We start from the raw sequence: 57224 nt of genomic DNA, 5'->3' as shown, positions 1-57224 counted from the left end.
TGGTGTGCGACAACGCCAGCCCTGCCAGCGCCGCCGAGAATGCGTCCTTGAGGTTGACCCCTACCGCGCGGCGGTACAGGAACACGATCTTGCCCACCTTGAACACGAACAGCGCCAGCGGCGGGATCGCGAAGATCAGCAGCGGCGGGTCGACCCGCTGCGGCACGATGATCATGGCCGCCGACCACAGCAGCGCACCCACGGTGAAGAAGATGTTCATGCCGTCGGCGATCCACGGCAGCCAGCCGGCCAGGAAGTGGTAGCGCTGGCCGCGGGTCAGTTGGGTGTCCTTGCCGCGCAGCAGGCTGGAGGTGTGGCGCTTGATGATCTGGATCGCGCCGTAGGCCCAGCGAAAGCGCTGCTTCTTGAAGTCGATGAAGGTGTCGGGCATCAGGCCCTTGCCGTAGCTCTCGTGGGAATACGCCGCCGAGTAACCCTTCTCGAACACGCGCAGGCCCAGTTCGGCATCTTCGCAGATGCACCAGTCGGCCCAGCCGAGCTCTTCGAGCACCGAGCGCCGGGTCATGGTCATGGTGCCGTGCTGGATGATTGCGTCACGGTCGTTGCGGGTGACCATGCCGATATGGAAGAAGCCCTTGTACTCGGCGTAGCAGAGCTTCTTGAAGGTGCTTTCGTTCTGGTCGCGGTAGTCCTGCGGCGATTGCACCACGGCGATCTTGGGGTCGGCAAAGTGCGGCACCATGTGCTTGAGCCAGTTGCGGTCGACACAATAGTCCGAGTCGATCACCGCGATCACTTCGGCGTCCTTGGCGGTGTGCGGGATCAGGTAGTTCAGCGCACCACCTTTGAAACCTGCCAGCGGTGCCACATGGAAGAACTTGAAGCGCTCGCCCAGCAGCTCGCAATGGGCCTTGAGCGGTTCCCACACGGCCGGGTCCTTGGTGTTGTTGTCGATGATCAGCACTTCGAAGTCCGGGTAGTCCAGCGCCGCGAGGGCATCGAGGGTCTGCTTGACCATCTCCGGGGGCTCGTTGTAGCACGGCACATGCACCGACACCTTGGGCCGATAGGCGCTGTCGGCCTCCACCGGCAGGAACAGCCGGCGGCGCTTGTGCGTCCATACCGCCTCGGCCAGTTCATGGGCCTCGGTCAGCAGCACGATGAACACCCCCAGCGCGCCGAGCGCCAGCAGGAAACCCACGGTGAGGCTGAACCAGGTGCTGTACTGCTGGCTGTAGTCATAGCCGATCCATACCAGCACCGAGCCGCACAGGAACGCGATGAAGGTCAGGAAGGTGCGCCCGCGCTGGCGCAGCGCCGAGCCGTCGATCAGCAACAGGGTCAGCGACAGCATCGCCAGCACCACCGAGCCCACGGCCAGCACGCGCCACTGCGGAATGGCCACCACCGGGCCCTCGAAGTTGAATTTCTGCTGGCGCGCGGCATTGAACACGCCCCAGTAGGCGCCCACCGAACCTTCGTCACTGGCTTTCCAGGGCTGGTCGTAGGCTTCGATCACGAAGTAGTTGTAGCCCTGGCGGTTGAGCAGGTTGACCAGGCTGCGCAGGTAGATGGCCTGATCCGCCTGGGTGGCGTCGGCACCGCCGCGCATGCGGCCATTGCTGGGCCAGCCGACCTCGGACAGCAGCAGCGGCTTGCGCGGGAACAGTTGCTTGAGCTCGCGGGCGCGGTCGAGCACGAACTGCTCGGCCTGGCTCACCGGGATGAATTCCCAGTAGGGCAGGATGTGCGCGGCGATCAGGTCGGCGTGCCCGGCAAGCTCGGGGTTTTCCTTCCAGATGTGCCACTGTTCGCTGGTGGTGACCGGCACCTTCACTGCGGCGCGCACGCGGTCCATGTAGTCCATCAGGGCCTGGGGGGTGACCTCTTCGCGAAACAGCGCCTCGTTGCCGACCATCACCCGCACCACGCTGCGCGAGGTGTTGGCCAACTGGATGGCGGTCTCGATTTCGCGCTCGTTGCGTTCCAGGTCGGGGCTGATCCACACACCCAGGGTCACGCGCAGGCCGAACTCTTCGGCCAGACGCGGGATCAGCGCCTGGGTGCCTTCCACCGTATAGATGCGGATGCTGTCGGTCAGCTTGCTCAGTTGCTCGAGGTCTTCGCGCAGCTCGGCTTCGGTCGGGTACTGGCCCTTTTGCGGGCTTTCGCCCAGGCGAAAAGGCGAATACGAGAAGCCGGAGATCTGCTCCGGCCAGTCGGGGGCGGACACCGGGCGGTTGATCAGTGCCCAGAACCCGGTGAATAGCGCGGCAATCGCCATGACGACCACCAGGTTGATACCAAATTTACGCGATGACATAGATATTTCGGGTTCCGAAAAGTGGAACGGGCAAGCGCCGGCGGGCACGGATCCTACGCACCAGGCAGGTAGCGTGGTATAGGAAACGGGTGCATGTAGCGCTTGGATTTTCCTCAGATGCTGAAGTTCTGAAGCCCGTACAATTGCCGTCCAAAGCAGGGTTTGCACCGGTCATTAAAGCAGGGTTGGCGCCAGGTTTACCAATTCATGGCAATTAGTGCGTCGGTTGCGGGCTGTCATCCTGCGTTGTGGGGCCTATAATGCGCGCCGGTTTTTTCAGGGTTGGGCCATGAGTACAGAAGATCCACGCTTTGCCGGTGTTGCCCGGTTGTATGGCCAGCAGGGCTTGCAACGCCTGCGCGAGGCGCATGTGGCGATCGTCGGCATCGGCGGTGTCGGCTCGTGGGCGGCCGAGGCCATGGCCCGCAGCGGCGTTGGCGAAATTTCGCTGTTCGACCTGGATGACGTGTGCGTGAGCAACACCAATCGCCAGTTGCATGCGCTGCAGGGCAACGTGGGCAAGCCCAAGGTCGAGGTGATGGCCGAGCGCCTGCGCGCAATCAACCCGGACTGCAAGGTGCACGCGGTGGTGGACTTCGTCACCCGCGACAACCTGGCCCAGACCATCACCGACCATATCGACTGCGTGATCGACTGCATCGACAGCGTGATGGCCAAGGCTGCGCTGATTGCCTGGTGCAAGCGGCGCAAGATCCAGGTGATCTGCACCGGCGGTGCGGGCGGGCAGCTCGACCCCACGCAGATCCAGGTGGCCGACCTCAACCGCACGGTCAACGACCCGCTGGCCTCCAAGGTGCGTTCGACGCTGCGCCGCGACCACGGGTTTTCGCGCAACGTGAGCCGCAACTACGGGGTGCCGTGCGTGTTCTCCACCGAGCAGTTGCGCTATCCGCTGCCCGATGGCGGTATCTGCCTGCAGAAGAGCTTCGTCGGGGACGGGGTCAAGCTCGACTGCTCGGGCGGTTTCGGCGCGGTGATGATGGTGACGGCGACCTTCGGCATGGTCGCTGCCAGCAAGGCCGTGGAGAAACTGGTGGGTGGCAAGCGCCGCCCGGCCGATCGCGTAGCGGCTCAGGCGCCGTCGGTGAGCTGAGCCATGCGCCGCAGCACGGCGTTCAGGCCGTTGCTGCGGGACGGCGAGAGCTGTCGTCCAAGGCCCAGGGCGGTGAACCAGGCGGGCAGGTCCAGCTGCTGCAGCTGGCTGCCGGTCAAGCCGTCGGCCCGCACCAGCAGCAGCGCCAGCAGGCCGCGCAGCAGCCGCGCATCGCTGGCGGCCTTGAAGTGCCAGCGACCGTCGGTTTGTTCGGCCACCAGCCACACCTGACTTTCGCAACCGTGCACGCGGTTGGCCTCGCACTGCTGCGTCGCGTCCAGGGGGGGCAGGCGCTCGCCCCATTGCATCAGCAGGCGGGCGCGCTGCTCCCAGCCGGCAGCCTGTTCGAATACATCCAGCGCCTCGCGGGCGGCGTCGGGCAGGCTCATCGCAGCAGCTCCAGGGCCTGGTCCAGGGCGCTGAAGAAGCGCTCCAGGTCGTGGGAATCGTTGTACAGCGCCAGCGACACGCGGATCGCGCCATCCAGGCCCAGGCTGTTGACCAGCGGCATGGCGCAGTGATGACCGGCCCGCACGGCGATGCCCTGTTCGGTCAGCAGGTGCGCAAGGTCGGCATTGTGCACGCCCTCGACCACGAAGCTGGCCAGGGCCAGTTGCGGCACGCCCAGTATCCGCACCCCTTCACGATCGTTGAGGCCGCGCAGCAGATGGCGGTGCAGGGCGGCTTCATGTTCGACCACGCTGGTGGCGTCGAGGCTGGCCAGGTAATCCAGGCTGGCACCCAGCCCGATCACGCTGGCGATCGGCGGCGTGCCGGCCTCGAAACCCAGCGGGGCGGCGCGAAAGCTCGACTGCTGGTAGCCGGCCAGTTGCACCATCTCGCCGCCGAACTGCCAGTGACGCAGCAGGCCCAACGCCTCGCGGCGCCCATAGAGCACGCCAAGGCCGTCCGGGCCATACAGCTTGTGACTGGAAAACACATAGAAGTCGCAGCCCAGTTGCTGTACATCGTGACGCCCGTGCACCACGCCCTGGGCGCCATCGACCACGCTGAGGGCGCCCTGGGCGCGGGCGTGGTCGAGCAACGGTTGCAGCGGCTGCCAGGTGCCGAGCACATTCGACAACTGGCTCACCGCCAGCACGCGGGTACGCGGGCCGATCAGTTGCAGGGCCGCCTCCAGGTCGATATGCCCGTTGGCGTCGAGGGGCAGGATCACCAGCCTGAGGCCGCGGCGCTGGGCCAACTGCTGCCAGGGCAGCAGGTTGGCGTGGTGCTCCAGGGCGCTGACGGCGATCTCGTCGCCCGCCTCCAGGCGCCATTCCAGGCCATAGGCCAGCAGGTTGAGCGCCGAGGTGGCGCCATGGGTGAACACGATCTGCTGCGCATCGGCGGCATTGAGCCAGGCGGCGACTTTTTCGCGGCTGGCCTCGAAGGCCTGGGTGGCGAGTGCGCCGGGCAGGTGCTGGGCCCTGTGCACGTTGGCCGCACCCTGGGTGTAGTAGTGGCTCAGGGCGTCGAGCAGGTGCTGGGGTTTCTGCGTGGTGGCAGCGCTGTCCAGGTAGGTCTGGTGCTGGCGTTGCAGGGCGGCGATGGCAGGGAAGTCTGCGCGCCAGGGAGAGGGCTGGAACATGATGTGTAGGGCCTGATATCGGGTCTGGCAGAGGGCCAGACCCGATCGTACCACTTAGTTGTGGGCGTGCAGCGCTTCGTTCAGCTCGATGGCCGACTTGTGGGTCTTGCACTCGACCGCGCCGTTTAGCGAATTGCGGCGGAACAGCAGGTCGGTCTGGCCAGCCAGGTCGCGGGCCTTGATCACCTTGACCAGCTCGTTGTTTTCGTCGAGCAGGTTCACCTTGGTGCCGGCGGTGATGTACAGGCCGGCTTCGACGGTGTTGCGGTCGCCCAGCGGGATGCCGATACCGGCGTTGGCGCCGATCAGGCAGCCTTCGCCGACCTTGATGACGATGTTGCCGCCGCCCGACAGGGTGCCCATGGTGGAGCAGCCGCCGCCCAGGTCCGAACCCTTGCCGACGAACACGCCCGCCGAAACGCGGCCTTCGATCATGCCCGGGCCTTCGGTGCCGGCGTTAAAGTTGACGAAGCCTTCGTGCATGATGGTGGTGCCTTCGCCGATATAGGCACCCAGGCGTACGCGGGCGCTGTCGGCGATACGCACGCCGCTCGGCACCACGTAGTCGGTCATTTTCGGGAATTTGTCGACCGAGAACACTTCCAGCAGCTCGCCCTTGAGGCGGGCTTCGAGTTGCTGCTCGGCCAGTTCGGCCAGGTCGATGGCGCCCTGGCTGGTCCAGGCCACGTTCGGCAGCAGCGGGAAGATGCCGGCCAGGCTCAGGCCGTGGGGCTTGACCAGGCGGTGCGACAGCAGGTGCAGCTTGAGGTAGGCCTCAGGGGTGGAGCTCAGGGTGGCGTCTTCGGCCAGCAGCGTGGCCACCAGCGGCTTGTTGCTTTCGGCCAGGCGGGTCAGCAGTGCAGCCTGGGCGGCGTCGACGCCCTTGACGGCCTCGGCCAGTTGCGCGGCCTGGGCGTTGCTGAACGCGATGGCCTGGTTGCCGCCTTCATAGCCCAGGATCGGGGCGACGGCTGCGACCAGCTCGGCGCTCGGGGCGAGCAGTGGCTGTGCGTAGAAGACTTCCAGCCAGGCGCCTTGACGGTTTTGAGTGCCGACGCCGAAGGCCAGGCTGAACAGTGAAGTGGACATGCGGTTACCTCTTGCGAAATTGAGTGAAGGCGTCGCGGTTCAGCGCAGGGCTGCCGCGTACAGGTCCGGTTTGAAACCGACCAGGGTCTTGCCGCCCAGGTCGAGCACCGGGCGCTTGATCATCGAGGGTTGTGCCAGCATCAGCTCGACGGCCTTGGCCTGGTCGAGGTCGGCCTTCTGCGCGTCATCGAGCTTGCGGAAGGTGGTGCCTGCGCGGTTGAGTACCACCTGCCAGCCGTGCTCGTCGCACCAGCGGTTCAGGTGGTCCCGGTCTATACCCTGGGTCTTGTAGTCGTGAAAGTCGTACTGGATGTGGTGTTCTTCAAGCCAGGTACGGGCTTTCTTCATCGTGTCACAGGCTTTGATGCCGAAGAGAATATAAGCCATTGAACGTTAAGGGCGCGCGGGTGTTCCCGCAGCCGCCCCGAAACTCCTCGAAGAATGGGTGGGCTGGATTATGCGACAACATCGGGCAGGGCGCCACGGCTGGCGCCGCCCAGTTGCCGCGCCTGAATGAACTGCACCCCGGCAGCCTGCATCTGTGCCATCGCCGCCGCGCAGGAGCCTGCGGTATCGATGGCGCGGCAGGCGTCCAGCACCACATAGGTGGCGAACCCTTCGCGGCGTGCGTGCAGTGCCGTCCAGGCCACGCAGAAGTCCAGGGCCAGGCCGCACAGGAACAGCGTGTCGATGCCGCGCTCGCGCAGGTTGCCGGCCAGGCCGGTGGGGGTGGTCTGGTCGGCTTCGGTGAACGCCGAGTAGCTGTCGACCTGGCGGTTGCCGCCCTTGCGCACGATCAGCTGTGCGTGGGCAATGTTCAGGTCCGGGTGAAACTGTGCGCCGGGGCTCCCTTGAATGCAGTGGTCGGGCCAGAGTGTCTGCGGCCCGTATGACAGTTCGATGACCTCGAACGGATTCTTGCCCGGGTGGCTCGAGGCGAACGAGGCGTGCCCGGCCGGGTGCCAGTCCTGGGCCAGCACCACGCGCTCGAACTGGCGGCCGAGCTGGTTGACCAGCGGCACGATCTCGTCGCCACCGGGCACCGCCAGGGCGCCGCCGGGGATGAAATCGTTTTGCACATCGATGACCAGCAGCGCACGGTTGGGGCTATCGTGGGTCAATAGGGTCGACGCGGGGGTGATCATGCGAGGCTCCTCATTTGTAGCATTGTGTTACAGATTGCCGGCGGGTCTGCGACTTAGGTGGAGCGGTTGTGTTCATGCAGATCCCGGTAACATGTTGTTTCAATGGCATAACCCTGGCCGTTGAGCGTATTTGAAACTGAACAGGAAAAACACGCCGTATGCAGTCAGCCTATACCGTTCTCATCCTGCTGATGCTGGTCAGTGTCTCGAAACTGGTGGGGCGATTGATCCCGCTGCCACTGCCGCTGGTGCAGATTGGTGCCGGTGCGCTGTTGGCCTGGCCGACCCTGGGCCTGCACGTGGCCCTGGACCCTGAGCTGTTTCTGTTCCTGTTCTTGCCCCCGTTGCTGTTCTCCGATGGCTGGCGCATGCCCAAGCGCGAGTTCTGGCGCCTGCGCGGGCCGATCCTGACCCTGGCGGTGGGGCTGGTGCTGTTCACGGTGGTGGGGGCCGGCTATTTCATCCACTGGATCCTGCCGAGCATACCGCTGCCGGTGGCCTTTGCCCTGGCCGCTGTGCTGTCGCCCACCGACGCGGTGGCGGTGTCGGCAATCAGCCAGGATCGCCTGCCCACCCCGTTGATGCACATGCTGCAGGGTGAGGCGCTGATGAACGATGCCTCGGGCCTGGTGACGTTCAAGTTTGCGCTGGTGGCGGCGATCACCGGGGTGTTTTCGCTGGCCGAGGCCAGTGTGACCTTCGTGCTGGTGGCCGTGGGTGGCCTGGCCATCGGCGTGGCGCTGAGCTGGTTGGTGGGGCGCCTGCGGGTGTGGATGATCGCGCGCGGCTGGGACGACCCGGCCACCCACGTGGTGTTCATGCTGTTGCTGCCGTTCGCCGCCTATGTGCTGGCCGAGCGCCTGGGCGCCTCGGGCATTCTCTCGGCGGTGGCGGCGGGCATGATGCAGAGCTGGCTTGACCTGCTGCCGCGCCAGACCAGCACGCGCCTGCTCAACCGCAGTGTGTGGTCGCTGCTGGAGTTCGCCTTCAACGGCCTGATCTTCCTGCTGCTGGGCCTGCAACTGCCCGATATCGCCAAGGCGGTGACCAGCCATGAGGCATCGCTGTGGCCAACCCTGCTGTACCGCTGCCTGGATGTGGTGGCGATCTTCCTGGTGTTGCTGGCGCTGCGGTTCATCTGGGTGCAGAGCATCTGGCGCCTGATCGGGGTGATCCGGCGCTGGCGCGGCAAGGAAGACCTGGTGCTGGTGCCCAACGCGCGTTCGTGCTGGCTGCTGACCGTGGGCGGCGTGCGGGGGGCGGTGACCCTGGCGGGCGTGATGTCGGTGCCGCTGCTGATCGGCGCGGGCAAGGCGTTCCCCGAACGCGACCTGCTGATCTTCATTGCCGCAGGGGTGATTCTGCTGTCGCTGGTATCGGCCTGCATTGCCTTGCCGTTGCTGCTGCGCGGGGTGGAGAAGAGCCCCGACGATACCCTGCGCCAGGAGGCGCGCGAGGCCTGGCGGCGCACCGCCGAGGCGGCGATCCATGCGTTGGAGGCCGAGGAGCTGGTGGAGCCCGGCGCGCCCCAGGATGCCTCCCAGGCCGCACTGGCCGCCGAGTTGAAGGCGCGCCTGATGGCCGAGTACCGGCAGCAACTGGACGTGTTCAACGACAGTGCCGAGGCCCAGGCGCTGGCCGCGCAGATGGATCAGCTGGAGCGACGCCTGCGCCTGCGGGCGCTGCGGGCGCAGCGCCTGGAGCTGTACAACCTGCACCGCCAGCACCAGATCGGTGATGACGTGGTGCGCCAGGTGCTGGGTGAGCTGGACATGAGCGAGGCCAACCTGGGGCCGGTCAAGTGAAGTGCTCGGGGTCGCATGGCGGCCCCGCGCTGGGGGTCAGTCGCGCGGACAGGTCAGGCGCATGCTGGCGCCCAGGTCTCGCCCGCTGCCGGGCTGGGCGGGGTGTACTTCACGGGTGTGCCGGGGTGAAGGGGTAGGCCTTGCCCGCCAGCGCCTTGTCGCCGTCACTGAGCTGCGCCGAGCCGGTGAAAGCCACATTGTTCAGGGTGAAGGTGGCCGGAATCGGGTAGTGCATGACCGAACCCGGGTCGTAGGCGTTGTGCAATGCCTGCGTGCGTTCGATCCTGTTGAGGAAGTTTTCAGCAATCTCTTCCATGGGCATGCCGACCTGTTCGGCGTATTCCAGCAGCTTGGCCAGGTTCCACTGGATGTCCGCATCCGGGTGCTGATGCTCATGGTCCAGGCCCAGCGCGTGCCCGAACTCATGCAGCACGCTGCGCTGGAACTGCTCATCGCCAGGCCAGTCGCTGAGGGTCATGGTGCTGTCTTCGCGGAGCAAGGCGTCGGTACCGACCAGTGAATGGTTGATCCCCGTGCCGCTTGGCTTCATCTCGATCCTGATCTGTGCCTCGGCCCAGTCGGCGGTGCGCTGGAACTTGAGGTTGGCGTACGCCAGCCATTGGCAGGCAACCTCGAAGATGCTCTGTTGCGTCTGTTCCGGTACGTCGGCCGCGAAGGCGATGAGCAGGGTGCGGCCCGGCGCCCACAGGCGGCTGTGGTAGGCAACGCCGCGTTTCTGACGACCCGAGCGCGAGGGCTGCGGGGCGTTGAGCGGGTTTTCTTTCAGGGCTGTTTCGTAGGATTGCTGCTGATCGGCCACCTGGGTGACCTTGCACAAGGTTGGTATGTCCATGCTGGAGCTCCTGTTGAGTGGAGCTCCATGATTGGCGGGCCGACCGGGCCTTGGGCGTTACTTATCTATCGGTCGGCCGACCAGGCGTACCGGCTCAGCCTTCGACGAATGCGCGGATGCGCTGGGCCGCCTCGACACATTCGGCAAGCGGGGCCACCAGCGCCAGGCGCACGCGTCCGGCCCCCGGATTGAAGCCCTCCACCTCGCGAGACAGGTACGAGCCCGGCACCACGGTCACGTGCTGCTGTTCGAACAGGTCGCGGCAGAACTGCGCGTCATCGCCGGGGACCCTCGGCCACAGGTAGAAACCGCCGTCGGGCTTCTGTACATCCATTACCGGGGCCAGCACCTGCAGCACGACGTCGAACTTCTCGCGATACAGGTCGCGGTTCTCCAGGACATGCGCCTCGTCGTTCCAGGCGGCGATGCTCGCCAGCTGGGTCTGTACCGGCATCGCGCAACCGTGATAGGTGCGGTAGAGCAAAAAGGCCTTGAGAATCTCGGCATCGCCGGCCACGAAGCCCGAACGCAGGCCTGGCAGGTTGGAGCGCTTGGACAGGCTGTGGAACACCACGCAGCGCTTGAAGTCGCTGCGGCCAAGTTCCACGCAGGCGCTGAGCAGGCCGGGTGGCGGGGCCTGCTCGTCGAAGTACAGCTCGCTGTAGCACTCGTCGGCGGCGATCACGAAGTCGTGCTCGTCGGCCAGTGCGATGAGTTTTTTCAGGGTGTCCAGCGGCACCAGTGCGCCAGTCGGGTTGCCTGGCGAGCACAGGAACAGGATCTGGCAACGCTGCCAGATCTCGGCTGGCACCGCGTCGAAGTCCGGGTTGAAGCCGTTGCTGTCCAGGCACGGCAGGTAGTGCGGCTGGGCGCCGGCGAGCAACGCGGCACCTTCGTAGATCTGGTAGAACGGGTTGGGGCTGACGATCAGCGCGTCCTCACCACGGCTGACCACCGCCTGGGTGAAGGCGAACAGCGCCTCGCGGGTGCCGTTGACGGGCAGCACGTGCTGTGCGGCATTCAGCCAGCCGGCCGGTACACCGAAGCGGCGCTCGCACCAGTGCACGATGCTTTCGCGTAGCGCGGGCAGGCCCAGGGTGGTGGGGTACACCGCCATCTTGTCGAGGTTGTCGGCCAGCGCCTTGGCCACGAATGCCGGCGAGGCGTGCTTGGGCTCGCCGATCGACAGGGCGATGGCGCGCTTGTCTGCGGCCGGCGTCACGCCATCGAGCAGGGCACGCAGTTTCTCGAACGGGTAGGGCTGAAGCTGGTTCAAAGCGTTGTTCATTGGCGCTGGGTCTCGTCAATCGGTCAAAGGGTGAGGCGGGTCATCTCGACGCCGGTGGCCTGGTCGACGCGCAACTGCTCGACGATCTCGGCCTGCAGGCGGCGGCACAGTTCAGGGTCGGACAGCGGCTGGTTGTCGGCGTCGGTGATGAAGAACACGTCTTCCACCCGCTCGCCCAGGGTGGCGATCTTGGCGTTCTGCAGCGACAGGTCGAACTCCAGGAAGATCTTGCCGATGCGTGCCAGCAGGCCCGGGCGGTCCGGGGCGCTGAGCTCGAGGATGGTCACCGGGCGCTGGGCATCGTTGAGGATGGTCACCTGGGGCGCGAAGGTGAAGTGCTTGAGCTGGCGCGGTACCCGACGCTGGATGATGGTGGGGTAGTCGTCGGGGTTGCGCAGGGCTTCGGTGAGGCCTTCACGGATTTCCTTGACGCGCTGCGGGTTGTCGCCGATCGAGCCGCCGTCGTTGTCGAGCACGATGTAGGTGTCGAGGGTGAACTGGCTGCTGGAGGTGATGATGCGTGCGTCGTGGATGTTCAGGTTGAGCTGGTCCATCGCGGCCACGGTCACGGCGAAGAAGTCGTGCTGGTCGGGGGCATAGATGAAGATCTGCGTACCGCCCTCGAACTCGCGCTGGGTGGTCTCCTTGATCAGCACCAGCGGGCCGCCGTCGGCCGGCTGCTGCAGGATCGCGTCGGAGTGCCAGGCCACGTCCGCGGCGGTGTGGCGCAGGAAGTAGTCATCGCCCAGTTGCGACCACAGTTGTTCGACGTCGTCCGGGTCGGTGCCTTCGCGTACCAGGATGTCCAGAGCTGCGCTCTGGGTCTGGCGGATCTGCTCTTCGCGTTCCAGCGGGTTTTCCAGGCCGCGGCGCAGGGCCCGCTTGGTTTCGGTGTAGAGCTGGCGCAGCAGGCTGGCGCGCCAGGAGTTCCACAGGCTCGGGTTGGTGGCGTTGATGTCGGCCACGGTGAGCACATAGAGGTAGTCCAGGTGCACCAGGTCGCCGACCAGCTGGGCGAAGTCGTGGATCACCTGCGGGTCGGAGAGGTCCTTGCGCTGGGCAGTGGTCGACATCACCAGGTGGTTCTGTACCAGCCACACGATCAACCGGCTGTCCCAGGCGGGCAGCTGGTGGCGGCTGCAGAATGCCTGGGCGTCCACCGCACCGATCTCGGAATGGTCGCCCTGACGCCCCTTGCCGATGTCGTGGTACAGGCCGGCGAGGTAGATCAGCTCGGGCTTGGGCAGGCGCCCCATGAGCTTGCTGGCCAGCGGGAATTTCTCGGACACGGGGGTGTACTGCAGTTTGCGCAGGTGCTTGATCAGGTTCAGGGTGTGCGCATCGACCGTATAGATGTGGAACAGGTCGTGCTGCATCTGCCCCACGATCAGGCCGAACTCGGGCAGGTAGCGCCCCAGGATGCCGTAGCGGTTCATGCGGCGCAGGTTGCGGTGGATGCCGATCTCGCACTTGAACAGCTCGATGAACAGGCTGGTGTTGCGGATATCGTTGCGGAACTCGTCGTCGATCAGGTGCCGGTGCTCGCGCAGCAGGCGGATGGTGTCGGCACGCACGCCCTTGATTTCGGGGTGCTGAGCCATCAGCACGAAGATCTCGAGCATGGCGAACGGGGTGCGCTTGAACACGTTGCTGCGCACCGCCTCGATGTAGCCGTCATGCAGCTGGAAGCGCGGGTTCAGCGGCTGGGTGCTGCTGGCGCTGTCATCGGCGAGGATGACTTCCTCGAAGTGCTGGATGATCAGGTCGCTGAGCTCGGCGATGCTCATCACCACCCGGTAGTACTGCTGCATGAACTGTTCGATGGCGCGCTTGGGGTTGTCATCGGTAAAGCCCAGCAACGCGGCGATGCTGCGCTGGTGGTCGAACAGCAGGCGGTCTTCGGCGCGCCCGGCGAGCATGTGCAGGGCGTAGCGCACCTTCCACAGAAACTCCTGGGACGAGGCCAGCAGGTTGTTCTCGCTCTCCAGCAGGAAGCCTTCGCCGGCCAGCGCATGCAGGTTGAGCGTGCCGTACTGGCGGCGCGCTACCCAGAGCACGGTCTGGATGTCGCGCAGGCCGCCGGGGGAGCCCTTGACGTTGGGTTCCAGGTTGTACTCGGTGTCGTTGTACTTGTGGTGGCGCGCCTTCTGCTCGGCGCGCTTGGCCAGGAAGAATTCCTTGCTCGGCCACATGTGCGCCGTGCTGGTGACCTCGAGCATGCGCTGGCGCAGGTGTTCGGGGCCGCAGATGGTGCGGCTTTCCATCAGGTTGGTGACCACAGTGAGGTCGGCCCGCGCCTGTTCGGCGCATTCGTCCACCGAGCGCACGCTCTGGCCGACTTCCAGGCCGATGTCCCAGAGCAGGGTGAGGAAGCGCTCGATCGAGTCGCGAAACACCTCGTGGTCGGCGTCATCGAGCAGGATCAGCAGGTCGATGTCGGAATAGGGGTGCAGCTCGCCGCGCCCGTAGCCGCCGGTGGCGATCAGGGCGATGTCGGCGGCTTCGCTCCAGCTGAACTGGTTCCATGCCTGTTGCAGGATGTTGTCGACGAACCAGGCGCGGTCCTCGATCAGTCGGCGGATCTCGCGGCCGCTGCGAAAGCGCCCGTCGAGCACCTCGCCGGCCTGGCGGATGGCTTTCTTGAAGGCCGCTATGGGGCTGGCCTTGAGGGCCAGTTCCGCCTGGAACTGGCCGCGGTCGAACAGCTCGGGGTCCACCTGGGGCATCGATGACGTTCCTGTGAGGGTCAGGCCGAAGTGCGCGGGATCGTGTCGTCCTTGCGCAGGGTGAAGATCTCGTAGCCGGTGGCGGTGACCACCAGGGTGTGTTCCCACTGCGCCGAGAGCTTGCGGTCCTTGGTGATGGCGGTCCAGCCGTCGCCCAGCACCTTGGTGTCGGCCTTGCCCTGGTTGATCATCGGCTCGATGGTGAAGGTCATGCCTTCCTTGAGTTCCATGCCGGTACCGGCGCGGCCGTAGTGCAGGATCTGCGGCTCTTCATGGAACACCTTGCCGATACCGTGGCCGCAGAACTCGCGCACCACCGAGAAGCCGTTCTTTTCGGCGTGCTTCTGGATCACTTCGCCGATGTCGCCCAGGCGGCAGCCCGGCTTGACCAGCTCGATGGCCTTGTACATGCACTCCTGGGTGACCTGGGACAGGCGCTCGGCCCATACCGGCACGGTGCCGACGTGGAACATGCGGCTGGTGTCGCCGTGGTAGCCGTCCTTGATCACGGTCACGTCGATGTTCAGCGTGTCGCCATCCTTGAGCGGCTTGTCGCCCGGGATGCCGTGGCACACCACGTGGTTGACCGAGGTGCAGATCGACTTGGGGAAGCCCTTGTAGTTCAGGGGCGCGGGGATGGCCTGCTGCACGTTGACGATGTAGTCGTGGCACAGGCGGTCGAGTTCCTCGGTGGTGACACCGGGCTTGACGTGTTCTTCGATCATCTCCAGGACTTCGGCGGCCAGGCGGCCGGCGACGCGCATCTTTTCGATGTCTTCGGCGGTTTTGATAGTGACGGTCATTGCAGGCTCTCTACGGCGCGCGCAGGCGCAAATGAAACGGGAAAGGCGTGATTCTAACAGAGCGAGGCGGCGGGCTGGGGCCTGGGCTGCGGGGCATTGCCTACTATTTATTTTGATTGCATCGGTCGCTGCGTGAGCAGGGCGGGTGCAACCCTCGGGTGTCGTCTGTTTTTTCGGTTTCGCTCGGCTCACTTGTGTGGTATAAAATGCGCCGCTTTCGGGGATAGCCCCGTCTGCTCAAACCCACACACGTGTCGACACGATGGCCTGGGTGCCCCTGACTTCGGTTTCGGGGTTGGTCATTGGGATACGTGGAGGCCCAACCCGACTTATCAAGGAACTATCATGTCCCAAGTCAACATGCGCGATATGCTGAAGGCCGGTGTGCACTTCGGTCACCAAACCCGTTACTGGAATCCGAAAATGGGCAAGTACATTTTCGGCGCGCGCAACAAGATCCACATCATCAACCTTGAAAAAACCCTGCCGATGTTCAACGAGGCACTGACCTTCGTAGAGCGCCTGGCCCAGGGCAAAAACAAGATTCTGTTCGTCGGCACCAAGCGTTCCGCTGGCAAGATCGTTGCTGAAGAAGCAGCACGTTGCGGTTCGCCGTACGTCGATCACCGCTGGTTGGGCGGCATGCTGACCAACTACAAGACCATCCGTGCTTCGATCAAGCGTCTGCGCGACCTGGAAACCCAGGCCGAAGATGGTACCTTCACCAAGCTGACCAAGAAAGAAGCGCTGATGCGCACCCGCGATCTGGAAAAACTGGACCGCAGCCTGGGTGGTATCAAGGACATGGGCGGCCTGCCTGATGCCCTGTTCGTGATCGACGTTGACCACGAGCGCATCGCTATCACCGAAGCCAACAAGCTGGGTATCCCGGTCATCGGCGTTGTCGATACCAACAGCAGCCCGGAAGGCGTTGACTACATCATCCCAGGCAACGATGACGCCATTCGCGCCATCCAGCTGTACATGGGTTCGATGGCTGACGCCGTTATCCGTGGTCGCAACAACGTTGCCGGCGGCACCGAAGTGTTCGCAGAAGAAGCAGCTGCACCGGCTGCCGAAGCCTGAGTAGCTGACGCTTAGCGTCGACTCGGCACGCAAAAAGGGGGCTTGGCCCCCTTTTTGCCACCTTGAAATCCTCTTGTCAGCGTCGCCGTTGCATCATTGCGAGCTGCATGTGCTCTGGCAGTGGATTTCCAGAATTGAACGCCCGTCAGGTATCGGGTGGAATGGTTGAAAACCTATCCAAGAGGAATTTGAAATGGCAGCAATTACTGCAGCGCTGGTAAAAGAACTGCGCGAGCGTACCGGCGAAGGCATGATGGATTGCAAGAAAGCCCTGGAAAAGGCTGGCGGCGACATCGAAAAAGCCATTGACGACATGCGCGCTTCGGGTGCCATCAAGGCAGCCAAGAAAGCTGGCAACGTTGCCGCTGAAGGCGCCATCGCCATCAAGGCCGACGACAAGTCCGCTGTCCTGCTGGAAGTGAACTCGCAGACCGACTTCCTGGCCCTGCAAGACGACTTCAAGGCCTTCGTCGCCGAAAGCGTCGAGCAAGCCTTCGCTGAAAAACTGACCGACGCTGCGCCGCTGATCGCTGCGCGTGAAGCTGCTCGTGAAGCCCTGGTGGCCAAGGTTGGCGAAAACGTCAACATCCGTCGCCTGGTGCGCGTTGAAGGTGACGTTGTCGGTACCTACCTGCACGGCAACAAGATCGGTGTTGCAGTGGTCCTGAAGGGCGGCGACGTCCAACTGGCCAAAGAGATCGCCATGCACGTGGCGGCAAGCAACCCTGAGTTCCTGCTGCCGTCGGAAGTTTCGGCTGAAGCGATCGAGCGCGAAAAAGCCGTGTTCCTGCAGCTGAACGAAGAGAAGATCAAAGGCAAGCCTGAGAACATCGTCGAGAACATGGTCAAAGGCCGTATCTCGAAGTTCCTGGCCGAAGCCAGCCTGGTCGAGCAAGCCTTCGTCATGAACCCGGAAATCAAGGTCGGCGAGCTGGCCAAGAAAGCCGGTGCCGAAATCGTTTCCTTCACCTACTTCAAGGTAGGCGAAGGCATCGAGAAGCCAGTCGACAACTTCGCTGAAGAAGTTGCTGCACAGCTGGCTGCTGCCAAGCAGTAAGACAGAGTCACCTCTGTCGCCCCAAAGAGGCTGCCCGCTCACGCGCGCAGCCTCTTTGTCAAAGCGGGGGCGGTTTACAACGCCGCCCTTTCGCTGGCGCAGTCGCTGCGCCACGCTACAGTTAGCAGGCTGAAAACAGCCCGCCCAGATTTTTTTTCAAAACGCCGCAGGAGAGATTCGCAATGGCTCAGCAGGGCAGTGGTTATCAAGCTCGCTATAAACGCATTCTACTCAAGCTTAGCGGCGAGGCCCTGATGGGCTCGGAAGAGTTCGGCATCGACCCCAAGGTGCTGGATCGCATGGCGCTGGAAGTCGGCCAGCTGGTCGGTATCGGTGTGCAGGTCGGCCTGGTGATCGGCGGCGGCAACCTGTTCCGTGGCGCGGCGCTCAGCGCAGCGGGCATGGATCGCGTTACCGGCGACCACATGGGCATGCTGGCCACGGTAATGAATGCGCTGGCCATGCGCGATGCGCTGGAGCGCGCCAACATCACCGCCATCGTCATGTCGGCGATCTCCATGGTAGGCGTGACCGATCACTACGATCGCCGCAAGGCCATGCGCCACCTGAACTCGAAAGAAGTGGTAATTTTCGCGGCCGGTACCGGCAACCCGTTCTTCACCACCGACTCCGCCGCCTGCCTGCGCGCCATCGAAATCGATGCCGACGTGGTATTGAAGGCAACCAAGGTCGATGGTGTATACACTGCAGACCCATTCAAAGACCCGCATGCCGAGAAGTTCGATCATCTTACCTACGATGAAGTGCTGGATCGCAAGCTGGGCGTGATGGACCTGACAGCTATCTGTCTGTGCCGAGACCACAAGATGCCGTTGCGCGTCTTCAACATGAACAAGCCTGGCGCCCTGCTGAACATCGTGCATGGTGGCGCTGAAGGGACCCTGATCGAGGAAGTTCAAAAATGATCAACGAAATCAAGAAAGACGCCCAAGCGCGTATGCAGAAATCCCTGGAGTCTCTGGCTTATGCGTTCGGCCAGATTCGTACCGGCAAGGCACACCCCAGCATCCTGGCAAGCGTGATGGTGCCTTACTACGGTACCGACACCCCGATCAGCGGCGTGGCCAACGTAACCGTGAAAGATTCGCGCACCCTGCAGGTGGTGGCTTTCGAGCGCAACATGCTCGCTGCCGTCGACAAGGCCATCCAGAGCGCCGGCTTGAATCTCAATCCGACCAACCTGGGTGAGCTGCTGCTGATCAGCATGCCAGCCCTGACCGAAGAAACCCGCAAGGGCTTCACCAAGCAGGCGCGCAGTGCGGCCGAAGACGCGCGCGTTGCTGTGCGCAACATTCGCCGCGATGCTCTGGGTGAGCTGAAGAAGCTGGTCAAGGACAAGGAAATCAGTGAAGACGAAGAGCGTCGCGCCATCGCTGATATCGACAAGCTGACCAAAGATACCGAGGCCCAGATCACCAAGGCCACCGAAGAGAAAGAAAAGGACCTGATGGCCGTTTAAGGGCCGGGACTTTTTTCAATGGAAAAGACCAAGCAGGGTGTGCCTCCATCGGTGCCGCGCCATGTCGCGATCATCATGGATGGAAATAATCGCTGGGCGAAGAAGCGCCTGTTGCCCGGCGTTGCCGGGCACAAGGCAGGCGTGGATGCGGTGCGCGCGGTCATCGAGGTGTGCGCCGAGGCCAAGGTCGAGGTCCTGACCCTGTTCGCGTTCTCCAGCGAGAACTGGCAGCGCCCGGCCGACGAGGTCGGTGCGCTGATGGAGCTGTTCTTCTCGGCGCTGCGCCGCGAGGCCAGGCGGCTCAACGAGAACAACATCAGCCTGCGCATCATCGGTGATCGCTCGCGCTTTCACCCTGAGTTGCAGGCTGCCATGCGCGAGGCCGAGGCGCTGACCGCAGGCAGCAATCGCTTCATCCTGCAGATCGCCGCCAACTACGGTGGTCAGTGGGATATCGCCCAGGCCGCCCAGCGCCTGGCGCGTGAAGTGCAGGCCGGGCATCTGCGCCCGGAAGACATCACCCCCGAGTTGCTGCAGCCGTGCCTGGCGACAGGCGATCTGCCGTTGCCCGACCTGTGCATCCGCACCGGTGGCGAGCACCGCATCAGCAACTTCCTGCTGTGGCAGCTGGCGTACGCCGAGCTGTATTTCTCCGACCTGTTCTGGCCGGACTTCAAACACGAGGCCATGCGCACTGCATTGGCCGATTTCGCTTCGCGCCAGCGCCGCTTCGGTAAAACCAGCGAGCAGGTCGAGGCTGGAGCCCGTGCTTAATGCTTAAACAACGCATCATCACTGCGCTGATTCTGTTGCCGATTGCCCTGTGCGGGTTTTTCCTGCTCGACGGGGCGAACTTTGCCTTGTTCATCGGCCTGGTGGTCACCCTTGGGGCCTGGGAATGGGCCCGCCTGGCCGGGCTGATCGCCCAGGGCCTGCGGGTTGCCTATGCCGTGGTGGTCGCCGGCCTGCTGATGCTGCTGCACCTGATGCCGGAGCTGGCACCCTGGGTGCTGGGCGTTTCGGTGCTGTGGTGGGCGCTGGCCACCTGGCTGGTGCTGACCTACCCGCGTACCAGCGAGCTGTGGGCCAGTGTGGCCTGCCGCCTGCTGATCGGCCTGCTGGTGCTGTTGCCGGCCTGGCAAGGCCTGGTGCTGATCAAGCACTGGCCCCTGGGCAACTGGCTGATCATGGCGGTGATGGTCCTGGTATGGGGTGCCGATATCGGCGCCTACTTCTCGGGCCGGGCCTTTGGCAAGCGCAAGCTGGCGCCGCAGGTCAGCCCCGGCAAGAGCTGGGAAGGTGTCTACGGTGGCCTGGCGCTGAGCCTGGTGATCACGGCGGTGGTGGGCGTGACCCGCGAGTGGAGCGCCGGCGAGCTGATCCTCGGTCTGTTCGGTGCCGCCGTCGTGGTACTGGTGTCGGTGGTCGGCGACCTGACCGAAAGCATGTTCAAGCGCCGTTCCGGGATCAAGGACAGCAGCAACCTGCTGCCGGGGCACGGTGGGGTACTGGATCGCATCGACAGCCTCACGGCTGCCATCCCGCTGTTTGCCGTGCTGCTGTGGGCCGCCAACTGGGGCGCGCTGTGAGCCGCCCGCAACGGATCACGGTGCTGGGCGCCACAGGTTCCATTGGCCTGAGCACACTGGACGTGATTGCCCGTCACCCCGAGCGCTACCAGGCCTATGCCCTGAGCGGCTATTCGCGCCTGGGCGAGCTGCTGGCCCTGTGCCTGCGCCATGCTCCGGTGTTTGCCGTGGTGCCGGGCGATGAGGCCGCGCAGCAGTTGCAGGCCGACCTGCGTGCTGCGGGGTCGAGTACCGAGGTACTGGTGGGCGAGCAGGGCCTGTGCCAGGTGGCGGCCGACCCGCAGGTGGATGCGGTGATGGCGGCCATCGTCGGTGCGGCGGGGTTGCGTCCGACCCTGGCCGCAGTGGAGGCGGGCAAGAAGGTGCTGCTGGCCAACAAGGAGGCGCTGGTGATGTCCGGCGCCCTGTTCATGCAGGCCGTGCAGCGCAGTGGTGCGGTACTGCTGCCGATCGACAGCGAGCACAACGCGATCTTCCAGTGCCTGCCCGGTGACTATGCCCGCGGCCTGGCCCAGGTGGGGGTGCGGCGCATCCTGCTGACCGCCTCCGGTGGTCCGTTTCGTGAAACGCCGCAGGCCGAGCTGGAGCACGTCACCCCGGAGCAGGCCTGTGCGCACCCGAACTGGTCCATGGGGCGCAAGATCTCCGTCGACTCGGCCAGCATGATGAACAAGGGCCTGGAGCTGATCGAGGCGTGCTGGCTGTTCGATGCCAAGCCTGCCCAGGTCGAGGTGGTGGTCCACCCGCAAAGCGTGATTCACTCGCTGGTCGACTACGTCGATGGTTCGGTGCTGGCACAGTTGGGCAACCCCGACATGCGCACGCCGATCGCCAACGCCCTGGCCTGGCCGCAGCGCATCGACTCGGGTGTGGCGCCGCTGGACCTGTTCGCCGTTGCCCGCCTGGATTTCCAGGCGCCGGACGAGCAGCGCTTTCCGTGTCTGCGTCTGGCGCGTGAAGCGGCGGACGCCGGCAACAGTGCCCCTGCGATGCTCAATGCGGCCAATGAAGTGGCCGTCGAGGCATTTCTTCAGCGGCGCATCCGCTTCCCGCAGATCCCGAGTATCATCGAGCACGTGCTCAACCAGGAAGCGGTCGTTGCCGTGCCGACGCTGGAGGCGGTGTTTGCAGCCGACCAGCGTGCACGCAGCCTGGCCGGGCACTGGTTGGATCGTCACGGGGTCTGAGGTGCGACGTCGCCACGGGTTGCGCCCGCTCCCGCTGAACGCTATTCGGAGAAAGACATGAGTGCGCTCTACATGATTATCGGCACCCTGGTCGCATTGGGCGTGCTGGTCACCTTTCACGAGTTCGGTCACTTCTGGGTGGCGCGGCGCTGCGGCGTCAAGGTTTTGCGGTTTTCCGTAGGGTTCGGCATGCCGCTGGTACGCTGGCATGACCGCCATGGCACCGAGTTCGTGGTGGCCGCCATTCCCCTGGGCGGCTACGTGAAGATGCTCGACGAGCGCGAAGGCGAAGTGCCTGCCGACCAGCTGGAGCAGTCATTCAACCGCAAGAGCGTGCGCCAGCGCATCGCTATCGTCGCGGCCGGCCCCATTGCCAACTTTCTGCTGGCCATCGTGTTCTTCTGGGCACTGGCCATGCTTGGCAGCCAGCAGGCGCGGCCGGTCATCGGCGCGGTCGAGGCTGGCAGCCTGGCGGCCGCCGCAGGCCTTAGCGCCGGCCAGGAGATTGTCGCGGTCGACGGCAAGCCGACCAACGGCTGGGCAGCGGTCAACCTGCAGCTGGTGCGCCGGCTGGGTGAAAGCGGTGCGCTGCAGGTCAGCGTGCGTGAAGAGGGTGCCAGCACCGACAGCAGCCATGTGCTCAAGCTCGATGCCTGGCTCAAGGGTGCCGACGAGCCCGACCCGATCCGCTCCCTGGGCATCCGCCCATGGCGCCCGGCGCTGGTGCCGGTGCTGGCCGAACTTGATCCCAAGGGGCCGGCCCAGGCCGCCGGTCTGAAAACCGGCGACCGCCTGCTGGCACTCGACGGCAAGGCGCTTGACGATTGGCAGCAGGTGGTGGACACCGTGCGCGGCCGTGCCGGCAGCCGCATCGTGCTGAGCGTGGCGCGTGACGGGGCGACGCTGGAGTTGCCGGTAACCCTCGCCAGCCGTGGCGAAGGCCAGAATGCCAGTGGTTACCTGGGGGCGGGCGTGGCGCCGGTGGAGTGGCCTGCGGCCATGTTGCGCGAGGTCAGTTATGGCCCGCTGCAGGGCCTGGGCGAGGGTGTTTCGCGCACCTGGAACATGAGCGTGCTGACCCTCGATTCGCTGAAGAAAATGCTGTTCGGCGAGCTCTCGGTAAAAAACTTGAGCGGACCGATAACCATTGCTAAAGTGGCGGGCGCTTCGGCCCAGTCCGGCGTTGGGGATTTCCTGAATTTCCTCGCCTACCTGAGCATTAGCCTGGGGGTTCTTAATTTGCTGCCCATTCCTGTACTGGATGGGGGGCATTTGCTGTTTTACCTGATCGAATGGGCGCGTGGTCGTCCGCTTTCGGATCGGGTGCAAGGTTGGGGGGTCCAGATCGGTATCAGTTTGGTAGTCGGGGTGATGTTGCTTGCCCTGATCAACGATTTGGGTCGACTGTAACGCTTCGCTCAATTGCGAACCTGCCGCGTCCCGCGGTGGGTCGTTTATTGCCAGTTGGAATAAGAAAGGACTTCATGAAACGTCTGCTGCTAACTGCGGTTCTCGCCGTACTGATGATCGCTGAAGTTCACGCCGAGTCCTTCACCATCTCCGATATTCGTGTCAATGGTCTGCAGCGGGTTTCCGCGGGCAGCGTGTTCGGCGCCTTGCCATTGAACGTTGGGGACGAGGCCGATGATCGGCGCCTGGTGGATTCCACCCGTGCGCTGTTCAAGACCGGCTTCTTCCAGGACATCCAACTGGGTCGCGACGGCAACGTCCTGATCATCACCGTGGTCGAGCGTCCTTCCGTCTCGAGCATCGAGATCGAAGGCAACAAGGCCATCAGCACCGAAGACCTGATGAAGGGTCTGAAGCAGTCGGGTCTGGCCGAAGGTGAAATCTTCCAGCGTGCCACCCTCGAAGGTGTGCGCAACGAGCTGCAGCGCCAGTACGTGGCCCAGGGCCGCTACTCGGCCGAGGTCGACGCCGAGGTGGTGCCGCAGCCGCGCAACCGCGTAGGTCTGAAAATCAAGATCAACGAAGGCACCGTCGCTGCCATCCAGCACATCAACGTGGTGGGCAACACCAAGTTCAGCGACGACGAGCTGGCCAGCCTGTTCGAACTCAAGACCACCAACTGGCTGTCGTTCTTCAAGAACGACGACAAGTATGCCCGCGAAAAACTGTCCGGCGACCTCGAGCGCCTGCGCTCCTACTACCTGGACCGCGGCTACATCAACATGGACATCGCCTCCACCCAGGTGTCGATCACCCCGGACAAGAAGCACGTCTACATCACCGTGAACGTCAACGAGGGCGAGAAGTACACCGTTCGTGACGTCAAGCTGTCCGGCGACCTGAAGGTGCCGGAAGACCAGGTCAAGGCACTGATGCTGGTGCAACCTGGCCAGGTGTTCTCGCGCAAGGTGATGACCACCACCTCCGAGCTGATCACCCGCCGCCTGGGCAACGAAGGCTATACCTTCGCCAACGTCAACGGCGTGCCGCAGCCTCACGATGACGACCACACCGTCGACATCACCTTCGTCGTCGACCCGGGCAAGCGTGCCTACGTCAACCGCATCAACTTCCGTGGCAACACCAAGTCCGAGGACGAAGTGCTGCGCCGCGAGATGCGCCAGATGGAAGGTGGCTGGGCATCGACCTACCTGATCGACCAGTCCAAGACCCGCCTCGAGCGCCTGGGCTTCTTCAAGGAAGCCAACGTCGAGACCCCGGCCGTACCGGGCACCGACGACCAGGTCGACGTGAACTACAGCGTCGAAGAGCAGGCATCGGGTTCGATCACCGCCAGCGTCGGTTTCGCGCAGAGCGCCGGCCTGATCCTGGGTGGTTCGATCAGCCAGAACAACTTCCTGGGTACCGGTAACAAGGTCTCCATCGGCCTGACCCGTTCCGAATACCAGAGCCGCTACAACTTCGGCTTCGTGGACCCCTACTGGACTGCCGATGGCGTGAGCCTTGGCTACAACGCCTTCTACCGCACCACCGACTACGACGACCTCGACGTCGACGTGGCCAGCTATGCGGTGGACAGCCTGGGTGCGGGCGTCAGCGTCGGCTACCCGATCAGCGAGACTTCGCGCCTGACCTTCGGCCTCACCGCCCAGCAGGACAAGATCAAGACCGGTCGCTACACCGTTGACGAGATCTTCGACTTCGTCAAAAAGGAAGGCGACAACTACCTGAACTTCAAGGCATCGGCCGGCTGGTCGGAGTCCACCCTGAACAAGGGCGTGCTGGCTACCCGTGGTCACTCCCAGAGCCTGGTGCTCGAGGCGACCACCCCGGGCAGCGACCTGTCGTTCTTCAAGCTTGACTACCGTGGCCAGCTGTTCAAGCCGATCAACAACGACTACACCCTGCGTCTGCACACCGAGCTGGGCTACGGCGACGGCTTCGGCGGCACCTCGGGCCTGCCGTTCTACGAGAACTACTACGCCGGTGGCTTCAACTCCGTGCGTGGCTTCAAGGACAGCAGCCTGGGCCCGCGCAGTACCCCGAGTAAAGGCAACAACCCTGGCACTGCGCGCGACCCGGACCAGGATCCACTGCCGTTCGGCGGCAACGTGCTGGTGCAGGGCGGCGTGGAACTGCTGTTCCCACTGCCGTTCGTCAAGGACCAGCGTTCGCTGCGCACCTCGGTTTTCTGGGACGTGGGTAACGTGTTCGACACCAACTGCGGCTCCAAGCCGGATTGCGAGAAGGTCGGCCTCAGCGGCCTGGCCAGCTCGGTCGGCCTGGGCGTGACCTGGATTACTGCACTGGGCCCGTTGAGCTTCAGCCTGGCGATGCCGGTCAAGAAGCCGGACGATGCCGATACCCAGGTGTTCCAATTCTCTCTGGGCCAGACCTTCTAAGGGTCTGCCCCGCGTAAACGACAACGGATTCTGTAGGAGTGCATCGTGCGTAAGTTGACTCAACTGGCTGTACTGGCTGCGACCCTGATCGCGACCCCGGCATTTGCCGAGATGAAAATTGCCGTCCTGAACTATCAGATGGCGCTGCTGGAATCGGACGCGGCCAAGAAGTACGCGGTCGATGCGGAGAAGAAATTCGGCCCGCAACTGACCAAGCTGAAAAACCTGGAAAGCAGCGCCAAGGGCATCCAGGACCGTCTGGTCAAGGGTGGCGACAAGATGGCCCAGGGCGAGCGCGAGCGTCTGGAGCTTGAATTCAAGCAAAAGGCCCGTGACTTCCAGTTCCAGTCCAAGGAGCTGAACGAAGCCAAGGCCGTTGCCGACCGCGAGATGCTCAAGCAGCTCAAGCCCAAGCTCGACGGCGCAGTGGAGGAAGTGATCAAGAAGGGTGCTTTCGACCTGGTACTCGAGCGTGGCGCGGTCATTGATGTCAAGCCTCAGTACGACATCACCCGCCAGGTCATCGAGCGCATGAACCAGTCCCGTTGAACATGACTGCGACCATGAAACTCGGCCAGCTGGCCGAGTTCCTCGGGGCCACCCTCAGTGGCCCGGCGGAGCTCGACATCACTGGCCTTGCGACCCTGCACGAGGCTGGCCCGGGACAATTGAGCTTCCTGGCCAACCCGCAGTACCGCAAATTCCTGCCTGAGAGCAAGGCCGCTGCGGTCCTGCTCAAGGCTGCCGATGCCGAGGGCTTTGCCGGTCACGCGCTGATCGTTGCAGACCCCTACCTGGCTTACGCACGTGTTTCCCACCTGTTCGATCCAAAGCCCAGGGCTGTGGCGGGAGTTCATCCCAGCGCCGTGGTGGCTGCAGACGCACAGGTCGATGCCAGCGCCAGCATCGGTGCCTGTGCAGTGATCGAAAGCGGGGCGCAGATCGGCCCTGGCGTGACCATCGGTGCCCACTGCTTCATCGGCGCGCGCAGCGTGATCGGCGAAGGCGGCTGGCTGGCCCCGCGTGTCACGCTGTACCACGATGTGCATATCGGCAAGCGTGTGGTGATCCAGTCCGGCGCCGTGCTGGGGGGTGAAGGTTTCGGTTTCGCCAATGAAAAGGGCGTATGGCAGAAGATTGCCCAGATCGGCGGCGTGAGCATCGGCGACGATGTCGAGATCGGCGTGAACACCGCCATCGACCGCGGTGCACTGGCCGATACCCGTATCGGCAATGGCGTGAAACTCGACAACCAGATCCAGATCGCCCATAACGTACAGGTCGGCGACCACACGGCAATGGCCGCGTGTGTCGGTATTTCCGGCAGCACCAAGATCGGCAAGCATTGCACCATCGCCGGCGGTGTCGGCATGGTCGGGCATATTGATGTGTGTGATGGGGTGTTCGTCTCCGGGATGACCATGGTCACCCGTTCCATCACCGAGCCAGGTGCCTATTCGTCCGGTACGGCCATGCAGCCGCTGGGTGAGTGGCGCAAGAGTGCCGCGCGCATTCGCCAGCTGGATGAGATGGCCAAACGTCTTCAACAAGTGGAAAAGCGACTCGAGGCCGTGACCTCGGGCGACAAAGCTTCATCAGAAGGCTGATACCATTTCCTGATCAAGAGCGCCCAGCCGCTAGACTGCGCTCCTTGATTTGCTAAAGGAGCGCCGCTTGAACGTGCGCGCTCCCTATCTTTACTACAGGCTTCCCCCCGAAATGATGGACATCAACGAGATTCGCGAATATTTGCCTCACCGTTACCCGTTCCTGCTGGTGGACCGGGTGGTGGACTTGGACGTAGAGGCCCAGCGCATTCGTGCCTACAAGAATGTCAGCATCAACGAGCCTTTCTTCAACGGTCACTTCCCGGCGCACCCGATCATGCCCGGCGTGCTGATCATCGAAGCGATGGCCCAGGCAGCCGGCATCCTCGGTTTCAAGATGCTGGACGTCAAACCCGCGGACGGTACCCTGTACTACTTCGTCGGTTCCGACAAGTTGCGCTTTCGCCAGCCGGTGCTGCCGGGTGATCAACTGATCCTCGAAGCCAAGTTCATCAGCTGCAAGCGCCAGATCTGGAAGTTCGAGTGCCAGGCGTCGGTGGACGGCAAGCCGGTATGCTCGGCCGAGATCATCTGCGCGGAACGCAAACTATGAGTTTGATTGACCCTCGGGCAATCATCGATCCATCGGCAAAGATTGCCGACGGCGTCGAGGTCGGCCCATGGTCGATCGTCGGTGCCGGGGTCGAGATCGGGGAAGGGACCGTGATTGGTCCGCATGTGATTCTCAAAGGGCCGACCCGCATCGGCAAGCACAACCGCATCTACCAGTTCGCCTCTGTCGGCGAAGACACCCCTGACCTCAAGTACAAGGGTGAACCGACGCGCCTGGTGATCGGCGACCACAATGTGATCCGCGAAGGCGTGACCATTCACCGTGGCACCGTGCAGGACCGTAGCGAAACCACCCTGGGTGATCACAACCTGGTCATGGCCTATGCCCATATCGGGCACGACAGCGTGATCGGCAACCACTGCATCCTGGTCAACAACACCGCGCTGGCCGGGCATGTGCATGTGGGCGACTGGGCGATACTGTCCGGGTTTACCCTGGTGCACCAGTTCTGCCATATCGGCGCCCACAGCTTTTCCGGCATGGGTACCGCCATCGGCAAGGATGTGCCGGCCTTCGTCACCGTGTTTGGCAACCCGGCCGAGGCGCGCAGCATGAACTTCGAAGGCATGCGCCGTCGCGGTTTCAGCGATGAGGCTATCCATGCCCTGCGCCGCGCCTACAAGGTGGTGTATCGCCAGAACCTGACGGTCGACCAGGCCATCGCCGAACTGGCCGAGCCCGCCCAGCAGTTCCCCGAGGTCGACCTGTTCGTCAAGTCGATCCAGAACTCCGCCCGCGGCATCACCCGCTGACATGGCGCAACTCTGTGTAGCGCTGGTGGCAGGCGAAGCCAGCGGCGATATTCTTGGCGCCGGCCTGATGCGTGCACTCAAGGCCCGCCATCCGCAGGTACGCTTTATCGGCGTCGGCGGCCCATTGATGGAAGCCGAGGGGCTGAGTTCCTACTTTCCCATGGAGCGCCTGGCCGTCATGGGCCTGGTCGAAGTGCTGGGTCGCCTGCGCGAGCTGCTCAAGCGCCGCAAGCTGCTGATCCAGACGCTGATCGAGCAGAAACCGGACGTGTTCATCGGTATCGATGCGCCCGACTTCACCCTCAACATCGAACTGAAACTGCGCCAGGCCGGCATCAAGACCGTGCACTACGTCAGCCCTTCGGTATGGGCCTGGCGGCAGAAGCGTGTGCTGAAGATCCGCGAAGGCTGCGACCTGATGCTCACGCTGTTTCCGTTCGAGGCGCGGTTCTATGAAGAGCAGGGCGTGCCGGTGCGTTTCGTCGGCCACCCGCTGGCCGATACCATCCCGCTGCAGGCCGACCGCACTGCAGCGCGTGAAGCGCTGGGCCTGCCCGACGGCCCCTTGGTGGCGCTGATGCCAGGCAGCCGTGGCGGCGAAGTAGGGCGCCTGGGTGCACTGTTTCTGGATACCGCACAGCGGCTTCGCGAGCTGGTGCCGGGGGTGCGCTTCGTCTCGCCCTGCGCCAATCCGGTGCGCCGTGCCCAGCTCGAACAGATGCTCGAAGGCCGCGACCTGCCACTGACCCTGCTCGACGGCCAGTCGCACCAGGCCCTGGCGGCCTGCGATGCGGTATTGATCGCCTCGGGCACCGCTACCCTGGAGGCGCTGTTGTTCAAGCGACCCATGGTGGTGGCGTACCGCGTGGCCCCGGTGACCTACTGGATTCTCAAGCGCCTGGTCAAAAGCCCTTATGTATCGCTGCCCAACCTGCTGGCCCAGCGCCTGCTGGTGCCCGAACTGCTGCAGGAGGCCGCCACCAGCGAGGCCCTGGCGCAGACCCTGGCACCACTGGTGAGCGTTGGCGAGCAGCAGACCGAGAGCTTCGATCAGATTCACCGTACCCTGCGCCGCGATGCCTCCAACCAGGCAGCCGACGCGGTACTGGCCTTGCTGGAACATCGATAAATGCAAATCGGACTGGATTTCAACCTGGTCGAAGACCTGGTCGCCGGGGTTGACGAAGTCGGCCGCGGCCCGCTGTGTGGCGCGGTGGTGACCGCTGCCGTGATCCTCGACCCGAGCCGGCCGATCCTGGGCCTGAACGATTCGAAAAAACTCACCGAGGCGCGCCGCGAAAAGCTCTTCGACGAGATCTGCGAGAAGGCCCTGAGCTTTCACATCGCCCGCGCCGAGGTCGACGAGATCGACCAGCTGAACATTCTGCATGCCACCATGCTGGCCATGCAGCGCGCGGTCGAAGGCCTGCACATCACGCCCAAGCTGGCACTGATCGACGGCAACCGTTGCCCCAAGCTCAACGTGCCATCGGCGCCGGTGGTCAAGGGTGACAGCCAGGTGCCGGCCATCGCTGCGGCCTCTATCCTGGCCAAGGTGACCCGTGACCGGGAAATGGCTGCCTTCGAGCTGATCTACCCTGGCTACGGCATCGGCGGGCACAAGGGCTACCCGACCCCGCTGCACCTTGAAGCCCTGGCCCGGCTTGGCCCCACGCCGATTCACCGGCGCTCGTTCGCCCCGGTAAGGGCTGCATTCGAGGCCCGTGGCCTGCAGGCCAACTGCCTGTTGCCGGTGTAGAGGCAACCCCCGTTCAGCCTGACCACTCCCGCGCAGGCTGTAGTTTTGATCGAGGCCCGGTACAATCCGGGCCTTGTTGTTTTGTGCTGCTATAGGATCATCATGTCGGCTTCTTTCGTTCATCTTCGCCTGCACACCGAATTCTCGCTGGTCGATGGCCTGGTGCGGATCAAGCCGCTGGTCAAGGCCCTGGCCGGGATGAACATGCCGGCGGTGGCCGTCACCGACCAGAGCAACATGTGCTCGCTGGTCAAGTTCTACAAGACCGCCATGGGCAGCGGGATCAAGCCGATCTGTGGGGCCGACCTGTGGCTGTCCAACGCCGACCCCGACCTGCCGCTGTCGCGCATCTGCCTGTTGGCGATGAACGCCAAGGGCTACCGCAACCTCACCGAGCTGATCTCCCGTGGCTGGATGGACGGCCAGCGCAATGGCGTGGTGGTCATCGAGCGCGAGTGGATCGCCCCGGCCAGCGAGGGCCTGATCGCCTTGTCGGCGGCCAGGGAAGGCGATATCGGCATGGCACTGCTGGGCAACAACCCGCAGGAAGCCGAGGCCCTGCTGCGCGACTGGATGGCGATGTTCCCCGATCGCTTCTATGTCGAGGTGCAGCGCACCAACCGCAGCGGCGACGAAGAGTATTTGCACGCCGCCGTGGCCCTTGCCGACCGCCTGGGCGCGCCGCTGGTGGCCACCAACGACGTGCGCTTCATCAAGCAGACCGACTACGACGCCCACGAAACCCGGGTGTGCATCGGCGAAGGCCGTGCCCTGGACGATCCGCGGCGTTCGCGCAACTACAGCGACCAGCAGTACCTGAAAAGCCCGGAAGAAATGGCCGAGCTGTTCAGCGACCTGCCCGACGCCCTGGCCAACACGGTCGAGATCGCCAAGCGCTGCAACATCGAGGTGCAGCTGGGCAAGCACTTCCTGCCCGACTTCCCCACGCCCAACGGCATGGGCATCGACGAATACCTGCGCCATGTGTCCCATGAAGGCCTGGAAGAGCGCCTGGCGGTGCTCTGGCCCAAGGACACCACGCCCAACTATGAAGAGAAGCGCCAGGTCTACCTCGACCGGCTGAAGTTCGAGCTGGACATCATCATCCAGATGGGCTTTCCCGGTTACTTCCTGATCGTTATGGACTTCATCAAGTGGGCCAAGAACAACGGCGTGCCGGTAGGTCCGGGCCGGGGGTCGGGTGCCGGCTCGCTGGTGGCCTACGTGCTGAAGATCACCGACCTCGACCCGCTGGCCTACGACCTGCTGTTCGAACGTTTCCTCAACCCTGAACGGGTCTCGATGCCCGACTTCGACGTCGACTTCTGCATGGACGGTCGCGACCGCGTGATCGAGTACGTGGCCGATGCCTACGGGCGCAATGCGGTGAGCCAGATCATCACCTTCGGCACCATGGCGGCCAAGGCGGTGGTGCGTGACGTGGCGCGGGTGCAGGGCAAGTCCTACGGCCTGGCCGACCGCCTGTCGAAGATGATTCCGTTCGAAGTCGGCATGACCCTGGAGAAGGCCTACGAGCAGGAGGAAATGCTGCGCGACTTCCTCAAGACCGACGAGGATGCCAAGGAAATCTGGGACATGGCCCTCAAGCTCGAGGGCGTTACCCGGGGCACCGGCAAGCACGCCGGTGGCGTGGTCATCGCGCCGACCAAACTCACCGACTTCTCGCCGATTGCCTGTGACGAAGAGGGCGGCGGCCTGGTAACCCAGTTCGACAAGGATGACGTGGAGGCGGCCGGCCTGGTGAAGTTCGACTTCCTTGGCCTGCGTACCCTGACCATCATCAAGTGGGCAATGGAGACGATCAACCGCGAGCAGGCCAAGGCCGGCCTGCCGGACCTGAACATCGACTTCATCCCGCTGGACGACAAGAAAACCTACGACCTGCTGCAGAAGGCCGAGACCACTGCGGTATTCCAGCTCGAGTCGCGCGGCATGAAGGAGCTGATCAAGAAGCTCAAGCCCGACTGCCTGGAAGACCTTATCGCACTGGTGGCACTGTTCCGCCCGGGCCCACTGCAATCGGGCATGGTGGACGACTTCATCAACCGCAAGCACGGCCGCGCCGAGCTGGCCTACCCGCACTCCGACTACCAGTACGAAGGCCTCAAGCCGGTACTGGCGCCGACCTACGGCATCATCCTGTACCAGGAACAGGTGATGCAGATCGCCCAGGTGATGGCCGGCTACACCCTTGGCGGTGCGGACATGCTGCGCCGGGCGATGGGCAAGAAGAAGCCCGAGGAAATGGCCAAGCAGCGTGGCGGTTTCATCGAAGGCTGCGCCACCAACAACATCGACCCGGACCTGGCGGGCAACATCTTCGACCTGGTGGAAAAATTCGCCGGTTACGGTTTCAACAAGTCCCACTCCGCCGCCTACGGCCTGGTGTCGTACCAGACCGCCTGGCTCAAGACCCATCACCCGGCCGCGTTCATGGCTGCGGTACTGTCGGCGGATATGCACAACACCGACAAGGTGGTGACCCTGATCGAGGAAGTGCGCAGCATGAAGCTGCGCCTCGATGCACCGGATGTGAACACCTCCGACTTCAAGTTCACGGTCAACGACGACGGCCGCATCGTGTATGGCCTGGGCGCGATCAAGGGCGTGGGCGAGGGCCCTGTCGACGCGATCGTCGAGGCGCGCAGCAGCGGGCCGTTCAAGGACCTGTTCGACTTCTGCGAGCGGGTCGACCTCAAGCGCATCAACAAGCGCACCCTCGATGCATTGATCCGCAGCGGTGCGCTGGACCGCCTGGGGCCGTTCTTCCACGACGAAATCAAGGCCTACCAGGCCAACATCGACCGTAATCGCGCGGTGCTGCTGGGGGCGATGGAAGAGGCGATCAAGTCGGCCGAACAGACCGCACGCACCCACGACAGCGGGCACTCGGACCTGTTCGGCGGGTTGTTCGTGGAGGCCGACGCCGACGTCTATGCCAACCACCGCAACGCCCGCGAGCTGACCCTCAAGGAACGCCTGCGCGGCGAGAAGGACACCCTGGGCCTGTACCTGACCGGCCACCCGATCGACGAGTACGAAGGCGAGATCCGCCGTTTCGCCCGTCAGCGCATCATCGACCTCAAGCCGGCCCGCGATACCCAGACCGTGGCCGGCATGATCATTGCGCTGCGCGTGATGAAGAACAAGAAGGGCGACAAGATGGGCTTCGTGACCCTCGACGACCGCTCCGGGCGCATCGAGGCGTCGCTGTTTGCCGATGCGTTCATGGCCGCGCAGCCGTTGCTGCAGACCGACGCGATGGTGGTGGTCGAAGGGGAGGTCAGCAATGACGACTTCTCCGGTGGCCTGCGCCTGCGGGTCAAGCGTGTGATGAGCATGGAAGATGCACGTACCAACCTGGCCGAAAGCCTGCGCCTGAAGATCCATGCCGACGCCCTCAAGGGCGACCGCCTGGCGTGGCTGGGCGAGCTGTTCAAGCGCCATCGCGGCGCGTGCCCGATCAGCATGGAATACACCGGCAACGATGCGCGCGCCCTGCTGCAGTTTGGCGAAGGTTGGCGCATCGACCCCGCGGACGGACTGATTCAGGCCCTGCGTGACCAGTTCGGGCGTGAGAACGTCTTCCTGCAATATCGATGAATTGATGAATTTTTAATCTCGACCTGAATGCGCCTGATCCCTTAAGGTAGGGCGCCAAACGGATCAACCGGCCGGCCGCCTGGCCGTCGACCCAAGACGGATGCCTATGAACCCGAATTTTCTGGATTTCGAACAGCCGATTGCTGACCTGCAAGCCAAGATCGAAGAGCTGCGCCTGGTCGGCAATGACAACTCGCTGAACATCGGCGATGAAATCGCCCGTCTGCAAGACAAGAGCAGCACGCTGACCGAGAGCATTTTCGGCAACCTGACCAGCTGGCAGATCGCGCGCCTGGCGCGTCACCCGCGTCGTCCGTACACCCTGGACTACATCGACCACATCTTCACCGAGTTCGACGAGCTGCATGGCGACCGCCACTTCTCCGACGACGCCGCGATCGTTGGTGGCATCGCCCGCCTGGACGACCAGCCGGTGATGGTGATCGGTCATCAGAAAGGCCGTGAAGTGCGCGAGAAGGTGCGCCGCAACTTCGGCATGCCACGCCCTGAAGGCTACCGCAAGGCGTGCCGCCTGATGGAAATGGCCGAACGCTTCAAGATGCCGATCCTGACCTTCATCGACACCCCGGGCGCCTACCCCGGCATCGACGCCGAAGAGCGCAACCAGAGCGAAGCGATTGCCTGGAACCTGCGCGTGATGGCTCGCCTGAAAACGCCGATCATCGCCACCGTGATCGGCGAAGGCGGTTCGGGCGGTGCACTGGCCATCGGCGTTTGCGACCAGCTGAACATGCTGCAGTACTCCACCTACGCGGTGATTTCGCCGGAAGGCTGCGCCTCGATCCTGTGGAAGACTGCCGAGAAGGCTGCTGACGCAGCCGAAGCGATGGGCATCACGGCCGAGCGCCTCAAGGGCCTGGGTATCGTTGACAAAGTGATCGGCGAACCACTGGGCGGCGCACACCGTGACCCGGCGGCAGCCTCGGCCAACATCCGCGCTTCGCTGATCGAGCAGTTGGACATGCTCAAGGCGTTCGACAACGACGCGCTGCTCAAGCGCCGTTATGATCGCCTGATGAGCTACGGGCTCTGATCTGAACTCATCGGTGGCCCTTTCGCTTCTGTAGGAGCCGGCTTTGCCGGCGAAGGGCCACCGATGATCGACCTGCGCAACACCCTGTCCCCCTGGCACCAAGCTACCGGCTGGTGCGTCGCCCTCTCTGGCGGCCTCGACTCCACCGTCCTGCTGCACCTGCTGGCCCAACAGCCGGCTGCGCCCCTTCGTGCCCTCCATGTCCACCACGGTCTGCAAGCCGCTGCCGATGCGTGGCCGGCCCACTGCCAGCGCCTGTGCGACAGCCTGGGCGTACCGCTGGACATCATCCATGTGCACGTCGCCCCAGGCGCCAGCCTGGAGCAGGGCGCCCGGGACGCGCGCTATGCAGCCTTCGCCCAGGCCCTGCGCCCGGGCGAACTGCTGCTGACCGGCCAGCACCGCGACGACCAGGCCGAGACGCTGCTGTTTCGGCTGTTGCGCGGGGCCGGCCTGCGTGGCCTGTCGGGAATGCCGGCGCAGCGGGCGCTGGGGCAGGGCAGCCTGCTGCGACCCTTGCTGGATACCCCGCGTGATGAACTGCTGGCCTACGCCACCGCGCATGGCCTGCACTGGATAGAAGACCCCAGCAACGATGACACCCAGTTCTCGCGCAACTACCTGCGCCACCAGGTGCTGCCGGCGCTGACCCGACGCTGGCCCCAGGCGGCGCGCAGCCTGGCGCGCAGCGCCGCGCACCTGGCCGAGGCGCAGGGCCTGCTCGATGAAGTGGCGCAGCAGGACCTCGCACAAGCCTCGACCCCTGATGCCTTCGCCTGGTTGGGCTGCCCGTCGCTGGATCTGGAGGTGCTGCGCCAACTGTCCCCGGCACGCCAGCGCAACGCCCTGCAGTACTGGCTGGCGGCGCGCACGCGCCTGCCGGACACCCGCCACTGGTCGGGTTGGGAAGACGTGCGCGATGCCGGCGGCGAAGGGCGTCCTGTATGGCGCCTGGCCGATGGCGAGCTGCACCGCAGTGGCCTGCGCATCTACTGGCTGGGTGCGCACTGGCTCACGCCGCCGGCGCAGCCGGGCCCCTGGCTCGACCCGCGCCAGCCGCTTGCACTGCCCGGTAATGGCCAGTTGACACTAAGCGGCAGGTTGCCGCAGGGCCCGCTGCAGGTGCGCTATCGCCAGGGCGGCGAGAGGATGGCGATCGAGGGCAGAGGCCATCGCGACCTCAAGCGGTTGCTCAACGAGCGCCAGCTACCCTTGTTCGCCCGCCAGCGCGTGCCGCTGCTGTACCGCGACGGGCAGTTGCTGGCGGTGGCCAACCTGCCGGGGCTGGGGCTTGCCGACGGGCAACTGCACTGGTGCGTACCGACAAGCGCGCAAGGTTTGAGATGAAAGGGACATTCCGGTAGACTACGCTCCCTTCTTGATACAACTTCTGTGACTTCATCTGAATCACGGCAGTTGCCGATTACCAAGCAGTTTTTTGCTGGGCGATTCTAAAAATGTTTAGCGAGCTCCTTACCGGGTTTTCAACCCCCGGTCTGACCAGGCGCGGCAGTTTTTTAAGATGCACTGTGATTGACGCAGGTGATCGGGGGCTTCGGCCTTCCTTCGCTTTCCCCGGCGGCACTGACCGCTTTAACGCAGACTTCTAGGGTTTTTCATGACGCGCTACATATTCGTCACGGGCGGTGTTGTTTCTTCATTGGGGAAAGGCATTGCCTCGGCTTCATTGGCGGCCATCCTGGAGGCGCGGGGGCTCAAGGTCACCATGCTCAAGCTGGACCCGTACATCAACGTCGACCCGGGCACCATGAGCCCGTTCCAGCACGGTGAAGTGTTCGTCACCCACGACGGCGCCGAGACCGATCTGGACCTGGGCCACTACGAGCGGTTCATCCGCACGACCATGACCCAGAACAACAACTTCACCACCGGCCGCGTGTACGAGCACGTGCTGCGCAAGGAGCGCCGTGGTGACTACCTGGGTGCCACCATCCAGGTGATCCCGCACATCACCGACGAAATCAAGCGCCGCATCATCAAGGGCGCCGGCGATGCCGACGTGGCCATGGTCGAGATCGGCGGTACCGTGGGTGACATCGAGTCGCAACCGTTCCTCGAGGCCATCCGCCAGCTGCGCTTCGAAGTGGGCGCCAAGCGCGCGATGCTGATGCACCTGACCCTGGTGCCGTACATCGCCACCGCCGGCGAGACCAAGACCAAGCCTACCCAGCACTCGGTCAAGGAGCTGCGCTCCATCGGCCTGCAGCCGGACGTGCTGGTGTGCCGTTCCGATCACCCGATCGACAGCTCGTCGCGCCGCAAGATCGCGCAGTTCACCAACGTTGAAGAACGTGCGGTGATCGCGCTGGAAGACGCCGACACCATCTACAAGATCCCGGGCATCCTGCACTCCCAGGGCCTGGACGACTTCGTCGTCGAGCGTTTCGGCCTGCAGTGCGGCAGCGCCGACCTGTCCGAGTGGGACGCGGTGGTCGATGCCAAGCTCAACCCCGAGCACGAAGTCACCATCGCCATGGTCGGCAAGTACATGGAACTGCTCGATGCCTACAAGTCGCTGATCGAAGCGATGAGCCATGCCGGCATCAGCAACCGCACCAAGGTCAACCTGCGCTACATCGACTCCGAAGACATCGAGAACCAGGGCACCGGCCTGCTCGAAGGCGTGGACGCCATCCTGGTACCGGGCGGTTTCGGCCTGCGCGGCGTGGAAGGCAAGATCACTGCCGTTCAATACGCTCGCGAGAACAAGGTGCCTTACCTGGGTATCTGCCTGGGCATGCAGGTGGCGGTCATCGAATTCGCCCGCAACGTGATGGGCTGGAAGGACGCCAACTCCACCGAGTTCGATCGCGCCAGCGGTCACCCTGTGGTGGGCCTGATCACCGAGTGGGAAGATGCCACCGGCGCGGTCGAGACCCGTACCGAAGCCTCGGACCTTGGCGGCACCATGCGTCTGGGCGCCCAGGAGTGCCAGCTGCAAAGCGGCTCCAAGGTGCACGACTGCTACGCCAAGGACGTGATCGTCGAGCGTCACCGTCACCGCTACGAGGTCAACAACAACCTGCTGCCGCAACTGATCGAGGCGGGCCTGGTGGTCTCGGGTCGTTCCGGCGACGGCGCACTGGTCGAAGTGGTCGAGTCCAAGGACCATCCGTGGTTCGTGGCCTGCCAGTTCCACCCGGAGTTCACCTCTACCCCGCGTGACGGCCACCCGCTGTTCAGCGGCTTCGTCAAAGCTGCATTGGCTCAAAAGAACAAGGCCTGATCCATGACCCAGAAGATCATTCGCGTCGGTAACATCGAGATCGCCAACGACAAGCCGTTCGTCCTGTTCGGCGGCATGAACGTGCTGGAATCCCGTGACCTGGCCCTGAAGGTCTGCGAAGAGTACGTGCGGGTTACCGAGAAGCTCGGTATCCCCTACGTGTTCAAGGCCAGCTTCGACAAGGCCAACCGTTCGTCGATCAACTCCTACCGCGGCCCTGGCCTGGAAGAGGGGATGAAGATCTTCGAAGAGATCAAGCGCACCTTCAACGTGCCGGTGATCACCGACGTGCACGAGCCGCACCAGGCGCAGGCCGTGGCCGACGTGTGCGACATCATCCAGCTGCCGGCCTTCCTGTCGCGCCAGACTGACCTTGTTGTCGCGATGGCCAAGACCGGCGCGGTGATCAACATCAAGAAGGCGCAGTTCCTCGCACCCCAGGAGATGAAGCACATCCTGAGCAAGTGCGAAGAGGCCGGCAACGACCAACTGATCCTCTGCGAGCGTGGTTCGAGCTTCGGCTACAACAACCTGGTGGTGGACATGCTCGGCTTCGGCATCATGAAGCAGTTCGAGTACCCGGTGTTCTTCGACGTGACCCATGCCCTGCAGATGCCGGGTGGTCGCGCCGATTCCGCAGGTGGCCGCCGTGCCCAGGTCACCGACCTGGCCAAGGCCGGCCTCAGTCAGGGGCTGGCGGGCCTGTTCCTCGAGGCCCACCCGGACCCAGACAATGCCAAGTGCGACGGCCCGTGCGCCCTGCGCCTGGACAAACTGGAGCCATTCCTGGCCCAGCTCAAGCAACTGGACGAACTGGTCAAGAGTTTTCCGACGGTAGAAACCGCGTAAACCTCGATTCTCCGGTAAAGTACCGCCCGTTCATCCCCTGACCCCCGGGTCAGGGGCTTGTCCTCGTCAGGCCTGCCCGTGCGCCGACCGCCTGTGACGGACCCGGTTTTTTTCTCAGCTGCGTTGTTTTCGTCAATTCTGGAGTGCTTACAACAATGGCAAAAATCGTCGACATCAAAGGTCGTGAAGTTCTCGATTCGCGCGGTAACCCTACCGTCGAAGCGGACGTACTGCTCGACAACGGCATCATCGGCAGCGCCTGTGCGCCGTCGGGTGCTTCCACTGGCTCGCGCGAAGCGCTGGAGCTGCGTGATGGCGACAAGAGCCGTTACATGGGCAAGGGCGTACTGAAGGCCGTCGCCAACATCAACGGCCCGATCCGCGACCTGCTGCTGGGCAAGGACCCGGTCGAGCAGAAAGCGCTCGATCTGGCGATGATCAAGCTCGACGGTACTGAAAACAAAGGCAACCTGGGCGCCAACGCCATCCTCGCCGTGTCCCTGGCTGCCGCCAAGGCCGCTGCACAGGACCAGGACCTGCCGCTGTACGCGCACATCGCAAACCTCAATGGCACCCCTGGCCAGTACTCGATGCCGGTCCCGATGATGAACATCATCAACGGCGGCGAGCACGCCGACAACAACGTCGACATCCAGGAGTTCATGGTGCAGCCGGTCGGCGCCAAGACCTTCTCCGACGCGCTGCGCATGGGCACCGAGATCTTCCACCACCTCAAGGCAGTACTGAAGGCCCGTGGCCTGAACACCGCCGTGGGTGACGAGGGTGGTTTCGCACCTAACCTGGCTTCCAACGAAGACGCGCTGTCGGCCATCGCCGAAGCCATCGCCAACGCCGGCTACACCCTGGGCACCGACGTGACCCTGGCGCTGGACTGTGCGGCCAGCGAGTTCTACGAGGACGGCAAGTACAACCTGTCCGGTGAAGGCAAGTCGTTCGATGCAGCCGGTTTTGCCGACTACCTCAAGGGCCTGACCGAGCGTTTCCCGATCATCTCGATCGAAGACGGCCTGGACGAGTCCGACTGGGCTGGCTGGAAGATCCTGACCGACAAGATCGGCGACAAGGTGCAACTGGTCGGTGACGACCTGTTCGTGACCAACACCAAGATCCTGAAGGAAGGCATCGACAAGAAGATCGCCAACTCGATCCTGATCAAGTTCAACCAGATCGGCACCCTGACCGAAACCCTGGAAGCCATCCAGATGGCCAAGGCCGCCGGTTACACCGCGGTGATCTCGCACCGTTCGGGCGAAACCGAAGATTCGACCATTGCCGACCTGGCCGTGGGTACCGCTGCCGGCCAGATCAAGACCGGTTCGCTGTGCCGCTCCGACCGCGTCTCCAAGTACAACCAATTGCTGCGTATCGAAGAGCAACTGGGCAGCAAGGCTGTGTACCGTGGTCGCGGCGAGTTTCGCGGCTAAGCCAGAGATGGTAAAAAGGCCGCAGTGTGAGGCTGAAAGACGCAGCTAATCTTTCAGCAACCCTGTGCAGCAAGTGCTTTCCCCACAAAGCCTGGCTTCGGTCAGGCTTCGTGCCATCAGCCCCTTGTGCACGGGCGGCCTTTTTCCAGTGGATACCCTGATGCGTAGTCCCTATTGGTTGTTCCTCGTCTTGCTCCTGTTGCTGGGTGGCCTGCAGTACCGTCTGTGGGTGGGCAACGGCAGCCTGGCCCAGGTTGCCGACCTCAAGCAGCAGATCGCCGACCAGCACGCTGAAAACGAGCGTCTGCTGGAGCGTAATCGCGTGCTTGATGCCGAAGTGCTGGAGTTGAAGAAAGGTATGGAAACCGTCGAAGAACGCGCTCGTCATGAGCTGGGTATGGTCAAGGAGGGTGAAACCCTCTACCAGTTGGCCCAATGACGGCGTCCCTGCCTGCCTTCTGGGCAGTGATTCCTGCCGCGGGTGTTGGTGCCCGCATGGCGGCCGACCGTCCCAAGCAGTACCTGCAACTGGGCGGGCGGACGATTCTCGAGCATAGCCTCGACTGTTTTCTCGACCATCCATGCCTCAAGGGCGTGGTGGTCAGCATTGCTGCCGACGACCCTTACTGGCCGGGCCTGGCCTGCGCCAGCGATACGCGCATCCAGCGTGCGGCAGGTGGGCGCGAGCGTGCCGATTCGGTGCTCAACGCCTTGCTGCTGCTGCATGCCCAGGGCGCGGCCGACAACGACTGGGTGCTGGTGCACGATGCGGCGCGGCCGAACCTGGCGCGCGACGATCTCGACCGCCTGCTGGGCGAGCTGGCGAATGATCCGGTGGGCGGGCTGCTGGCGGTGCCGGCGCGCGACACGCTCAAGCGTGCCGATGCCAACGGGCGGGTAAGCGCCACCATCGACCGCAGCACGGTGTGGCAGGCGTACACCCCGCAGATGTTCCGCCTGGGGGCATTGCACCGTGCGCTGGCAGACAGCCTGGTGGCGGACGTGGCTATCACCGACGAGGCGTCGGCCATCGAATGGTCGGGGCAGGCGCCGCGGCTGGTCGAAGGGCGCAACGACAATATCAAGGTGACGCGACCGGAAGACCTGGAGTGGCTGAGGCAGCGCTGGGCCAATCGCGGCAATTGACCGCGGTGGCCCATTCTCTGGCAAGCCAGCCTTGCACAAGGGACTGCAGTACGTTCAAGGGCGGGTGAACTGCCTGTGGGAGCCCGCGACGTTTTCTACACGCTGCGGTACTCAGGCAGCTGTCCCAACTTCTCCCTCAGATAATCCACCAGCTTGCGCACCTTCGGCGACAGGTGCCGCTGTTGCGGGTACAACGCCCACACCGCCGTATTCGGCGGCTGATGCGCTTCAAGCAGCGACACCAGCGCGCCACTGCCCAGATGCTCCAGCACGTAGTAGTCCGGCAACTGGCACAGGCCCATCCCCTGCAGCGCCGCATCCAGCACCGCCTGCCCGCTGTTGCAGCGCCAGTTGCCCTGCACCCGCTGACTGATTTCCCGGCCCTCCTGCTGCAAGGCCCAGATATCCGTGCTGCCGATCAGGCAGTTGTGCCGCGCCAGCTCCGACACGCTGTGGGGCCGCCCATAGCGCTCCAGGTACGCTGGCGAGGCGCACAGGTACATGCGCCGTGGGGCCAGGCGTGCCGCCACCAGGCGTGACTCCTGCAACCGACCCAGGCGAATCGCCATGTCCATGCCTTCGTGCAGCAGGTCGAGGGTGCGGTTGGTCAGCTCGATGTCCACCCGCAACTGCGGGTACTGCGCCATGAAGCGGGTGACCAGCGGCACGATGAAGCGCTCGCCATAGGCCACCGCACAGGTCATGCGCAGCAGCCCCTTGGGCTCGCTGGTCAGGTCGCCTATGGCGCGCAGGGCCTCTTCGCGGCCATCCTGCAGGCGCTGGCAGTGCTGAAGAAAGGTCTGCCCGGCCTCGCTCAAAGTCACCTTGCGCGTGCTGCGGTACAAAAGGCGCGTCTGCAGGCGATCTTCCAGGCGCGCCACCGCACGGCTCACGTGCGACGACGATACCCCCAGGCGCTCGGCTGCCGCAGTGAACTGGCCCGATTCGGCCACCGCGACGAATTCGTCGATCCCTTCCCAGCGGCTGCTCATCGATTATCCCTGCATGGCAATAATGTTTTGTGTTTGGCTCGATTATTAATCAAAAGACGATGAATTACACTTCACGCCTGAACTGAAACCTTTGTGGAGAACCTTGATGATCAAGTCCCGTGCTGCCGTTGCTTTCGAAGCCAAGAAACCGCTGGAGATCGTCGAAGTCGACGTGGCCATGCCCAAGGCCGGCGAAGTGCTGTTGCGCGTGATCGCCAGCGGCGTCTGCCACACCGACGCCTACACGCTGTCGGGCGCCGACCCGGAAGGCATCTTCCCGTCCATCCTGGGCCATGAAGGCGGCGCCATCGTCGAGGCCATCGGTGAGGGCGTGACCTCGGTGGCGGTGGGCGATCACGTGATCCCGCTCTACACCCCGGAATGTCGCCAGTGCAAGTTCTGCAAGTCGGGCAAGACCAACCTGTGCCAGGCCATCCGCGCGACCCAGGGCAAGGGCCTGATGCCCGACGGCACCACGCGTTTTGCCTACAAGGGTCAGCCGCTGTTCCACTACATGGGCACCTCGACCTTTTCCGAATACACCGTGCTGCCGGAAATTTCCGTGGCCAAGATCCAGAAAGAGGCCCCGCTGGAGAAGGTGTGCCTGCTTGGTTGCGGCGTGACCACCGGCATCGGTGCGGTACTCAATACCGCCAAGGTCAAGCCGGGTGACACCGTGGCCATCTTCGGCCTGGGCGGCATCGGCCTGTCGGCCGTGATCGGTGCGGTCAAGGCCAAGGCCAGCCGCATCATCGCCATCGACATCAACCCGGCCAAGTTCGAGATCGCACGCCAGCTGGGTGCCACCGACTGCATCAACCCCAAGGACTACGATCGCCCGATCCAGGAAGTGATCGTGGACCTGACCGATGGCGGCGTGGACTTCTCGTTCGAGTGCATCGGCAACGTGCAACTGATGCGTGCGGCCCTGGAGTGCTGCCACAAGGGCTGGGGCGAGTCGGTGATCATCGGCGTCGCCGGTGCCGGCCAGGAGATCGCAACGCGTCCGTTCCAGCTTGTCACCGGCCGCGTCTGGCGCGGCTCGGCATTCGGTGGCGTGCGTGGTCGCACCGAGCTGCCAAGCTATGTGGACATGGCCGAGCAGGGCGAGATCCCGCTGGACACCTTCATTACCCACACCATGGGCCTGGAAGACATCAACAAGGCCTTCGACCTGATGCATGAAGGCAAGAGCATCCGCAGCGTCATCCACTTCTGAGGTCTGCCATGAGCCTGGAAAACATCTCCTGCCAGAAGAGCTTCGGCGGCTGGCACAAGCGCTACCGGCACCGCTCCAGCGTGCTGGGGTGCGACATGGTGTTTGCCGTGTACCTGCCGCCGCAGGCGGAGCAGGGCGGCAAGCTGCCGGTGCTGTACTGGCTGAGCGGGCTGACCTGCACCGACGAGAACTTCATGCAGAAGGCCGGCGCGCACAAGCTTGCCGCCGAGCTCGGCCTGATCATCGTGGCGCCGGACACCAGCCCGCGCGGGCCACAGGTACCGGACGACCCGGACGGCGCCTGGGACTTCGGCCTGGGCGCGGGGTTCTACCTCAATGCCACCGAACAGCCGTGGGCCGAGCACTACCGCATGCACGACTACGTGGTGGATGAGCTGCCGGCACTGGTGGAGGCGCATTTCCCGGCCTCCGCTGCGCGCAGCATCAGCGGTCACTCCATGGGTGGGCACGGCGCGCTGGTGTGTGCCTTGCGCAACCCCGGGCGCTATGTGTCGGTGTCGGCGTTCTCGCCCATCGGCAACCCGATGGACTGCCCGTGGGGCCAGAAGGCGTTCAGTCGCTACCTGGGCGAGGAGCGTTCGCGCTGGCGCGAATGGGATGCCAGCGTGCTGATCGCGCAGGCGCAGGAAACGCTGCCGCTGCTGGTCGACCAGGGCGATCGCGACGACTTCCTGCAAACCCAGCTCAAGCCCGAAGTGCTGGCCCAGGCCGCGCAGGCGGCTGGCTACCCGCTGACGTTGCGCCTGCAGCCTGGCTACGGCCACAGCTACTACTTCATCGCCAGCTTCATCGATGACCACCTGCGCCATCATGCGGCGGCACTGGGGCGGGCGTAGGGCTAGTCCTACAAATAAGCCAAACCCCCGGCAAAGCAGGTAGAATCACGCCCTGACTCAATCAGGGCGTTTTTTTATGCGTATTGGCCACGGCTACGATGTGCACCGCTTCGCGGAAGGCGATTTCATCACCTTGGGTGGGGTGCGCATTGCGCACAAGTTCGGCCTGCTGGCCCATTCCGACGGCGATGTGCTGCTGCACGCGCTGAGCGATGCACTGCTGGGCGCCGCCGCGCTGGGTGACATCGGCAAGCATTTCCCCGATACCGACCCGCAGTTCAAGGGCGCCGACAGCCGCGTGCTGCTGCGCCACATCCTGTCGATCATCCATGCCAAGGGCTGGAAGGTGGGCAACGTCGACGCCACCATCGTGGCCCAGGCACCCCGGATGGCCGCGCACATCGAAACCATGCGTACCTTGATCGCCCAGGACCTGCAGGTCGAGCTCGACCAGGTCAACGTCAAGGCCACCACCGAAGAGAAGCTCGGCTTCACCGGCCGTGAAGAAGGCATCGCCGTTCACGCCGTCGCGTTGTTGCTGCGCGCATGACCGAACTCGAACTGCTCGGCCCGCAGGCAGCCGGGCCGGCGCTGGGCAGCGCCATCCTCAAGGCCACGGCCGAAGATTTCCAGGTCGATGAAGTGCTCGACATTCCCCTGTCGGGTGAAGGCGAGCACTTGTGGCTGTGGGTCGAGAAACGCGACCTCAATACCGAGGAGGCCGCCCGCCGCCTGGCCCGCGCCGCCGGCGTACCGCTGCGCACCGTGAGCTATGCCGGCCTCAAGGACCGTCAGGCGCTGACTCGCCAATGGTTCAGCCTGCACCTGCCGGGCAAGGCCGACCCTGACCTGAGCGCGGCTGAAAACGAAACCCTGAGCATCCTCAGACACACCCGCCACTCGCGCAAACTCCAGCGTGGCGCGCACTCGGCCAACGGCTTCACCCTGCGCCTCACAGCGCTCAGCGCCGATCACCAGGCCCTGGACGCGCGCCTCGAGCAATTGCGCATACAAGGCGTGCCCAACTACTTCGGCAGCCAGCGCTTCGGCTTTGCGGGCGGCAACGTGCACGATGCGCGCCAGTGGGCCGAGCGCAAGGCCCTGCCCGAGCAGCGCAATGTGCGCTCGCGGCTGCTGTCCAGCGCACGCAGCTACCTGTTCAACCGGGTGTTGGCCGAGCGGGTTGCCGATGGCAGCTGGCAACAGGCTCAGGTCGGCGACCTGCTGGCGTTCACCGACAGCCGCAGCTTTTTCGCGGCGGGCGAGGCCGAGTGCAGCGATCCGCGCCTGGCAATACTCGACCTGCACCCTACCGGGCCGCTGTGGGGCGAGGGCCTGCCGGCCACCAGTGGGGCAGGCGGTGCGATCGAGCAACGCGTGGCCGAACAGGAGGCAGCCCTGTGCCAATGGCTGGGCAATGCCAACCTCAAACAGGAACGGCGCATTCTGCGGCTGCCCATTGGCGGCTTGACGTGGCATTATCCCGAGCCTGATATCCTGCAACTGGAATTCGTCCTTCCGGCCGGATGCTTCGCCACCGTGGTGGTGCGCGAACTCGTCGATCTGGTGCCGGCAGGGCAGACGGACAGCCCATGCGTATTCTGATTTCGAACGACGACGGGGTCACCGCACCCGGTCTCGCCGCGCTGCATGCTGCGCTGGCGGATTATGCCGAGTGCGTGGTGATTGCCCCGGACCAGGACAAGAGCGGCGCCAGCAGTTCGCTGACGCTCGACCGCCCGCTGCATCCGCAGACCCTGGCCAACGGCTACATCAGCCTCAACGGCACACCGACCGATTGCGTGCACCTGGGCCTGAACGGGCTGCTGGAGCATCCGCCGGACATGGTCGTCTCGGGTATCAACCTGGGCGCCAACCTGGGCGATGACGTGCTGTACTCGGGCACGGTCGCCGCGGCGCTGGAAGGTCGATTCCTGGGGGGCACCTCGTTTGCCTTCTCGCTGCTCTCGCGCCTGCCGGACAACCTGCCCACTGCCGCCTATTTCGCGCGCAAGCTGGTCGAGGCGCATGCAAGCCTTGAGCTGCCACCGCGCACCGTACTCAATGTGAACATTCCCAACCTGCCGCTGGAGCACATCCGTGGCATCCAGCTGACACGCCTGGGGCATCGTGCACGTGCGGCGGCGCCGACCAAGGTGGTCAACCCGCGCGGCAAGGAAGGCTACTGGATCGCGGTGGCCGGCGACGCCGAGGATGGCGGCCCGGGTACCGATTTTCACGCGGTGATGCAGGGCTATGTCTCGATCACCCCGCTACAGCTTGACCGCACCTTCAACGATGCCTTCGACCGTCTCGAGGGTTGGCTGGAGGGGCTGCTCTGATGCGAGAGCCGGAGGATCTGATGCGCCATGGTATCGGTTTTACTTCGCAGCGAACCCGTGAACGGCTGATCCAGCGTTTGATCGAGGAAGGCATCAAGGACCAGCGGGTGCTCGAGGCCTTGCGCAACATCCCGCGGCACATGTTCGTCGACGAGGCGCTGTCGCACCGTGCGTATGAAGATACCGCCCTGCCCATCGGCAACAACCAGACCATCTCGCAGCCGTTCATGGTCGCGTACATGAGCGAGGTGCTGCTGGAGGACGGTCCGCTGGACAAGGTGCTGGAGATCGGCACCGGGTCTGGCTACCAGACAGCAGTGCTGTCCAGGCTGGTGGAGCGGGTGTTCTCGGTAGAGCGCATCAAGCCCCTGCAGGACCGCGCCAAGGAACGGCTGGTCGAGTTGAACCTGCGCAACCAGGTGTTCCGCTGGGGCGACGGTTTCGAGGGATGGCCGGCACTGGCCCCCTACAATGGCATCATCGTCACCGCCGGCGCACCCGAAGTGCCCCAGGCCTTGCTCGACCAGCTGGCACCGGGCGGGCGCATGGTGATACCGGTGGGCGCCAGTGGCGAGACACAGCAATTGCTGTTGATCGTGCGCGAAGAACAGGGCTTCTCGCGGCGCAAACTGTGTGACGTACGCTTCGTGCCGTTGCTCAATGGAACATTGAGCTGAGTCGATTTTTTTCGCGGGCGTCGAATTCCCGGTGCATTGCCGGGTCTATGGGGCGTGCGGTTTCTTGAACGATCGCACAACCTGGCAAGCAGTTGATCTGCATTGCCTGTGCGCTCGGTTATAATTGCAACAATATTGCATTCCTACATCGGTCACCACATAAGGGAGCGGCGGGTGAGTCACACAGTCATTCGGCAGCGCATGGGTCTATCGAGCTTAAAGCTTCTGGTGATTGCACTCGCCTTGGGAACCCTGGTTTCAGGGTGTTCCAGTTCATCTTCGAGCAGCGTGCGGGTGGTCGACCGCAACAGCGCCGCGCCCAAGCGCCCGGTGGTCACTACGGGGCAGTACGTGGTTCGCCCGGGCGATACGCTGTTCTCGATTGCCTTTCGCTACGGCTGGGACTACAAGGAGCTCGCTGCGCGCAACGGTATCCCGGCGCCCTATACCATCCGGCCCGGCCAGGCGATCCGCTTCGGCTCCGGCACGGCTACCAGCAGCGGCTCGCGGGTGGTCACCTCCACCTCGCCCTCCAGCAAGACCACGGTCACCCGTCGTCCGGCAGGTACCCCGGCACCGGCAAAAACCACGTCTCCAGGCGGTACCAGCGCGCCGCCCGTCGTCGCCACCACCCCCGTCCAGGTGCCGGCTTCGGAGCGTTCGGCCGGTGGCTGGGCATGGCCGGCCAACGGTGTGCTGATTGGAAAATTCGCTTCAAACGGTAGTTTGAATAAAGGCATTGATATCGCCGGTGATTTGGGACAGCCTGTTTTTGCTGCGTCGGATGGTTCCGTTGTGTACGCCGGAAGTGGCTTGCGGGGCTACGGTGAACTGGTAATCATCAAGCACAGCGATACCTACGTCAGTGCCTACGGTCACAACCGCAGGCTGTTGGTTCGGGAGGGACAGCAGGTCAAGGTTGGGCAGACAATTGCCGAAATGGGGTCCACGGGCACCGACCGGGTGAAGCTTCACTTCGAGATTCGCCGCCAGGGCAAACCTGTAGATCCGTTGCAATTCCTGCCACGTCGTTGATAAGCATGTACCCGGCCTGTTCCTTCGCGTAGTGGGGACAGGCTCAGCGTTGCCAAGGATAAAGGCGCCGCTTGAGTCTGAGTTCGAACTCAGCAAAGGACTATAACAATGGCTCTCAGTAAAGAAGTGCCGGAGTTTGACATCGACGATGAGGTGCTCCTTATGGAAACCGGCATCGTTTTGGAAACGGATGTGGTGTCAGACGAACCTGCTGTATCTCCGGTTCGGACCCGGGCCAAACAAGGCTCACCGCTCAAACAGCACAAGTACATCGATTACACTCGAGCACTTGATGCAACTCAGCTCTACCTCAACGAAATCGGCTTTTCGCCCCTGCTTTCCCCGGAAGAAGAAGTTCATTTTGCGCGTTTGTCGCAAAGTGGCGACCCTGCCGGGCGCAAACGCATGATCGAAAGCAACCTGCGCCTGGTGGTGAAGATTGCGCGCCGCTACGTCAACCGCGGTCTATCGCTGCTCGACCTGATCGAAGAGGGCAACCTGGGCCTGATTCGCGCAGTCGAGAAGTTCGACCCCGAGCGTGGGTTCCGTTTCTCGACCTACGCCACCTGGTGGATCCGGCAGACCATCGAACGCGCCATCATGAACCAGACGCGCACCATTCGCCTGCCGATCCATGTGGTCAAGGAACTGAACGTCTACCTGCGTGCAGCACGCGAGCTGACCCAGAAACTCGATCACGAGCCGTCACCGGAAGAGATCGCCAACCTGCTGGAAAAACCCGTAGGCGAGGTCAAGCGCATGCTCGGCCTGAACGAGCGCGTGTCTTCGGTGGACGTTTCACTGGGCCCGGACTCGGACAAGACCCTGCTCGATACCCTCACCGACGATCGTCCCACCGACCCTTGCGAGCTGTTGCAGGACGACGACCTGTCCCAGAGCATCGACCTGTGGCTGAGCGAACTGACCGACAAGCAGCGTGAGGTGGTGATTCGCCGCTTTGGCCTGCGCGGGCATGAGAGCAGCACCCTGGAGGATGTCGGCCTGGAGATTGGTCTTACGCGGGAGCGGGTACGTCAGATCCAGGTGGAGGGCCTCAAGCGGCTGCGGGAGATCCTGGAGAAGAACGGTCTGTCCAGCGAGTCGCTGTTCCAGTAACTGCGACGGCTGTGAAAAGGCGCCTCGACCCAGTCGAGGCGTTTTTGTTCGTGGCTGTCTCAAGCGCTCAGACACGCGCAGAAACACCGATACCACGGCGGCAACCTTTCCCGGTTGCGTATTGTTATTGGATTTGTAGGTTATCGCTTACAAGATCCGTAAGCCTTTATATCAAGCGGGTGTAAATTCCAGTCGGTTTTGACGTGGTATTTTGTCTAACCAATTGATATTGAAAGAGTTTATTGTGAGGTGGCGTCACCTTCCGGACTTTTTTTGAGAGCTTTTACCAGTTGCTCTGCCGGCTGCAGGGGATAGTATCTGAACTGTGTCTACGGACTGACACAGGTTCTCAAGGATGAGCGCCAAGGACATCGCGGGATGCGATTCATCAGGATGATGATAGGGAATACAGGGACTACGGAAAAAAATGTGGGCGGGTCATACCGCCCCTTTTTTTTGCCTGCGAAAAAGTGGGTGGCCCTGCAGCGAACATAAAAAAGGCCCCGAAGGGCCTTTTTCATTGATCCGGCGTCGATCAACGCTCCAGATCTGCAATCTTGCCCGGCTTGCCATCCCACTCTGCAGCGTCTGGCATCGAATCCTTCTTCTCGGTGATGTTCGGCCAGATTTCGGCCAGCTCGGCGTTGAGCTCGATGAAGTTTTCCATGCCGGCCGGCACTTCATCTTCCGAGAAGATCGCAACGGCGGGGCACTCAGGCTCGCACAGTGCACAGTCGATGCACTCATCCGGGTGAATGACCAGGAAGTTCGGGCCTTCGTAGAAGCAGTCCACCGGACAGACTTCTACACAGTCGGTGTACTTGCACTTGATGCAGTTGTCGGTGACGACGAAGGTCATTTCTAATTTTCTCCTCAGGCGACGGCAGCGTTCCCTTCCAGACAGGGCCGCTCGGTTCGGTAGGTCGGCAGCGAGCCAGGCTAATAACTCGCTGCCCCGCCGAACCGCGCGGGATTCTATCAGTTTGTGCGATGGGGCGTTATAACAGAGTCTTTAGTGTATAGAGCATTTCGATAGCTTGGCGTGGCGTCAGGTTGTCCACGTCGAGCTTGCCGATCTTCTCGATCACCGGATGCGGCAGGCTGGCGAACAGGTCGCTCTGGTGCGGCGTGCTGGGCGCTCCCGGGCTTGCTGGCGCGGTTTCGTGGGGCAGGCTGTTGGTTTCCAGGCGGCCCAGGTGCTCGCGGGCTCGCTGGATCACCGGTGCCGGCACGCCTGCCAGTTGTGCCACTGCCAGGCCGTAGCTCTGGCTGGCAGGCCCTGGCAGCACATGGTGCAGGAACACGATGCGTTCGTTGTGCTCGGTAGCGTTCAGGTGCACGTTGGCCACCAGCGGCTCGCTTTCGGGCAGCACGGTCAGTTCGAAGTAGTGCGTGGCAAACAGCGTGTAGGCGCGCAGCTGGGCCAGGCGCTCGGCGGCGGCCCAGGCCAGCGAGAGGCCGTCGAAGGTACTGGTGCCGCGGCCCACTTCGTCCATCAGCACCAGGCTGCGTTCGGTGGCGTTGTGCAGGATGTTGGCGGTTTCGCTCATCTCCACCATGAAGGTAGAGCGCCCGCCGGCCAGGTCGTCGCTGGAACCGATACGGGTGAAGATGCGGTCCACCAGCGACAGCTCGCAGCTGGCGGCCGGCACGAAGCTGCCGATATGCGCCAGCAGCACGATCAGTGCGGTCTGGCGCATGTAGGTGGACTTACCACCCATGTTCGGGCCGGTGATCACCAGCATGCGCGTGTTGTCGTCCAGGCCCAGGTCGTTGGCCACGAACGGCGTGGTCAACACCTGCTCGACCACCGGGTGGCGACCCTGGCTGATGCGCATGCACGGTTCGTCGACGAATGTCGGGCAGTTGAGGTCAAGGTTCAGCGCACGCTCGGCCAGGTTGCTGACCACATCCAGTTCGGCCAGCGCCGCGGCGGTGTCCTGCAGCGGGGCCAGGTGGCCGATCAGGGTTTCGAGCAACGCATCGTAGAGCATCTTCTCGCGCGCCAGGGCGCGGCTCTTGGCCGACAGCGCCTTGTCTTCGAACGTCTTGAGCTCGGGGGTGATGAAGCGCTCGGCGCCCTTGAGGGTCTGGCGGCGGATGTAATCGGCCGGCGCCTGTTCGGCCTGCTTGCTCGGCAGCTCGATGAAGTAGCCATGCACGCGGTTGTAGCCGACCTTGAGGTTGGCAAGGCCCGTGCGGGCCTTTTCGCGGGCTTCGAGGTCGATCAGGAACTGCCCGGCGTTCTCGCTCATCGACAGCAGGTCGTCGAGCTCGGCGTCATAGCCGACCTTGAGCACGCCGCCATCACGGATCACCGCAGGCGGGTTGTCGATGATCGCCTTCTGCAGCAGGTCGGCCAGTTCCGGGTAGGTACCGGCGATGGCCGCCAGGCGCGCCAGATGCGGTGCCTCCAGCTCGGCCATGGCGTTCTGCAGTTCAGGCAGCGCGCCAAGCGCGTCGCGCAGGCGCGCCAGGTCCCGTGGGCGAGCATTGCGCAGGCCGATACGGGCGAGAATCCGCTCGATATCGCCGATGTCCTTCAGTTGCGGTTGCAGCTTCTCGAAGCGGTAGCCGTCGAGTAGGCAGCGAATCGAGCTCTGGCGGGCCTGCAGCACCTTCAGGTCACGCAGCGGCCGGTTCAGCCAGCGGGTCAGCAGGCGGCTGCCCATGGCGGTCTGACAGCGGTCGATCACCGATTGCAGAGTGTTGTCGCGGCCCCCGGCCAGGTTGACGTCCAGCTCCAGGTTGCGCCGGCTGGCGCCGTCGAGCACCACGGTGTCGTCCAGCCGCTCGTGCTTGAGGCTGCGCAGGTGCGGCAGGGCGGTGCGCTGGGTTTCCTTGGCGTAGGCGAGCAGGCAGCCGGCGGCGCCGATGGCCAGGGTCAGCTTCTCGCAGCCGAAGCCCTTGAGGTCCTGGGTTGCGAACTGCTGGCACAGGCTCTTGCGCGCCGAGTCACGGTCGAAGTCCCATGGTGCGCGGCGGCGCGAGCCACGGCGCTTCTCGGCGGGCAGGCCCTGGGGCCAGTCGTCGGGGATCAGCAGCTCCACGGGGTTGACCCGCTCGAGCTCGGCCAGCAGGTTTTCCCAGCCCTTGAACTCCTGCACGGTGAAGTTGCCGCTGGTGATATCCAGCACGGCCAGGCCGAACAGGCGTTCGTCACCCAGTACGGCGGCGATCAGGTTGTCGCGGCGCTCGTCGAGCAGGGCTTCGTCGCTGACCGTGCCTGGGGTGATGATGCGCACCACCTGGCGTTCCACCGGGCCCTTGCTGGTGGCCGGGTCGCCGATCTGCTCGCAGATCACCACCGATTCGCCCAGCTTCACCAGCTTGGCCAGGTAGCCTTCGGCGGCGTGGTAGGGGATACCGCACATGGGGATCGACTGGCCCGCCGACTGCCCGCGGGCGGTCAGGGTGATATCCAGCAGTTTGGCGGCCTTCTTCGCGTCTTCGTAGAAGATCTCGTAGAAATCGCCCATGCGGTAGAACATCAGCTGGTCCGGGTGCTGGTTCTTCAGCTTCCAGTACTGCTGCATCATCGGGGTGTGTGCGGAAAGATCGCTCATTACAGAAACTTGGCTCGCAGTGTCGTTTAGACCAAAGGCAGCGGGCAATGGTACAGGGATTTTTTCCCCGTTGCCGGGCCTAACGCTGCGCAGCGACCTTTTGCCCCTGGCATTGTGTTAATGCATATTTGAATTTGCATTTGCGCACGAGATGGGTACTATGCACGTTATGCAAAAACGCAACGTAGCTACCGTCTTGAGAGCATTGCTCGACCGCCACGGGATCTCCCCCACGGAGCTTCACCGTCGCACCGGCGTGCCCCAATCCACCCTGTCGCGGATTCTCAGCGAGAAGATCGTCGATCCTTCGGACAAGCATGTGTCGAAGATCGCCGAGTACTTCGGCGTGAGCACCGATCAGTTGCGCGGCCGTGCCGACCTGGGCGATACCCGCCCGGCGAACGCGCCGCGCGCCGACGTGCAGCTGCAGGACATCAGCCTGTGGGATGACGACACCCCCGTCGAGGACGACGAGGTGTCCATTCCGTTTCTTCGTGAGGTCGAGTTGGCAGCAGGATCAGGACGATTCGTCATCGAGGAAAGCGAGAAGGCCAGCCTGCGCTTCGGCAAGCGCAGCCTGCGTCACAACGGCGTGCAGTTTGACCAGGCCAAGTGCGTGACGGTGCGCGGCAACAGCATGCTGCCGGTGCTGCGTGATGGTGCCACGGTGGGGGTGAATGCGGGCAAGAGCGGCATCGGCGACATTGTCGACGGCGACCTGTATGCCATCAACCACAATGGCCAGTTGCGCGTGAAACAGCTGTATCGCCTGCCCACGGGTATCCGCCTGCGCAGCTTCAACCGCGACGAGCACCCGGACGAGGACTACACCTTCCAGCAGATGCAGGAGGAGCAGATCAGCATCCTCGGGCATGTGTTCTGGTGGGGCATGTACGCCCGCTAGGTTCTGTCGCTACATCAAACCCGCCTCGGCGGGTTTTTTTGTGCCTGCAAATGCCTGCAGGGGACGGCCTTGCCGGCGAATGATCGCACCAAATATTTGCGGCAATCCCACCGAATCCTTCACCGGCAAGGCCGGTTCCTGCAAAAAATCTACCCCTCAAGACAGCACTGCAGCGCAAGCAGGGCAAGGCTTTCATGCGTTATTGCAAAATCAGATGCATAAATATTTCCAAAAATGCATTGACTGCATATGCATTGATGCATAACCTTTGTCTCAAGCCGGTCAGACACCGGCAGTGGCAAAGGCAGCGATGAACAGGCCTGAACTGTTCAGAGGGTTGGCAACTGACCCAGGTGTGCAGCGTAAAGCACCGTAAGCAGTTATCCGGCGGGCAGGCGGCCGCGGTCGGAGGAACAATTTGAGGCGGGATCGCACGGCGCACCAGCAGTGGCCGGCGGTCCGACAACGCATTACTGAAAAGCCTGGGCGACCGGGCTTTTTGGAATGCCGAGTGATCGGCTGTTCAACAAGGGAGCACGAGCATGACAAACGAGCAACAGACGTTGCTGGAAATGCCGATCTGGCTGGTGATCGTCCTGGCATTGCTGGGCGGTCTGTCTGGTGAGATGTGGCGCGCAGACAAGGAGGGCGCCCGCGGCTGGGGCCTGTTCAGGCGACTGCTGCTGCGCTCCGGGGCCTGCATGGTCTGCGGCGTATCGACCGTGATGCTGCTGTATGCCAGCGGGCTGTCGATCTGGAGCGCCGCAGCCTTTGGTTGCCTGACCGCCATGGCGGGCGCCGACGTGGCCATCGGGCTTTACGAGCGCTGGGCTGCGAAGCGGCTGGGTGTGGCACAGGGCGTGCCGCCCCTGCCATCGGATGCGCCACTGCATCGCGACCTGCGTGAGCGCGACCAGGAGCAATGATCGTCGCAAACACTATCGAAAGCCGCTTGCAGCGGCTTTTTCATGTCCGGAGAAACCTATGTCTGATAACACCCGCTTGTACGAGAATGCCGGCTACGTCGGCCTAACCCTGGCCCAGGGGCCGCGCGACGCGGTGATCTACGGCTCTGCCACGTCGGTCAGGCTGAGCAGGAGTTTTGTTGCGATGGGCGGTTTTCGCTTTCGCGGCCAATACACACGGGGCATGGTTCCGACCTTCGCGATGGCTGACAAGGTCGCCAGCGTGGCGCCAGCCGGTCTCGGTGCCGAACGCAGCAACTGCAAAGAGAGCTGGTACGCCGCGTTTGCCTGTGCCAATGAAGGTGACGCCAGTGCCGTGGTGAAAACCATGCCGTTCCTGCGCGTGGGCAGTATCAGCGGCAACGTGATCACGCTGAACAAGGCCGGCGAGGGTACCCACGATATCGCTGAAAAAAGCTACGACTGGATGGCCGACAACAATCTTGCCGGTGTGCAGTGCCTGGTCATCAGTGAGGGCGGGCAGTGGTCCGGCCGGGTAGCGACCGTCGTCGCTAACACTGCAACCACCCTTACGCTCGACAATATAGGGGCGCTGTCCTTCGGCGCATTTTTGTTGCCCGCGCCCCCCGGGTTCGCACATTTCTGCTACCTGGCGTCGTTCTATCTGGACACCCATGAGGTGCGCAACATCTACGACACCGGCACCGAGGTGGTGTCCAGAGGCATTTACCTGCTACGACCCGAAACGCCCGGTGCAAGTCCAGGCCCTGTCGGCACCTTGATGGACTGCTCCGGGTATATCGCACCCTTGGCTACCGGCGTTCGAATGGACTCCAGGTGCGTCATGAGCACCTCTGCCACCGGTGACTACGCCGAGTACTTCTCGCCCGACAGCGGAAACCACGATGTACGTACCAATTACGACCTGAAGGACAACAGCGGCTCGCGCAGCTTCGTGTTCGGTGGCGTATCGCTGGCGTTCCTGTACCCGCAGACCTTCAACTTCAAGAATGCCGGCACGCTGGCAGCCAAGCGCTCCGAGGGTCGGATTGCGCCGACCGGCTGGTTCGAGCCGTAGTCGCCGCAGTGAACGCAACGCCTGCTGCAACCGCAGTGGGCGGCTTGTCGAAGAAGACACGAAAGGAGGGCTTGTGAACGAACTCAAGCTATTGAGCCAGGCCATTACCGCAACATTCCAGGCGGGTGTACCTGATTTCGCGACGGTTGAAGCGTTCAGCGCAGTCAACGAGCACACTCCGCAACCGGCACTGTGTCACACTATCACCGCTATGGAGGCAAGCGTTGACCCCGGCGATGGACGCTTGTGCATCCTGGCGCGTTTCGAGGCACGCATCCTGGTGGATGCACAGCAGCAACACGCAGCCCTGCAAGCCGCCACATTGGCGGCGAAATCAACGCTTGTGCTGCACAAGCAGTTCTGGGGCGTGGATTTCGTCGCGGCGACCCTCAATGTGAAGGCGCAGACGGCCATACCTGCCGAAGTACCCGGCACCCTGGAATGGCGGGTGCAATGGCAGCAGCCCGTTTATCTTGGCGACCTGCAGTGGCCCTGGCCAGACCAGCCACCCGGTTCGCTGCTGTTCGCCTTCAGCCCGGACACAGGGCCCGCGCACAAGGACAGCTACCAGGCACCGGAGGACATGGCATGAGTTACGCCAGCTCCATGCATGACCGCATGCTGGCGGCGTTGGTCATTCCATGTCGGGTGGTCGGCATCGACCTGGCAGCAGCGCGGGTACGGGTCTCCGATGGCGCCGGCTGGACCAGCGCCTGGGTGCGCTGGCACAGCCACGCGGCAGGCAAGGCCCGCCACTGGCGTGCGCCGAGCCTGAACGAGCAGGGCGCACTGCTCAGCCCCAGCGGTGAGCCGGCGCAGGGTACCTTCGTACCGGGCCTGTACGGCAATGCCGGCGCGCCACCCGACAACCGCGAGCACGTCGAGGTATGGCGCTTCGATGACGGTGGCTCGCTGGTCTACGACTGGCAGGCCCGCAGCTACAGCATCGAGCTGCCCGGTGGCACCGTCAGCCTCAAGGTGGCCGGCAGCTCGCTGCTGGTCACCGACAACGCAATCACCCTGAACGCCGCCAACATTGCCCTGACCGGTGAGGTGAGCATCAACGGTGGCCTGCGCGTGACCGGTGACATTCTGGGGGCCGGCAAAATCATCGACACCGGCGGCAACACCGCCAATCACAAGCACTGAACCCCGCCCGCCGACGCGGGCTTTTTTATGCCTGGAGACAACATGGCTAGTGAATGCATTCAGGCCAGGGAGGTACCGCGATGATCGGCATGAGCCGCCACGGCGGGCAGACGCTGTCCGGCATCGGGCACCTGCGCCAGTCCATCGAAGACATCCTCACCACCCCGCTGGGCAGCCGGCGCATGCGCCCCGACTACGGCAGCAAGCTGCGCCGTTTCGTCGACCTGCCAGTCAACGAGGGCTGGAAGAGTGCGGTGCAGGCCGAGGTCGCCCGCGCCCTGACCCGCTGGGAACCACGCCTGAAATTGCAGCGGGTGCGCGTGGTGGCGGTAGTGGGCGGGCAGATCAGCCTGCAGCTGAGCGGGCAGTACCTGGG

The 57224-nt window shown here is 63.7% G+C and carries 52 protein-coding genes (2 of these 52 running past the window's edge); 39 read left to right on the top strand and 13 right to left on the bottom strand.

The genetic code is table 11. The annotated features are described in order from the left end of the window. Window positions 1–2284, bottom strand: the 5' portion of a protein-coding gene (locus JZZ72_RS08130; RefSeq protein WP_058541483.1) for a glycosyltransferase. The gene continues 308 nt to the left of window position 1, outside the view; the window shows 2284 of its 2592 coding nt (coding positions 1–2284); its start codon is at window positions 2282–2284; its stop codon lies off the left edge, out of view. A 289-nt stretch (window positions 2285–2573) separates the two neighbouring features. Here JZZ72_RS08130 and tcdA point away from each other — a divergent pair, with 289 nt between their 5' ends. Then, on the top strand, window positions 2574–3398 hold the full coding sequence (gene tcdA / locus JZZ72_RS08125) for a tRNA cyclic N6-threonylcarbamoyladenosine(37) synthase TcdA (protein ID WP_054915008.1): 825 nt from the start codon (window positions 2574–2576) through the stop codon (window positions 3396–3398). Here the strand turns inward: tcdA and JZZ72_RS08120 are convergent. From JZZ72_RS08120 to pncA, 5 genes are all read right to left on the bottom strand, one after another. Further along, window positions 3377–3787, bottom strand: a complete 411-nt coding sequence (locus JZZ72_RS08120) for a SufE family protein (RefSeq protein ID WP_210014271.1) — start codon at window positions 3785–3787, stop codon at window positions 3377–3379. The two genes, tcdA and JZZ72_RS08120, sit on opposite strands and share 22 nt — an antisense overlap. Continuing rightward, a complete protein-coding gene (locus tag JZZ72_RS08115; RefSeq protein WP_210014270.1) occupies window positions 3784–4989 on the bottom strand; it encodes a cysteine desulfurase in 1206 nt (401 codons plus the stop codon). Before JZZ72_RS08115 ends, JZZ72_RS08120 begins: the two co-directional genes overlap by 4 nt. Before the next feature lie 54 nt (window positions 4990–5043). Further along, on the bottom strand, window positions 5044–6078 hold the full coding sequence (dapD, locus tag JZZ72_RS08110; protein ID WP_210014269.1) for a 2,3,4,5-tetrahydropyridine-2,6-dicarboxylate N-succinyltransferase: 1035 nt from the start codon (window positions 6076–6078) through the stop codon (window positions 5044–5046). Window positions 6079–6117: 39 nt separating this feature from the next. Continuing rightward, window positions 6118–6465: an ArsC family reductase gene (locus JZZ72_RS08105; protein WP_043863246.1), complete on the bottom strand. Its 348-nt coding sequence runs from the start codon at window positions 6463–6465 to the stop codon at window positions 6118–6120. 68 nt (window positions 6466–6533) lie between these two features. Next, window positions 6534–7223 (bottom strand): bifunctional nicotinamidase/pyrazinamidase, encoded by a 690-nt coding sequence (pncA, locus tag JZZ72_RS08100; protein ID WP_116053055.1) that lies wholly within the window; start codon window positions 7221–7223, stop codon window positions 6534–6536. 158 nt (window positions 7224–7381) lie between these two features. On the opposite strand from pncA, the gene JZZ72_RS08095 reads away from it, so the two are divergent. After that, the gene (locus tag JZZ72_RS08095; RefSeq protein ID WP_054915004.1) at window positions 7382–9028 is read left to right on the top strand and encodes a Na+/H+ antiporter; all 1647 of its coding nucleotides are present in this window, start codon (window positions 7382–7384) and stop codon (window positions 9026–9028) included. A 109-nt stretch (window positions 9029–9137) separates the two neighbouring features. Here JZZ72_RS08095 and JZZ72_RS08090 read toward each other — a convergent pair whose 3' ends face one another. The 4 genes from JZZ72_RS08090 to map all read right to left on the bottom strand — a co-directional run bounded on the left by JZZ72_RS08090 (window position 9138) and on the right by map (window position 14698). Next, on the bottom strand, window positions 9138–9881 hold the full coding sequence (locus JZZ72_RS08090) for a M12 family metallopeptidase (RefSeq protein WP_210014268.1): 744 nt from the start codon (window positions 9879–9881) through the stop codon (window positions 9138–9140). Window positions 9882–9975: 94 nt separating this feature from the next. Then, window positions 9976–11169 (bottom strand): succinyldiaminopimelate transaminase, encoded by a 1194-nt coding sequence (gene dapC, locus JZZ72_RS08085; RefSeq protein WP_210014267.1) that lies wholly within the window; start codon window positions 11167–11169, stop codon window positions 9976–9978. 23 nt (window positions 11170–11192) lie between these two features. Continuing rightward, the gene (locus JZZ72_RS08080; protein WP_043863250.1) at window positions 11193–13895 is read right to left on the bottom strand and encodes a [protein-PII] uridylyltransferase; all 2703 of its coding nucleotides are present in this window, start codon (window positions 13893–13895) and stop codon (window positions 11193–11195) included. A 20-nt stretch (window positions 13896–13915) separates the two neighbouring features. Then, on the bottom strand, window positions 13916–14698 hold the full coding sequence (gene map / locus JZZ72_RS08075; protein ID WP_043863251.1) for a type I methionyl aminopeptidase: 783 nt from the start codon (window positions 14696–14698) through the stop codon (window positions 13916–13918). A 345-nt stretch (window positions 14699–15043) separates the two neighbouring features. Between map and rpsB the strand changes: the two genes are divergently transcribed. The 23 genes from rpsB (at window position 15044) to ispD (ending at window position 40987) form a co-directional block, all read left to right on the top strand. Continuing rightward, on the top strand, window positions 15044–15784 hold the full coding sequence (gene rpsB / locus JZZ72_RS08070) for a 30S ribosomal protein S2 (RefSeq protein WP_043863252.1): 741 nt from the start codon (window positions 15044–15046) through the stop codon (window positions 15782–15784). Window positions 15785–15977: 193 nt separating this feature from the next. Further along, window positions 15978–16841 (top strand): translation elongation factor Ts, encoded by an 864-nt coding sequence (gene tsf, locus JZZ72_RS08065; RefSeq protein WP_043863253.1) that lies wholly within the window; start codon window positions 15978–15980, stop codon window positions 16839–16841. Between the two features lie 182 nt (window positions 16842–17023). After that, window positions 17024–17767, top strand: coding sequence for a UMP kinase (pyrH, locus tag JZZ72_RS08060; protein WP_038614006.1), 744 nt, complete (start codon window positions 17024–17026; stop codon window positions 17765–17767). Next, a complete protein-coding gene (gene frr / locus JZZ72_RS08055; protein ID WP_043863254.1) occupies window positions 17764–18321 on the top strand; it encodes a ribosome recycling factor in 558 nt (185 codons plus the stop codon). The genes pyrH and frr overlap by 4 nt, the downstream gene beginning before the upstream one ends. Window positions 18322–18339: 18 nt before the next feature. Then, complete coding sequence (gene uppS, locus JZZ72_RS08050; protein ID WP_043863255.1) at window positions 18340–19095, top strand: polyprenyl diphosphate synthase; 756 nt, start codon at window positions 18340–18342, stop codon at window positions 19093–19095. Then, the gene (locus tag JZZ72_RS08045) at window positions 19095–19910 is read left to right on the top strand and encodes a phosphatidate cytidylyltransferase (RefSeq protein WP_054915002.1); all 816 of its coding nucleotides are present in this window, start codon (window positions 19095–19097) and stop codon (window positions 19908–19910) included. The genes uppS and JZZ72_RS08045 overlap by 1 nt, the downstream gene beginning before the upstream one ends. Next, window positions 19907–21097: a 1-deoxy-D-xylulose-5-phosphate reductoisomerase gene (ispC, locus tag JZZ72_RS08040; protein ID WP_210014266.1), complete on the top strand. Its 1191-nt coding sequence runs from the start codon at window positions 19907–19909 to the stop codon at window positions 21095–21097. The genes JZZ72_RS08045 and ispC overlap by 4 nt, the downstream gene beginning before the upstream one ends. A 57-nt stretch (window positions 21098–21154) precedes the next feature. Continuing rightward, window positions 21155–22507, top strand: coding sequence for an RIP metalloprotease RseP (rseP, locus tag JZZ72_RS08035; protein WP_054915001.1), 1353 nt, complete (start codon window positions 21155–21157; stop codon window positions 22505–22507). Between the two features lie 74 nt (window positions 22508–22581). Beyond that, window positions 22582–24930: an outer membrane protein assembly factor BamA gene (gene bamA / locus JZZ72_RS08030; RefSeq protein WP_043863259.1), complete on the top strand. Its 2349-nt coding sequence runs from the start codon at window positions 22582–22584 to the stop codon at window positions 24928–24930. A 45-nt stretch (window positions 24931–24975) separates the two neighbouring features. Beyond that, window positions 24976–25479 (top strand): OmpH family outer membrane protein, encoded by a 504-nt coding sequence (locus JZZ72_RS08025; protein WP_043863260.1) that lies wholly within the window; start codon window positions 24976–24978, stop codon window positions 25477–25479. Window positions 25480–25481: 2 nt separating this feature from the next. Next, window positions 25482–26537, top strand: coding sequence for a UDP-3-O-(3-hydroxymyristoyl)glucosamine N-acyltransferase (gene lpxD / locus JZZ72_RS08020; protein WP_058541488.1), 1056 nt, complete (start codon window positions 25482–25484; stop codon window positions 26535–26537). Window positions 26538–26649: 112 nt separating this feature from the next. Then, on the top strand, window positions 26650–27090 hold the full coding sequence (fabZ, locus tag JZZ72_RS08015; RefSeq protein ID WP_038613986.1) for a 3-hydroxyacyl-ACP dehydratase FabZ: 441 nt from the start codon (window positions 26650–26652) through the stop codon (window positions 27088–27090). Next, complete coding sequence (gene lpxA, locus JZZ72_RS08010; RefSeq protein WP_043863262.1) at window positions 27087–27863, top strand: acyl-ACP--UDP-N-acetylglucosamine O-acyltransferase; 777 nt, start codon at window positions 27087–27089, stop codon at window positions 27861–27863. Before fabZ ends, lpxA begins: the two co-directional genes overlap by 4 nt. Before the next feature lies 1 nt (window position 27864). Then, on the top strand, window positions 27865–28992 hold the full coding sequence (gene lpxB / locus JZZ72_RS08005) for a lipid-A-disaccharide synthase (RefSeq protein WP_210014265.1): 1128 nt from the start codon (window positions 27865–27867) through the stop codon (window positions 28990–28992). Continuing rightward, window positions 28993–29622, top strand: coding sequence for a ribonuclease HII (rnhB, locus tag JZZ72_RS08000; RefSeq protein WP_210014264.1), 630 nt, complete (start codon window positions 28993–28995; stop codon window positions 29620–29622). Between the two features lie 102 nt (window positions 29623–29724). Next, a complete protein-coding gene (gene dnaE / locus JZZ72_RS07995; RefSeq protein ID WP_058541490.1) occupies window positions 29725–33246 on the top strand; it encodes a DNA polymerase III subunit alpha in 3522 nt (1173 codons plus the stop codon). A gap of 106 nt (window positions 33247–33352) precedes the next feature. Continuing rightward, window positions 33353–34300, top strand: a complete 948-nt coding sequence (locus JZZ72_RS07990; RefSeq protein ID WP_043863266.1) for an acetyl-CoA carboxylase carboxyltransferase subunit alpha — start codon at window positions 33353–33355, stop codon at window positions 34298–34300. Between the two features lie 63 nt (window positions 34301–34363). Beyond that, window positions 34364–35647 (top strand): tRNA lysidine(34) synthetase TilS, encoded by a 1284-nt coding sequence (gene tilS / locus JZZ72_RS07985; RefSeq protein ID WP_210014263.1) that lies wholly within the window; start codon window positions 34364–34366, stop codon window positions 35645–35647. Window positions 35648–35918: 271 nt separating this feature from the next. After that, window positions 35919–37547, top strand: coding sequence for a CTP synthase (locus tag JZZ72_RS07980; RefSeq protein WP_043863268.1), 1629 nt, complete (start codon window positions 35919–35921; stop codon window positions 37545–37547). A gap of 3 nt (window positions 37548–37550) precedes the next feature. Further along, window positions 37551–38396 (top strand): 3-deoxy-8-phosphooctulonate synthase, encoded by an 846-nt coding sequence (gene kdsA / locus JZZ72_RS07975; RefSeq protein WP_043863269.1) that lies wholly within the window; start codon window positions 37551–37553, stop codon window positions 38394–38396. A 155-nt stretch (window positions 38397–38551) separates the two neighbouring features. Next, window positions 38552–39841 (top strand): phosphopyruvate hydratase, encoded by a 1290-nt coding sequence (eno, locus tag JZZ72_RS07970; protein ID WP_043863270.1) that lies wholly within the window; start codon window positions 38552–38554, stop codon window positions 39839–39841. Between the two features lie 160 nt (window positions 39842–40001). Then, window positions 40002–40280, top strand: coding sequence for a cell division protein FtsB (gene ftsB, locus JZZ72_RS07965; RefSeq protein ID WP_043863271.1), 279 nt, complete (start codon window positions 40002–40004; stop codon window positions 40278–40280). Then, on the top strand, window positions 40277–40987 hold the full coding sequence (gene ispD, locus JZZ72_RS07960) for a 2-C-methyl-D-erythritol 4-phosphate cytidylyltransferase (RefSeq protein WP_054914996.1): 711 nt from the start codon (window positions 40277–40279) through the stop codon (window positions 40985–40987). The genes ftsB and ispD overlap by 4 nt, the downstream gene beginning before the upstream one ends. A 95-nt stretch (window positions 40988–41082) precedes the next feature. Here ispD and JZZ72_RS07955 read toward each other — a convergent pair whose 3' ends face one another. Further along, window positions 41083–41979, bottom strand: coding sequence for a LysR substrate-binding domain-containing protein (locus tag JZZ72_RS07955; protein WP_043863273.1), 897 nt, complete (start codon window positions 41977–41979; stop codon window positions 41083–41085). Between the two features lie 106 nt (window positions 41980–42085). Between JZZ72_RS07955 and JZZ72_RS07950 the strand changes: the two genes are divergently transcribed. From JZZ72_RS07950 to rpoS, 8 genes are all read left to right on the top strand, one after another. Beyond that, on the top strand, window positions 42086–43198 hold the full coding sequence (locus tag JZZ72_RS07950) for an S-(hydroxymethyl)glutathione dehydrogenase/class III alcohol dehydrogenase (protein ID WP_210014262.1): 1113 nt from the start codon (window positions 42086–42088) through the stop codon (window positions 43196–43198). Window positions 43199–43206: 8 nt separating this feature from the next. After that, a complete protein-coding gene (gene fghA, locus JZZ72_RS07945) occupies window positions 43207–44055 on the top strand; it encodes an S-formylglutathione hydrolase (protein ID WP_210014261.1) in 849 nt (282 codons plus the stop codon). Window positions 44056–44131: 76 nt separating this feature from the next. Beyond that, a complete protein-coding gene (gene ispF, locus JZZ72_RS07940; protein ID WP_043863276.1) occupies window positions 44132–44605 on the top strand; it encodes a 2-C-methyl-D-erythritol 2,4-cyclodiphosphate synthase in 474 nt (157 codons plus the stop codon). Then, window positions 44602–45660: a tRNA pseudouridine(13) synthase TruD gene (truD, locus tag JZZ72_RS07935; RefSeq protein WP_043863277.1), complete on the top strand. Its 1059-nt coding sequence runs from the start codon at window positions 44602–44604 to the stop codon at window positions 45658–45660. The genes ispF and truD overlap by 4 nt, the downstream gene beginning before the upstream one ends. Further along, window positions 45648–46397 (top strand): 5'/3'-nucleotidase SurE, encoded by a 750-nt coding sequence (surE, locus tag JZZ72_RS07930; protein ID WP_043863278.1) that lies wholly within the window; start codon window positions 45648–45650, stop codon window positions 46395–46397. Before truD ends, surE begins: the two co-directional genes overlap by 13 nt. Continuing rightward, window positions 46397–47074 carry a protein-L-isoaspartate(D-aspartate) O-methyltransferase gene (locus JZZ72_RS07925; protein WP_162484879.1) on the top strand — a complete coding sequence of 226 codons (678 nt, stop codon included), beginning with the start codon at window positions 46397–46399 and terminating at the stop codon, window positions 47072–47074. The genes surE and JZZ72_RS07925 overlap by 1 nt, the downstream gene beginning before the upstream one ends. Window positions 47075–47248: 174 nt before the next feature. Next, window positions 47249–48109: a peptidoglycan DD-metalloendopeptidase family protein gene (locus tag JZZ72_RS07920; protein ID WP_043863279.1), complete on the top strand. Its 861-nt coding sequence runs from the start codon at window positions 47249–47251 to the stop codon at window positions 48107–48109. A 108-nt stretch (window positions 48110–48217) separates the two neighbouring features. Beyond that, window positions 48218–49225 (top strand): RNA polymerase sigma factor RpoS, encoded by a 1008-nt coding sequence (rpoS, locus tag JZZ72_RS07915; RefSeq protein WP_054914992.1) that lies wholly within the window; start codon window positions 48218–48220, stop codon window positions 49223–49225. Window positions 49226–49760: 535 nt separating this feature from the next. Here the strand turns inward: rpoS and fdxA are convergent. Then, window positions 49761–50084, bottom strand: a complete 324-nt coding sequence (gene fdxA / locus JZZ72_RS07910; RefSeq protein WP_043863281.1) for a ferredoxin FdxA — start codon at window positions 50082–50084, stop codon at window positions 49761–49763. A 139-nt stretch (window positions 50085–50223) separates the two neighbouring features. Next, a complete protein-coding gene (mutS, locus tag JZZ72_RS07905; RefSeq protein ID WP_054914991.1) occupies window positions 50224–52791 on the bottom strand; it encodes a DNA mismatch repair protein MutS in 2568 nt (855 codons plus the stop codon). 169 nt (window positions 52792–52960) lie between these two features. Here mutS and JZZ72_RS07900 point away from each other — a divergent pair, with 169 nt between their 5' ends. The 6 genes from JZZ72_RS07900 to JZZ72_RS07875 form a co-directional block, all read left to right on the top strand. Further along, window positions 52961–53695, top strand: coding sequence for a LexA family transcriptional regulator (locus JZZ72_RS07900; protein WP_078480062.1), 735 nt, complete (start codon window positions 52961–52963; stop codon window positions 53693–53695). Between the two features lie 542 nt (window positions 53696–54237). After that, on the top strand, window positions 54238–54621 hold the full coding sequence (locus JZZ72_RS07895) for a phage holin family protein (protein ID WP_210014260.1): 384 nt from the start codon (window positions 54238–54240) through the stop codon (window positions 54619–54621). A 58-nt stretch (window positions 54622–54679) separates the two neighbouring features. Beyond that, window positions 54680–55699, top strand: a complete 1020-nt coding sequence (locus tag JZZ72_RS07890) for a hypothetical protein (protein WP_146094991.1) — start codon at window positions 54680–54682, stop codon at window positions 55697–55699. Between the two features lie 73 nt (window positions 55700–55772). Further along, window positions 55773–56291, top strand: a complete 519-nt coding sequence (locus JZZ72_RS07885) for a hypothetical protein (RefSeq protein WP_100633084.1) — start codon at window positions 55773–55775, stop codon at window positions 56289–56291. Next, a complete protein-coding gene (locus tag JZZ72_RS07880; protein WP_043864286.1) occupies window positions 56288–56848 on the top strand; it encodes a phage baseplate assembly protein V in 561 nt (186 codons plus the stop codon). Before JZZ72_RS07885 ends, JZZ72_RS07880 begins: the two co-directional genes overlap by 4 nt. An 80-nt stretch (window positions 56849–56928) precedes the next feature. Continuing rightward, window positions 56929–57224, top strand: the 5' portion of a protein-coding gene (locus JZZ72_RS07875) for a GPW/gp25 family protein (RefSeq protein ID WP_043864285.1). Its footprint extends 31 nt past the window's final position; only the first 296 of its 327 coding nucleotides appear in the window; it begins with the start codon at window positions 56929–56931; its stop codon lies off the right edge, out of view.

Source organism: Pseudomonas palmensis (assembly GCF_017848315.1).
Taxonomy (GTDB): Bacteria; Pseudomonadota; Gammaproteobacteria; order Pseudomonadales; family Pseudomonadaceae; genus Aquipseudomonas; species Aquipseudomonas palmensis.
Note: the sequence above shows the minus strand (reverse complement) of the source record. Positions and strands in the feature narration are given on the sequence as shown.

Coding starts and splice junctions, on each gene's coding strand:
- dnaE (WP_058541490.1), top strand. CDS start 29,725: ATGTCGGCTTCTTTCGTTCATCTTCGCCTGCACACCGAATTCTCGCTG.
- dapD (WP_210014269.1), bottom strand. CDS start 6,078: ATGTCCACTTCACTGTTCAGCCTGGCCTTCGGCGTCGGCACTCAAAAC.
- fdxA (WP_043863281.1), bottom strand. CDS start 50,084: ATGACCTTCGTCGTCACCGACAACTGCATCAAGTGCAAGTACACCGAC.
- JZZ72_RS08045 (WP_054915002.1), top strand. CDS start 19,095: ATGCTTAAACAACGCATCATCACTGCGCTGATTCTGTTGCCGATTGCC.
- JZZ72_RS07895 (WP_210014260.1), top strand. CDS start 54,238: ATGACAAACGAGCAACAGACGTTGCTGGAAATGCCGATCTGGCTGGTG.
- surE (WP_043863278.1), top strand. CDS start 45,648: ATGCGTATTCTGATTTCGAACGACGACGGGGTCACCGCACCCGGTCTC.
- pncA (WP_116053055.1), bottom strand. CDS start 7,223: ATGATCACCCCCGCGTCGACCCTATTGACCCACGATAGCCCCAACCGT.
- ispF (WP_043863276.1), top strand. CDS start 44,132: ATGCGTATTGGCCACGGCTACGATGTGCACCGCTTCGCGGAAGGCGAT.
- JZZ72_RS07950 (WP_210014262.1), top strand. CDS start 42,086: ATGATCAAGTCCCGTGCTGCCGTTGCTTTCGAAGCCAAGAAACCGCTG.
- JZZ72_RS08120 (WP_210014271.1), bottom strand. CDS start 3,787: ATGAGCCTGCCCGACGCCGCCCGCGAGGCGCTGGATGTATTCGAACAG.
- JZZ72_RS07955 (WP_043863273.1), bottom strand. CDS start 41,979: ATGAGCAGCCGCTGGGAAGGGATCGACGAATTCGTCGCGGTGGCCGAA.
- ftsB (WP_043863271.1), top strand. CDS start 40,002: ATGCGTAGTCCCTATTGGTTGTTCCTCGTCTTGCTCCTGTTGCTGGGT.
- map (WP_043863251.1), bottom strand. CDS start 14,698: ATGACCGTCACTATCAAAACCGCCGAAGACATCGAAAAGATGCGCGTC.
- JZZ72_RS08105 (WP_043863246.1), bottom strand. CDS start 6,465: ATGGCTTATATTCTCTTCGGCATCAAAGCCTGTGACACGATGAAGAAA.
- uppS (WP_043863255.1), top strand. CDS start 18,340: ATGGAAAAGACCAAGCAGGGTGTGCCTCCATCGGTGCCGCGCCATGTC.
- JZZ72_RS08080 (WP_043863250.1), bottom strand. CDS start 13,895: ATGCCCCAGGTGGACCCCGAGCTGTTCGACCGCGGCCAGTTCCAGGCG.
- ispD (WP_054914996.1), top strand. CDS start 40,277: ATGACGGCGTCCCTGCCTGCCTTCTGGGCAGTGATTCCTGCCGCGGGT.
- frr (WP_043863254.1), top strand. CDS start 17,764: ATGATCAACGAAATCAAGAAAGACGCCCAAGCGCGTATGCAGAAATCC.
- JZZ72_RS07990 (WP_043863266.1), top strand. CDS start 33,353: ATGAACCCGAATTTTCTGGATTTCGAACAGCCGATTGCTGACCTGCAA.
- lpxA (WP_043863262.1), top strand. CDS start 27,087: ATGAGTTTGATTGACCCTCGGGCAATCATCGATCCATCGGCAAAGATT.
- rnhB (WP_210014264.1), top strand. CDS start 28,993: ATGCAAATCGGACTGGATTTCAACCTGGTCGAAGACCTGGTCGCCGGG.
- tsf (WP_043863253.1), top strand. CDS start 15,978: ATGGCAGCAATTACTGCAGCGCTGGTAAAAGAACTGCGCGAGCGTACC.
- rseP (WP_054915001.1), top strand. CDS start 21,155: ATGAGTGCGCTCTACATGATTATCGGCACCCTGGTCGCATTGGGCGTG.
- tilS (WP_210014263.1), top strand. CDS start 34,364: ATGATCGACCTGCGCAACACCCTGTCCCCCTGGCACCAAGCTACCGGC.
- bamA (WP_043863259.1), top strand. CDS start 22,582: ATGAAACGTCTGCTGCTAACTGCGGTTCTCGCCGTACTGATGATCGCT.
- lpxD (WP_058541488.1), top strand. CDS start 25,482: ATGACTGCGACCATGAAACTCGGCCAGCTGGCCGAGTTCCTCGGGGCC.
- lpxB (WP_210014265.1), top strand. CDS start 27,865: ATGGCGCAACTCTGTGTAGCGCTGGTGGCAGGCGAAGCCAGCGGCGAT.
- fghA (WP_210014261.1), top strand. CDS start 43,207: ATGAGCCTGGAAAACATCTCCTGCCAGAAGAGCTTCGGCGGCTGGCAC.
- eno (WP_043863270.1), top strand. CDS start 38,552: ATGGCAAAAATCGTCGACATCAAAGGTCGTGAAGTTCTCGATTCGCGC.
- JZZ72_RS08095 (WP_054915004.1), top strand. CDS start 7,382: ATGCAGTCAGCCTATACCGTTCTCATCCTGCTGATGCTGGTCAGTGTC.
- JZZ72_RS08115 (WP_210014270.1), bottom strand. CDS start 4,989: ATGTTCCAGCCCTCTCCCTGGCGCGCAGACTTCCCTGCCATCGCCGCC.
- pyrH (WP_038614006.1), top strand. CDS start 17,024: ATGGCTCAGCAGGGCAGTGGTTATCAAGCTCGCTATAAACGCATTCTA.
- JZZ72_RS07980 (WP_043863268.1), top strand. CDS start 35,919: ATGACGCGCTACATATTCGTCACGGGCGGTGTTGTTTCTTCATTGGGG.
- rpoS (WP_054914992.1), top strand. CDS start 48,218: ATGGCTCTCAGTAAAGAAGTGCCGGAGTTTGACATCGACGATGAGGTG.
- kdsA (WP_043863269.1), top strand. CDS start 37,551: ATGACCCAGAAGATCATTCGCGTCGGTAACATCGAGATCGCCAACGAC.
- dapC (WP_210014267.1), bottom strand. CDS start 11,169: ATGAACAACGCTTTGAACCAGCTTCAGCCCTACCCGTTCGAGAAACTG.
- JZZ72_RS07880 (WP_043864286.1), top strand. CDS start 56,288: ATGAGTTACGCCAGCTCCATGCATGACCGCATGCTGGCGGCGTTGGTC.
- tcdA (WP_054915008.1), top strand. CDS start 2,574: ATGAGTACAGAAGATCCACGCTTTGCCGGTGTTGCCCGGTTGTATGGC.
- truD (WP_043863277.1), top strand. CDS start 44,602: ATGACCGAACTCGAACTGCTCGGCCCGCAGGCAGCCGGGCCGGCGCTG.
- JZZ72_RS07900 (WP_078480062.1), top strand. CDS start 52,961: ATGCAAAAACGCAACGTAGCTACCGTCTTGAGAGCATTGCTCGACCGC.
- mutS (WP_054914991.1), bottom strand. CDS start 52,791: ATGAGCGATCTTTCCGCACACACCCCGATGATGCAGCAGTACTGGAAG.
- fabZ (WP_038613986.1), top strand. CDS start 26,650: ATGATGGACATCAACGAGATTCGCGAATATTTGCCTCACCGTTACCCG.
- JZZ72_RS07890 (WP_146094991.1), top strand. CDS start 54,680: ATGTCTGATAACACCCGCTTGTACGAGAATGCCGGCTACGTCGGCCTA.
- JZZ72_RS08090 (WP_210014268.1), bottom strand. CDS start 9,881: ATGGACATACCAACCTTGTGCAAGGTCACCCAGGTGGCCGATCAGCAG.
- JZZ72_RS07925 (WP_162484879.1), top strand. CDS start 46,397: ATGCGAGAGCCGGAGGATCTGATGCGCCATGGTATCGGTTTTACTTCG.
- rpsB (WP_043863252.1), top strand. CDS start 15,044: ATGTCCCAAGTCAACATGCGCGATATGCTGAAGGCCGGTGTGCACTTC.